Here is a 57671-nt window from a genome sequence, read left to right as displayed (position 1 = left end):
ATATAATTTATAGAAAGGGTTTTAAGCCGAGTTAGTGAAGCAAGGGGCGAGAAACTTTCTATCGGATTCCCACCTAAATCCAAGATCTCAAGCTGATTCAGGGCTTGCAGGTTATTAATGTTCAATAGTTCTGCATCGTTCGCTTTTAAACGGCGTAATTGCTGCAAGTGACTTAAATGAGGCAGTGCGTGAATCTGGCTATCGGAAATATCCAATTCTTCTAGTGCGGTTAATTGATTTAATACTTCTGCTTTATCTTGGGTGAAAATGCCACTTAGCGATAACGCTTTCGGTGATTGGGCTATTAGAATATCGAGCGAACCAAAACTTGTTTTCCACAAGGTATTGATAATTTGATCTGATGACGAGGTAAGGAACACGAAATTTAATTCTCTACCAGCTACCTTTTCCCACAGCGTTTTGATGTGTTTTTGTCGGTCTTTCAGCTTTAGCTTAATGGTCGGGTTCATGACCACTTTGGCTTGTAATAAGAGATGCTCATCTTGGAGGCTAATGAACTTGCGGGAATGCTCAAATAACTGCTTAAGCATATCGGATTGCTGTTTACGGGACGATTCCTCAAATGCCAATTGCCATACTTCAATCCAGTTTTCATCGAGGATACTGTTTTGTAGCAGCTTGATCGTTTCATCTTCTTTAGCCCACTCAGGCCAGTTTTCACTTAAATAATAACCTGCAAAATACTCCTGAAAGGATAAGTGACTAAAAGAGAAGAAGTCTTCTGGTGGAGCGTCTTCACTTTTTTGGCCGATTCCTTTGGGAATTAAAAAACCGGTTCGTTTTTTTAAAAAATCAATAAGCTTTTCAGCTTCTTTTACTGCACTGGCAGGCAGCGAGTCTGGGTCTTCTGTAGATTCAACTTCATCTAATTCTTCTTCGCTGCAAATCACTTGGGCCAACTGTACTGCAAAAAAGCGCGTTAAATCGCTTTGATATATGGTGGTATCTCGTCTAGTACCAAATATAAACCCAATGCTATTCTCGTCATGCGGGTAAACAGGGTCTGCATCGGCATTTTCCAGATTCAAACTTAATAAATTCGCGCACTGCATTTGCCATGCGAGTTTGCCTAACCAAAGCTTAATATCGTCGAAGTGATACTCCATATTGTCGGCGGTAAATCCTACTTCGGTTTTTCTGGCTCTGTCTAGTGCCACTAAATAGGTAGCAATAATACGCTGGTATAGCTCCGCTCGACCGTTAGGCAGTTGCCCCACACGCCACTGAATAAAGCAGATCATGGTTAGCAAAACGGGGTTGCGGCTTAAGGCATCCAAATAGTGGGCATCTTGGCAAGTTGTTCGTAGCGTGTTGGCAAAGCTTTCGCTTTCGGTTTTTTTCGGTAAATAGAGCCGTGTCCAATTATCCACATACTGCGCACGTCGTTCAGTATCAAAAGGTGCTAAATAAAAATGCGGGTAAACCGGTTCGTCAGGTAGCTTGCTATAACCTACTTTGCTGGATATGTCCTCAAGAGCCTTTAAGGCTTCTTTGAGTTCTTTTTCGTGTTTTTTCTCATGCTCTTTTTCTCGTTCTTCTGGGGTTTTCGGATGCCAAAATTCTTGGCTATCAAACCCAACAACGCGAGCGGTTAGAATCAGGCGAACTTTTGGGTAGTCGCTGAAAAACTGTTTTAAGCTAGCAGACAACCATCGGCTGGTGTCTACACCAATTTCATCCACCCCATCAACCAATACAATGGCTTGTCCGGTGCTTAAGCAATGCTGGAAGGTGTCGCTTGACTCTTCCAATAACGCGCCAGCGGTTCCCATGCTACTGCATATCATTTTAAGAAAGTATTCGCTGCTAGTGTCGTTTGTTGGCTTGCGGAGTTTACGAGCGGTAATGACGACTGGTAGCAAATGATTGAACCAATTTTTCCCCGCGTTCTCGCTTTGGCTAGAAAGAGACAAAGTTAGCCATTGTATAAAGGTAGATTTACCAATGCCGGGGTCGCCCAACAGGGTTACACGCGGGTTGTCGGCAATGACCGTTGGCAAACGTAATAAAAAGTCTAATTCTTGTTTTTTGTTCTGTTTGACCATGTCGTCTGGATCAATGCGCTCTTTGGAAGCCGCCGGGAAAATATACAAGGAATCTAGCGATACTTTATTCGACGAACCTGTATATTCTTGGTCGTCCATTGCCAACCCTTGGTTGTCAAGGTAGCGATTGTCCGTTTGCAACGAGTTTAAATAGTAAAACAGGTCGCTATCGAATAAATCAATGAAGGTTTTATCGTCGGGCAATTCAAATTTTGGGAGGGGCAATTTTGCTGTTGTCATGAACTTACTCTACTGACTTATGCTAACCATTATAAGCGTGGATAAGCTGCTTTAACACCGCTTTAAAATCATCGTTTTGTTGCTTACGCAGTCGCTCTGCAATCACACTATTTGAAATCGGTGTTTTGTTTTCTAAGCGCCTATTTTCAAGCTCCTTTTGTATCTTCGCTTCTATATCGTCCATCGACTGAATGATTTTCATGGGGCGTAAAACCGATAAATCCGATGGGGGTTCTCCGATATGGTGAGTGTTGACATCAGGTTGGCGTAAGCCCTCTAACGGACTGTGTTTTAATTCATCCTCTGAAAACGTGCTGTCGGGCAGGGAGAATTTGTGTAAATCGTCGTAAAAATCAATATCCCATTCTAATTGCTCGTAAATTTGTCGGTAGCTTACATACAAGCAAGCCAGCAGCAACATGCCGCGAATTTTCAGTTGCCACTGTGAGTCGTTCACATCAGCTTGTTCGTTGTTAGATTGGCGTAATTCATAGCGAATGTGGCGTGCTAGCCGATTAACTATCATTTTAATGCGCCGAGGATTCGCCGGTAAGCAGCGAGATGAGTGAATGATGTCTTCCATGTCATTAAGCAATGATAGCAATGGAATATTGGTTTCATCCCCGTCGGTGATAGATAACAAGCGCGTTAGTTCTGTTTTGATCAGTGCTGCGCCTTTTTCCTGCGTCATTAACGGCAGGCGATGCGCGTCCTGACATAATTTTTCTAAATATTCCACGCCCATAAAGTATTTTTGAGGTGACTCTCCAAATTCGGATGAAATGGCATGTTCTAGTTGAGCTTGGTCAATTGCCATCACGATAACGCAGTTGGGTATACTCAAATACAACTTTAAGCCTTCAAGCAATTTTAATGCGGCTTGCGGTTGGCAGCGGTCTAAATCATCGATAAAAATCAGAAGTTTATCTGCGGGCTTGTTGTTCGTGGCGTCACTTTTCTGCGAACTTAACAAAGCATCAATGGCTTCTTTTAGTGCTAAGTGAATTTTATCCGTGGGTAGCGTGGCGAGGAGGTTGTCCTTTTCGTATTTCTCCGCAAGCTTTGGCATGTTTTTTAAGTCGCCGCTGGTTTTGGTTGCGACTTTAATCGCGGAATCGAAAATACTAAGGGAACCGAGCACGGTTAAATCCAGCATTTTTTTACCTGACGTTTTCAGCTTTTGTAACCAGCTAAACTCTTCTTTAATAGCGTGCAACAGAGCGACGATAGGTTGCTCTTCGTGCTGATAACGCCATGCTTCAAACCAAACGCCAATATAATTTTCTAGGGGAGGTGCTTGTTCGGTTGTGTGTAAGCTATCGATACTTGATTCTGCACCCGAATGGTTGTTCCAGCCATTACTGATGGATTCCGGGAGCTTCCCCGTTAGCCTTCTAAATAACTGAGCTAAAGCAGAGGTTTTACCGCTGCCCCAATAACCTGTAATAGCGAGTGTTTTAGGCGGTTTAGAAGCCCCAATTTCGTGTGCCAACTCATTAACAAAATGACAGTAAAAGTCATCATTTAAATAAGGCGCGTCATTAAGCGTTTTATAGTGGTCTTGAGGCATAGCTGTCTTCCGTGATTTCCAGAATGAAGAGAGGAAAATTTACAAGCAATGGATAGAAAGTCAACCGCTCAGCCACCGTGGTTAAATAAAATAGAAGCTTGTGCTTAAATTTAAGAAGGAAATCCTTACAACTTGCTTCGAAGCTTCGCCTTGCGTGGTATGTGGCTGGGTGTTCTAATCCAAGGCCCAACTTTGCAAATCTAAATGAAAGTTTAAATGCAAATTCAGTTACGAATGCACTGGTTTAAACGCCAATCTGCAAGGAGTTAGCACGATGAGCAACAAAGTTAAAAATAAGAATGTTGCAGCAACCATTGCGTTGCTTGCTGGTGGCTTTGGTATCCATAAATTTTATTTAGGGCAAACGTTATGGGGATGGATTTACCTCGTCTTCTTTTGGACTTTTATCCCCAGCGTTGTTGCGTTAGTTGAGTTTATTTTGTACTTGTTTATGAGCGAAGAAGAGTTCGACGCTAAATACAACAAGCCAATACAAGTAGAAAAAGCCATTTAGGCGTTTGCGGCCATTGCTAGCAATAGCGGGTTCGCGCTGTCTACCAATATATCTTCAATTTGCTTTTTTGCGCGCTTGAACATTGCTTTTAAATGCGGTTTTAAATGCTTCGCACCATCTACTTCCGGTTTGAAATAGCAAACTAGAGCATGCAAAAACACACATTCATCCTCGGCTAACGCCGCTTGTCGATTTGCATAAGGGTTATAACAAGAAGCGCAGCTTCCCCGAAAGTGATATGCCGTATTGGTGATCATTACGCCAAAGCCTAAGTAAATGGAAAGCGCATCGGCAAGCAAGGCTAAGTCGGCATCTTCAGAGGGCTTTTTTGCCACATGATGCAACATGACCAAGGCCAAGCCGTTTGCCATGCTCGACACTAAATCTTGCGGCTGGTTAATTTGATTTGGATTGTAAGATAAAAACACTGGATGCGGAGGCTGCACCATCAATTGTGCATTTTCCCCGCGCAATGCATCTTCAAATTGGAAAAAAGGAAATTGTTGTTGCCAAGGTAATTGATTCGGCTGCGCTAGGTTAATTGGCCATTGAGACAAACCTGCATATTCTTTAACGCGCGAGAATAACGTTTGTGACATTTCTTCTATGCTACTGACTTTTTCGGGAAAAAACTCGCCGGTTGGTTCTACCACGCGTGTGGATGCTAAAAAATAGGTGTGATCAAAATGCTCCGCGCACCAAACGAACAGGTTAATAAGGATTTCAGCACTACCGTCGTCTAGCAAAGGTTTGGTTTTAAAGAGTGAAAGCATGGGTCATGTGTTGTTATCGGTAACAGGAATTTACCAGTAAAAAAGAGAATGCTTTCGGAGTCAAGAAAAGCAGCGTTTACGGTTAAAAAGTATCAATATTTTAAATTGGGTTTAAGTATAAATACGTCAAATATTGGTTACATTTTCTAGGCTTATTTTCCGAGATGGAAGTAAAAATCACCTAACTAGAAAATAAACGAAGGATGTAAATAATGAGAAATACACTTAAAAACCTTGCTTTAACATCTGCGCTATTAATGACAACGCAAGCATTTGCCACCGATTTAGTTTGTGATGTGTACCTTAAACCGGGCGCTGGCGGAAATACCCTAGGAAATGGTACCGCGCACTGTGATGGTTTCGACTTTTCTTTCAGCAACAGCACAACAGGGCGTTTTTACTTGAAGAATATTTCTAAACCTATTCAACAAGTTATATGGCAAGGTGGCGCGAGTAGTTGTAGTGGTGGTACGCAGTGTACTGTAACACTACCAGCATATTCGCCGAAAACGGCCACGGCAATAGTGTTGTATGATGATGGTACTTACGAAACAACCAATTTGTCGCGCATGTATTATGAATCAGGGTTTTAAAACTGAGGACATGATGGAAGCATCGTTTTAGATTCAGGCAATAACGATATCGCCAGAAGATAAATATATAACCAAATGGGTGGGTTATCTATATTCTGGCGATACATCAAATAGACAACGGCAATAATAAACGACAATTTTCGGATATTTAATTTCTATACTGCTTAAAAATCAGTAACATAATGTTTTTGATTTGTTGGTAGTTGTTGTGAACACCTTAAGCAGTATTTGTTCTCATTATCTGCAAATTTGCAGTAAAAACAAAAATCTCTCTCGTCATTCTTTGAAAGCTTATAACATTGATATGACACAGTTTATGTCGTGTATTGGTAAGCAGTTTCCCATCCAGAATATTACCAAATTTGAGCTACAAGCATTTCATGAGCATCTTGCTGACGAATCGCTTGCGCCCTCATCCATAAAGCGCAAACTTGCATGTATTCGAGCTATGTTTAAGTGGCTTGAACATGAAGAAATGATCGAGATTAATCCGTTTCATAAGTTCCGAGCCAACATAAAAAGTGCGCGACGTTTACCCAAAAACGTACCGGCAAACGAACTTAACGCCATGATAGTACAAGCGAAGTCGGATTTGGGGCTCACTAAGCGGCAAAGTTACCGTTACTCGCGTTTGGCGAAACTGGTGACGCGCAAGAAAAGCCTTAACAAGCTAACTACTTTGGTGTCGATAGAGCTGATGCTTAGCACCGGAATTCGGGTAGGGGAGTTGTCCGGTATCAGCATTAATTGCGTTGATATTTATGATCGCAAAATTAAAATTTTAGGCAAAGGTGCGCGAGAACGGTATGTGTTCCTGCCAGACGAAGAAATATGCGATTTAGTGGAGTCTTACCTAAAACTGCGCGGCATTTGCGAACCGGATACCGACAACTTATTAGTTAACAGCCGTGGCAAAGCCGCTTCCACACAATTTATCCGAAAACTTATTAAAGATAACGCCGAAAATGCTTATACCAAACAAAAAGTGACGCCACACATGCTGCGACACAGCGCCGCCTGTGAGCTATTAGAATCTGGCTTAGACATTCGCTTCGTACAACGACTGTTAGGCCACAGCAGCATATCAACCACCGAAATTTACACCCACGTTAACGACAAACAGCTCAAAGAAAAAGTATCTCAAGCCAACGTAAGGGGGAGGGTTCGTAGTATGGATAACTAGGAATTATGGAGCTTTTGGACATCACGGTTGCAACCTTTTTAACTATTGTCCTGATACTTGGCGGTTATCAAATATATTTTCTTCCTCAGAAGTTCCCATTAAAACCCTCAAAAAAGCTACTCATATCATTTGATGAGAAAATCCCCTTTCGGCCTCGCTGGGTTTGGGTGTATTCTTTTTTCTACTATCCCTTTATTGCATCGATAGTTCTAACCGTTAACGATCTAAAACAGTTTTGTTATGTGGTTCTTAACTTTCTCATTTTGCTGCTATGTCAGTTAACCATCGCTTACTTCTTTCCAGTAAAAACCCCTCCACATTGGCGGGAATATGATTCGAAAGGCTCGTTATCCAAACGATTTCTGAGTTTGGTTCATCACTTTGATAAGGGTGGGAACTGTTTTCCATCCATGCATGTTGCAACGTCTGTGCTTACTGCATTACACATTATCTATAATGTATATGGATCTTTTGTTATTGATGGCGTTTGGGTTCTTGTCATGCCTGCGCTCATAGCGGTTAGTGCAATTTATACCAAGCAACATTATCTAATAGATATTCCAGCAGGCGCTTTGTTAGGTTGGTTGGTGTTTGTGCTACACCTTAGTATTTATACTGTTTGAGTAACAAAAAAGTGCGAAACGATTTTATAACTTAACGTTAGTAGTGAAATAGCGAAACTGATATTGGGGATGGTTAGTGTTTGAAAGTGAACTGGCCAAACTCTCAAGTTGTCGCAAAACTTAGTAGACTTTTCTATGAGTTCAGCAACTGATACCACTCGATCTAAATCTAGAGAACTCCAATTTGGTGAAATAGCACCATCTAAAAAACGCTTCTCAGCTTCACTGGTACTTTTATTTAAAATTGCTGTTTTTTGAAACGTCATTACGTTATGCAAATGAAAAAAGGGTAAAGCTGAGCACAATCCCATGAGTAAATAAGGGGCAAGCAACCAAATTCGCCGACTTTCGTCGATGTTGAATTGCACATAATCTCTCAAAATGAAAATACAAAGAACAACAAATAATGTGGTAAGTGCGTACATAATATAAACGCATGGCGCTATGGCTACTGAAATACTTCTGTGAACTGTTTTCGTTAAAGAAATGCCAAATTCTGCAACTTTTCTGTCGCGAATAAACAAAATGTACCGTCCATATATTATGGAGCTAAAACATAAGAATGACATATAAAGAGAGGTCCATAGAAAGATAAGTGCCCCCGTAACTGACACTTCGGCTTTTCCTTGCGAATTGGGCTCAAATGCGGCAGTGAAGAAGACACCTCCAATAAAACCTTTGTAGTAGAAGTGCATTAAGCCAGTTCCGACGATAGCGGATATCACGACCATCCCTATGCTGTGGTAGTAAGGTAGCTCCCATTTGTGTTTAAAGTAACGATAGGATTGCGCGTATCCACTCTGAGACTTTAGTAGAAAATAGATAGCGAGAGGATTGAGCAAAAGGAAGTTAATGATGGTGGAGTGGTTTTTAGCATAAGCATATTGAATAACTTCCTTTTCATTGATAATAAGCTTTACATCATCAATCAATGTTCCTTCAAAATAACTGGCTAAGCCAACGGAAATACTCGCCACTAGACAATAAAGAATGGCGATAGAAGAAGGGCTTAATCTAACAGCTCTTTCCATAATTCCTAGTTATCCATTTATTATTAAAAACCAAATTTGCGGTGTCGGAGCGGGAGCTGCATTGGTGGAAATGCGTAATACGCAGTTGGCTGCTGGCTCTTTCCGCGCGACTAAATATCTGTTCCAAACTATCAGTCACCTTTAGAGAATTAGGAGCAAACCCTCAGCCGCAGGGAAGCGGCTGTGGAGCCTACATGGAAGTATCCACGGCGAGTTTGCGATAAATCTCTATGGGTGAATGACAATTAAACACGGCTATTTAGGCAAGCAACAAATAAGGGACAGCAAATAGAATGGGTGTGGATTCTAGAAACCTAATACTCGCAGATGGGATTTAATCATAGGTTTTTAAAGGTATCAATATCTACCTAATGGGGTTGCACTTGTTTTATGAAATGGCGGATGCGTGATACAAAAAAGCCTGCCTCTGAAACGTCGGGCAGGCACCTTTGTGCACGATGCATAAGAAATATCCTGTTTGATTAAATTCCCTGTTCAACGGTTTGCAAGTAGCTTAATACTTGGTCGGCGTTTCTTTCCTTTGAAAACTCTTTGATACCTTTGCCGTTGCAAGACAAGTTTTCTTCGTTAAGTAGTAATTCGTAAACGCCTGCTTTGCTGGTTGCGAACACGCCCACTTTATTGCTGAAGCTTCTGCGTAGCAAGCTTACGTCGTCTTTGGCAACGGCTTTACAGAAGTTCGCTAATTCTTGGTTGCCAACAAAAACTAACTCTTTGTCGAATGAATCGCTGGCAGATGCATAGCATGAAAGTAAGGCTGTTGTGGCTAAAAGTAATTTTTTCATTGTTAAATCCTCATATTGTTCTTAGGTAGTCGAAACCTTGTTTTTTGAGTGCGTGGTTCGGTTTCGGATGTTTGTGTTGTGTGCCTATCAACTTCTGAGCACGTAATCACTCTAGCGCAGTTAAAACAAGAATGTTGTTTAATTACTATAAATGGAACGTTAATACAGGTTTAAATCGGGTTGTTATTGAAGTGTTAAATGTTTAAGTGATTGAAAAATAAGAATAAAACATAAATGTATATAACGTTAGTATCTGTTGTATATTTTCATTTGATCTAAAAATTACATGATTATTTGTATTTTTAGGTAAATTCCTTTCATAAATTGGCGATTTGTTAACACATGAAAGCTTATTTTAGGTTGTTACAACGGCATGTAAGGGGGTTTTAGGGATCGTTTGTAACACCTTTTTAATGCTTTTGAAGTGGGCTTTGAGCGTTTTGAGATGAAATCAGTCATACAAATATGTCGATTTTGACAATCGTATGTTGCTATTCGTTTGAGTATAAAGTTATTGGCGAACGATTTATTTGGGCTTTAGAGGTTGGTTAGCTCAGGTTTTATAAGGCTTTTGGCTACAGAGTAGTTAAACACCACATGACTTCCCCGCTGCTAATTAAATACAATCGCGTATGGATCAAAAATCATACCATAACCAATGTCATCTACTCATACCTTTGTTTTCTGTGGCGTTGCTACTATTAAATATATCGAAAGAGAAGATGTATTGTCATAACAGATAGGTGGTAGATATGAGTAAGCATTTTAAAATAATTGCCCTTTTGGCCTTTGCTGTAATGAGTTCTAAAAACGTTTCTGCTGCATCTTGTGTTATTGATCGGTTGCATTTAGCAGATCCTGCGATGTCTTGGGATAACCGTGATAGTGTTGGCGACCTCAAAGCTTCTCAATTTAAAGTCGAGCAATGCGAAGCGCCCCAAGGCAGTATTATCACCAATGTACGTGTTAATTTTGGTTACTATACCAACCCCAATATTTTAGCGAACGGATTGATCTGGGGGAATTATGGTATGACGGTTTCCGCTGGTGGTGTGCAAGCTTCAACAACGGATACTGTCATTTCAGGCGTGCGTCCCCGCAGCATTGAAAGTGGGAGTAATCTATCTGCTTTTAATGGCATGGAATTAAATCGTGTAAAATTCAATGTGTATTCTAAAGTCACTAATTATTCGGTAGATTTAGAGTGCAATCATCTTCAATCCGAAATTTGCAAAAACTTCATGTCAGCTTCCTATAAACTCACAATTGATTATGATGCACCCGCCGCTATCCCATCGTCACCAAGCCAGTCTCAAACGATTATTGATGAGTTTAACCAAGGGATAACCCTAATGTGGTCGCCTGTCTCAGAGGCTGACTATTATGAAATCGACACGCATTTTATCGATTCAACGTTAAACACCGCCTCTACTAGCGAACCCCATCGTTATATTAGTTACTCACCTAAAATGACATGGCGCGATAATAAGGTGAGCAATCGTCAATTTCGGATTCGCGCGTGTAATTCAGCAGGTTGCTCTGCGGATACGAGCATTGTGAGCGGGAAATAAAAATTATTTGAGGCGTGGTGGGCGCTTCTCTATATGACGTGATAATAACGCTGTTAGAGTTAGTTTCTTTTCAGAGAAGGCTGGTTACTAATCGTGGACAGCACTAGGTAAGATTGTTGCAAATTTGTTAATTTACTTATAGATAGAAGTAGGATTTAAATACTAATTTGTGATTCAACAATGATTCTTGGATTGTATTTATCCTGCTTATTTTCATTATTTAGGATGTAATTTCGTTTTTCAGGTCGGAACGGTTTCATCTTGAGTCGAACTCACTTATATTCATTTCTTAAGTTGCCTTTTTCAATTTTGAGGAGTGATACAAGTGGAGATGATGTCTGGGGCCGAAATGGTAATCCGGGCGCTTCGGGACCTTGGTGTTAAATACGTTTTTGGTTATCCCGGTGGCGCTGTTCTTGATATTTATGATGCGTTATTTGCCCAAGACGACGTTAAACACATCCTCGTCCGCCATGAACAAGCCGCGGCTCATATGGCGGATGGTTATGCACGGGCGACAGGGCAAACTGGCACTGTGCTGGTCACGTCGGGTCCGGGTGCGACTAACACCATTACCGGTATAGCGACAGCTTACATGGACTCTATTCCCATGGTGGTGCTCTCGGGGCAAGTGCCTTCTACTCACATAGGTGAAGATGCTTTCCAAGAAACCGATATGATTGGGTGTTCACGCCCCATCGTAAAGCATAGCTTTCTTGTTAAACGCGCCGAAGATATTCCTGCTGCTATTGCCAAAGCCTATTACATTGCGAATAGTGGGCGACCGGGTCCAGTTGTTATCGATTTGCCAAAAGATATTGTTCAGGATGTACGTCAATATCAGTTTCCTGACAAGGTGTCGATCCGTTCATACAACCCCACTGAAAAAGGGCATGGTCGACAAGTTCGTAAAGCCGCTGACGTGCTAAAAGAAGCGAAACGACCAGTAATTTATGTTGGTGGTGGCGGTTTGAAAGCCAGTGAAACTGGCCAACTTTTAGCATTAGCTGAACAATTAAAAGCGCCGGTTACTACAACATTAATGGGGCTAGGGGCTATTCCGGGACAGCATCCTCAATGCATCGGTATGCTTGGGATGCATGGTACGATGGAAGCTAACAAAGCGATGCACCACGCGGATTGTATTTTGGCTCTGGGCGCGCGTTTTGATGATCGTGTCACCAATAACATCGATAAATTTTGCCCGGAAGCAAACATCATTCATATTGATGTTGATCCTGCTTCTATATCCAAAACTATTAACGCTCATATTCCAATCGTGGGATCTGTCGAGCGTGTTTTGGAGCAGCTTACGCCTTACCTTAAGTCGGTTAATTCTGAAAAGCAGGAAGAAAAGCTTGTTGATTGGTGGCAGCAAATTGAAAGTTGGCGAACGCGCAAGTGCTTGAATTATGCGTCGGATGTAGACGTTATTAAACCTCAGCAAGTCGTTGAAGCTTTGTACAAACACACAAAGGGGGAAGCTTACGTTAGTTCTGATGTAGGACAGCATCAAATGTTTGCAGCTTTGTATTATCCTTTTGCTAAACCGCGTCAATGGATTAATTCTGGTGGTTTAGGCACGATGGGATTTGGTTTGCCGGCAGCAATGGGGGTACAGTTTGCCTTTCCTGAAGCCGTTTCAACGGTAATCACGGGTGATGCCAGTATTCAAATGAATATTCAAGAGCTATCTACCTGCTTACAGTATAATTTGCCTGTAAAAATCATCTGTTTAAATAATCGTTCACTTGGCATGGTAAGGCAGTGGCAGGATATGATTTATCAAGGTCGTCATTCGCATTCTTATATGGAGTCCATGCCTGATTTTGTGAAATTAGTTGAGGCTTATGGACATGTTGGGATTAAGGTTGATCACCCGTCAGAATTGGATGCCGCCATGCAACAGTGTTTTTCGTTAACTGATAGGTTGGTGTTCGTTGACGTGGCCGTTGATCCCACTGAGCACGTTTACCCAATGCAAATCAAGAACGGCTCTATGGCCGATATGAAGTTAAGCAAGACGGAGCGTACCTAATGAGACGGATAATTTCTGTATTAATGGAGAATGAGCCGGGCGCATTATCTCGCATCGTAGGGTTATTTTCCCAGCGTGGTTATAACGTGGATTCATTGTGTGTTACCACCACAGGCGATCCAACCTTATCGCGTTTAACTATCACGACGCACGGTGACGATAAAGTCATTGAGCAAATTACAAAACAGATTAATAAGCTGGTGGATGTGTTCAAAGTCATGGATTTGACTGAAGGTGAGCACATAGAAAGAGAATTAATGTTGTTAAAAGTGTCAACGCCTACTGAGCAGATCCGCGCTGAAGTAAAACGCAATGTGGATATTTTCCGGGCTCAGATTCTCGATGTCAGTGCTAAAACTTATACCATTCAAACGACCGGCTCCAGTGAAAAACTGGATGCTTTCCTAACTTCGATGAGTGATTACACAGATGTCGTTGAAGTGTCGAGAACTGGTGTATGCGGGCTGTCTCGAGGAGAAAAATCACTTCACATCTAGCATCCGCTAAAACAGATATAACGATTTCTGTCGTTAAGGCCGATTGCGCACCTTCTATCTTATTGGATGGGTGCGCTTTTTTCATTTTGAAGACAGGTTTTTTCTAAACCTTTTCCCCTTTCTTCCCTACCGAGCCTGATGCACTTGTGCTTTTTCATGTAGCTAATTGTTGGCTCGGATATAACTTCAGGCTTGTAAAGTAACGCTGTGGTTATGTAGTTAAGGTTTAGCAATTCATTTCTCATTCTGTCACAGCGTTGTTACTTCTTCATAGAGCAAACCATGTAAACGCCAGATAACCTCTAACTATAGAGCTTGCTAGAGCTTGGTATAGCGCTTTCTTGTAGGTTTCCTAGCTTCTTCCTTAACTGAGTGCAAAAGCGCCATTGACGATGCGCTAAGGGGTTGGAGCTTGAAAAGCGTTTTAAGGCATTTTTATTAATGAAAGGAACTAGCTTTGAGCGATACGTTTCCATGTGATTTAGGAAAAAATAGCGTTTTTTCATTAAGTTATTAAAGCGCCAATAATCTATTTAAATTTAGATTCTACATTTATGCTTGAGCAAATTTTATTGTGGAATTGTCGCTCTTTTAGGTAACTATTTGATTAAGTTTAGTATTTTTAGTTTTCTAATTTTTTACAGTTTTTGGTCCTAATTGTTTTTCTAGTCTACTATTAATTTCGAAGTTACTAAGGGCGTGTGATGATGAGGTATATCGAAAATATATATCTTAGTATTAAATCAATTCTGTAAGCGTTTTCCTTAAACGTTTTTTAAATTCCTGCTTTTTGCTTTTAGATAACCCTTAATTATCTTTATTTAATATTCTGTAAATTGATCTCGCGCATGGTTGTTTTGATTTCACTTTGTTACATTTGTAAAGCGGTTAGAAAAATTACCATAGATATGCGCTAACATCTATAAGTGGGTAAGTATATTATCCGAGCCGTTGACGTCTGTTCGTTGGTCAATTTACTGAATTAGAATGCACGAATTATGTATAAAAATCTCCCTTTGGGAGATAATATTGACCGTTTTGCGGAAAATGACCATCATTTATTAAAAGGCATAAAATCATATAAAACAATCGACTATCTTGCATTTTTGGGGGGTGTCGGCTAAGTAACAATAATTGTCGCTAGATTAATAACCAAAATGCGGACTATCTTCTTACATTACATCTAACTCATGGAGGGAATATGACAAGAGTGAAAAGCGGAATATTTAAATTAAAAACCAATGTTTTCTCACTCTAAATTAAGGATCTTATCCAATTGTGTATTTGTTGGAATAGTTTTTAAAGGAAGACGTTAATATTTTTTTATGTGTTTTTGTTCCGCTTGAATATTCGCTTCTGTTGTTACTTTGCTTTACGTCATTGCTAACAATAATAGATAAAAGTGCGGGCGTAGGAGTAAAAAAAGTAAGTGGTATCGACTACTTTTGCTATTCGGGAGATTGAACTTTACCTTTTATAGCTGTAGCCTCTTTGACGTCATTTTTTATTGATTACTCGATGTAGGCAATAAGGGTAAATAAGAAAGGGAATTTCAACGTTACTCGCCCAAAGCATTATTTATTGCTGGCGGTTTATTAAATAAAAAAATGATTTAGTTGAACTCAAAGGAACTATTGTTATGAAACTGTTTTCTCTTGCTCTGCCAACGCTTATATTGGCATCAACTAGCACGCTACTAATTAATAACGAGGATGCTGAAAAAACAAAGCAGTACATTGTTATGGCGGACTCATCAGAAATTGCACTTAATAGTGTTATAAAAAGCGGTGCGCAAATAAATGAGAAACTTCCGCTAATAAATGGAGTCGTTGCCGACTTGACTGCAAAGCAGTTGGCTAAACTAGCTAAAACAGGAAACCTAAAAATTAGTCGCAATGCACAAGTGGCGGTATCCAGCTTTGCCCCTATTCAAAATGCCAAGCAAGATTATGTTCAAAGTAATGGCGCGAATGGCAATGAGGTTGATACCACGCTGATAGAACAAACTTTTGCGAAAAACCTACAACTTAGCGGTACCATGGGCAATGATATTGCCGTGGCAGTTTTAGATACTGGTATTCAACCGATGAGTGGCTTATCTAATAACGCACAAGGTGACTCACGAATTCTTGGCACATATGATGTTTTCGCTGATGCTTTCAGTACACAAAATAGCGACGAAAACGGACATGGTACGCATATTTCTTCCATTATCGCGAGCAGCGATCAAGACTTAGATTCAGATTATTTTGGTATGGCGCCCAATGTTAACTTAGTGGGTGTGAAAGCATTCGACCAGTCGGGTGCTGGTTCTTATGTTAACGTAATTAAAGGTATTGAGTGGGCAATCGCTTACAAAGACGTTTTCAATATTCGCGTGTTGAATATGTCTTTTAGTGCGCCAGCTCAGAGTTTTTATTGGGATGACCCGGTTAATGTCGCGGTTATGAAAGCATGGCAAGCAGGCATCGTTGTAGTTGCTTCAGCGGGAAACCGTGGTTCTGATGAGCCAACTATCGGTGTACCAGGTAATGTGCCGTACATTATTACGGTTGGGGCGGCAACCGATTCTAATACTGCATTCGACACCAGTGACGATGGCGTTGCAACATTCTCGTCTGCGGGACCAACGGTTGAAGGCTTCGCTAAGCCCGAAGTTGTTGCTTACGGTAGTAAGCTCGTAGGCAAGATGCCAGGTAATGCTGACATTCCAGTAATGTATCCAAGTACCCACGCAGCGGGTGAGTATTATTCAATGTCTGGTACTTCGCAAGCTACAGGGGTTGTTTCCGGTGCCGTTGCTTTACTCCTTTCTGCCAATCCTAACTTAACACCTGATCAGATTAAATGTCGTCTTATAGATACAGCTAACCCATTATTGAATGGAACTGATGGTGCTGTGAGCGCATTACTCCAAGGTTCGGGTTTAATAAACGTTGAAGAGGCTGTGAATAGTGATGCCGATTTCTGCGCCAATCAAAACATGAATATTGAAGCTGATATTTTAGGCAGTGAACATTATGTTGGCCCTCTAATGGAATATGATGGCTCAGGTGGTGATCCTGCAACTGATGGTAACTTGTGGCGTGATGGTAACTTGTGGCGTGACGGTAACTTATGGCGCGACGGTAACTTATGGCGCGATGGTAACTTATGGCGCGATGGTAACTTATGGCGTGACGGTAACTTATGGCGCGATTCTACATTAGGCGATAACGCCGAAACATGGATGGATACTAACTCTGTGGTCGATGCCAGTGCAGTTATTGCGGTACACCCTGTCATGTAAAATACATTTTGGGCGATAACAAAGTTAGAAAAGATCTTAGCTCAGGTTTTACCTGAGCTTTTTTATTTGTTAAAACAGCGTTTGCAACTTTTATTAACCGTGGTTCGATGTATATCCGTTATCTCCTTATCTTATTGTTTATCTTCTTAGGATCGTTTTCTGCGCATAGCTCAGAAATGCGATTTGATGTTTATGATATCGATAGAGGTCTTGCCCAAGAAGTTGTTAGAGGTGTTATCCAAGACCAGCGTGGTTTCCTGTGGATCGCCACAGAAGAAGGTTTAGATCGCTTTGATGGCTTCAATTTCGAGCCATTTCGTCATGAACCGCAAAATCCCAAATCGCTTTCCAGTGATGTGATTACCGATATGGCCATTGACGATAGTGGCAATATTTGGTTAGGCACATTCGGTGGTGGAATAAACCGCTTTAACCCCCTTACAAATCAGTCAACTCGGATCGGTGCGCAGTCCCTATCCAGTGATCGTATTCAGTCTATTTTTATCGATTCAAGACAACATATTTGGGTTGGAACCTTCGAACATGGGCTGGATCGGATAATTCCTGACGAAGAAAAGATTGAAATCGTAAACTATAAATTACAAGGAGATGCCGCAAGTCATCCATCCATAACCGCTTTTACCGAAGACAAATTGGGGCGTATTTGGGTGGGAAGTGATGGTGGAGGCATTCGGATCTATGATGCGTCTCTGTCGGAATGGCGAGCATTCGAAGATGTTTTCTCAGGTATTGATATTCAAAATGCGCATATTAGAAGTTTACTGGCTGATGAAAAGGGCAATATATGGATAGGAACAGCCTCAGAAGGCCTGTATCGCTTTCATTTAGGCACCGAAACACTCTCGCATTTTAAAAATGAGCCGTTTCAATCTGAGGGCCTCAGCGATAACCGCGTACTATCGTTGTTAGAAGATAGCGAAGGTGTTATATGGGTTGGCACAGATGATGGTGTGAACTTAATTCGAGATGATGATGAAGTCGTCCAAATTCGCCATTCTGATACCAATCCAAACAGTTTAAGTAGCAATCGCGTTCTGAGTATTTTTGAAGACACCAATGGTTTAATTTGGCTAGGCACATTCAGAGGCTTAAACAAATGGAATCCTATTACGGATCGCTTTAATCATACTTTACCGCGTATTTCAAAAAGTCACGATCACGCCAACATTACCGGGTTTGCTGAGTTCAAGTCAGGAGACTTTGCTATCGCGACTTATGGTGGAGGGGTGTTAATACAAGAACAACAAAGCAGTCACTACACAATTATTTCCGAGGATAATGGCTTACCTGATAACCGTGTCATGAGTATTTTCGTTGATAAAGACGATGGATTGTGGATTGGCACGCGAGCAGAGGGACTCGTTTATATCCCATCTCCTGATGCTGAAATTCAGTATTTTGTTAATGATCCCGATGATTCAACAAGTCTGCCTTCAAACGGTGTAACGGATATTTATCAAGATAAGCATGGTGATATTTGGGTATCAACCTATAACGGTGGTTTGAGCCGAAAGGTTGGGGGCGGTTTTGTGACTTATACCGCGAATCCAAGCAACGATAGGTCGTTATCTTCAAATAATGTGATGCAAATTCATGAAGGCGCTGATGGACACCTTTGGTTGGCGACGGTTTCTGGGCTAAACCGATTTGATCGTGACACAAATCGTTTTTACCGTTACCAACACGATCCTGTGATAAAAGAGAGCCTAAGCTCAAATATGGTGTGGCACTTATTTGAAGATACGCGTGGCAATTATTGGATTGCAACCGAAGGGAATGGCGTTAACTTATGGCTCAAAGAAGATCGCAGAAAAGGCATTCCAAGGTTCTTGCATATTGGGCGTCAAGAAGGATTACCAAGTAATACGGTGTACGGCTTTGCCGAAGATAATGAAGGCCGTATTTGGATGTCTTCTAACAAAGGGCTTGTGCGTTATCATCCTCAAGATGGCAGTGTTGAGTATTTCGACAAAAGTCACGGTTTGCAAGGCTATGATTTCAATCAAGGCGCGGTACTAAAGCGCTCAAATGGTGAAATCTACTTTGGTGGTAGTAACGGCTTCAACCATTTTTCAGCCGATTTTGACCCAATAGATTCTAATCCGCCAAACGTTGAGTTGCTGAGTGTGTCAGGCATTAATAATTCAGAGTTTGATGGAGATACTCACTCGAAAATTACCCTCGCGTATAATGATTATCTGGTTGCGTTTGATTTCGTTGCTTTAGATTTCGCTGCGCCAGAGAAGAATCAATATCAATATAAACTTGAACATTTTGATAGTGATTGGGTAAGTGTGGGTAATTTGCGTCGAGCAACCTATACAAACCTGCCAGCGGGTTCCTATACCTTTATGGTGAAAGCATCCAATCACAACGGTAAATGGAGTGAACCACAAATCAATTTACCCGTAAAAGTTGAGCCGGCTCCGTGGTTAACGATTTATGCCTTTGGCGCCTATGCAGCGATTATCAGTATTATCATCATGTCGTTGATTCAACACCAACTGAAAAAGTTTGCACAAGAGGAAGCACAACGGAAACGTTTGGAGCGCGTTGTTGCGGAAAGAACCAAAGAGTTGGAAGATCAGAATAATAAACTTACGGCATTGAATAATGAACTGGAAGCAGCTTATCGAGTTGATGCCTTAACAGGACTTAACAATCGGCACTTTCTTAATGCCTATCTCGGGCAGCGTTTAAGTATTATTGATCAAGCTCATATGACGCTAGGTAAAGAAGCGCAACATATGCTTATTATGTTGTTAGATATGGATAATCTTAAGCCAATTAACGATACTTTTGGTCATGCTGCGGGTGATGCGGCAATTTGTCACCTCGCGAGGATGATACAAGAGCGTATTCCAAAAGAATTCCACCTTATTCGTTGGGGTGGTGATGAATTTATGTTGGTAGGAGAAGTTAAGGACAAACAAGAAACCTGCGCTTGGATTGAGAACCTTTATGGCTCATTGAAAGCAGGTAGCTTTTTCTACTTTAAGCAGAAGATTCAACTGACTTGTTCCGCTGGTTTTGGTTTTTATCCCTTTGACCATGAAAATCCTCGGGCTCTATCTTGGGATCAGGTTTCTATGGTGGCAGATAAAGCGCTGTATTCTGCCAAAATGGAAAAAGGTAATTGGTGTGGGGTCATTGGCCCGACTCGAGAAATTAATGAGCTGTATTTGAACGAGTTATTGCGCTGTAAGCACATCAAAGAAGTGGAAGGGCTGGTTAAAATTCTTGATACCAGTAAAGCGTAAATTAATTGCTTGTCGAAGGTTGAATTAGGGAGAGATTTGTTCCTGCTTTTGGTAAGCACTAGGCGTTTCACCTAACCATTCTTTAAAACACTTGGTGAAGTAGGCTTGGCTTGAGAAGCCTACTTGATCGGCGACCAATCCAACTTGTATACCTGTTTGCAACAGCTCCTTGGCTTTAATTAGGCGGTATTCCCTTAAATACTCACCCGGAGTAAGACTCAGTAATCCTCTCATCTTACGTTGCAGTTGGCGTTCGCTTAGACCCAAATGTCCGGCTAAGTCTCCCATATTAAAAGCTTCATCTTGGTAGTGCTTTTCAACTACTGCGTTTAAACGTTCAAGGAAACTGGCCACTGCGGCATTATCGGTATGTTTCTTTTTGTTTGGCTCAGCTTGAGTTCCAAATGCTTTTTCGCTTAAGAGCTGGGTTTTAAGACGCGCTTGGAGCGATTCTCTTGCAGACAATAAGTTTCGTAAACGTAAAAGCAGTTCCTTATAGTGGAAGGGCTTGGTCATGTAATCATCAACTTGTTTTTGCAAGCCTTCGAGTCGAGTATCCATATCAGCTTTTGCAGTAAGCATTAATACCGGAATATGTGCGGTTAAATCGTTCGACTTCAACTGTTCAACTACCTCAAAACCTGAAATATCGGGCAGCATTAGGTCGCAAATAATGATGTCGGGGATCGCCTCCTGAGCTTCTTCTAGCCCTTGCTTACCAAGCCCGGCGATCTGCGTTTCAAAATTAAGTTCTGTGAGGTGGGCCAAATACTCTTGCATATCAGCATTGTCTTCAATGATAAGCAGGCGATTTTTATCCTTGGCATCGGCATCTGGGTTAACCTCCTCATCATGCCGGGGCGTGAATAAGGGCGCTTCATCATCAAAGAAGGTTACTGGAGTAATCTCACCGTTAAATTCTTTTGGCGCATCAGTTAAAGGAATATCGATAATGAACTTACTACCTTCTCCTTTGATGGATTTGACTGACATCTTCCATGAATGAGCATTCACTAATTCATTCACCACCGACAAGCCAATACCGACGCCAAATGTTTTAAGGGAGTCATCATTGTCTGCGCGTTTAAAGCGATCGAATAATTCGGATGTTTCGGAAACGTCCATTCCCGGCCCAGTATCCGATACGATAATGGCGAGGAGCTTCCCATGAACTTCCATCTTCAATTGAATATTGCCGCCTTGTGGCGTGTATTTATAGGCATTACTTAACAGGTTATAGAGGATCTGCTGAAGGGAATCTTCGTGAATATTTGCCCAAAGACTATCGACGAGCTCATATTCGAAGGTCATGTTTTTATGCTCACAAATCGGACCAAATAGTTCGACAGTGTTGCGTACTACTTCCGAAAGAGGCTGTGGTGTGGCGTTCAGTTTTGGCGCACTGGTAAGCTTTGACAGCATTAACAGTTGCTCCACCATTTTCAATATTCTTGCGTTATTTTTCAGCGCCGAGCGCATGCGGTGTTTTAACTCGGGAGCAAGATCAGCATCAATTCCTTCTTCCAATGCGCCTTGAATAATGGTCAGCGGGGTTCTGAATTCGTGAGTAATGTTGGCGATAAATTTGTCTTTGACAGATAACGCTTGATTCTCTGCTTGTTTAAGCGGAGATATATCCACAAAGCTAACAAGTAAGTTGCCTTCGTCGTCATCCAATGTTCGCATGTAGCACGGAATAGAAACGCCTGTGGAGGTTTGTAGCGTCACCTCTCGTTGTGCATTGCTAACTAAGCGTTGGCCTGAGTGAATGCTGGTTTCCATCCCACTGAATAACTTACCAAATGCATCATTAGGCTCGAAAATACAACTAAATAACTGACCCTGTAACTGGCTAAAATGATAGCCGAGTAAGTCTGATACACCAGAATTGGCGGAACGAATTCTACCGGAGGCATCCAGAAGTATTTGTGGAAATGGATTGGCCTTAATTTTAATGACTTGTTGTTGGATACGAGGCAGGCTTTCGTACTTCGTTCTTAAGCGTCGATAGCGCTCTACAATATGCTTTTCTTGTTTTGAGATAAGTAAAATAAAGCTCAATACCCAAAATACTAATAACCATTCCCTATTCACTTCGGCTTCATCATAAAACCAACCGAGGGAATGCCCCGTTGCGTGAATAATGGGTAGTACACTGGCTGAAATTAACAACGGAGAAGGTAGCCAAGAAGGTAATGATCGCCCAGCTTTAGGTAATGCGGTGATCTTTGGGTTCATCGCCATGCTAAAACCAATATAGGGGATGTACCATAATGTATGACTAAGCGGATGCGAAAAGCGCTCCATGAGTCCGGCCGTTTGGATGACTTCGGTTGAGTCCAAAACCAAAAAGGTTAAGGATGAAAAGCCTAGCCAGAAATAAGTTCGAAAACTATCAGTGCGCCGGCTCTGGAGTGCTTTTATTGAGAATAAAAAGAGTAAGTACACATCCAGCACAATGTAGAACATATATGAACTATAGAGTTGTCTAAACTCATTTTGGCTGGTTTGACTTGGAATAATCACTAAGTAGGCAAAGACGCCAAGGACAAAGAAGATTGCACCATATTGTTGTAGCGCAATCACTTCTCTGTGACGGGTTTGATAATTTTTTAGAATGACCGCAAATACCAGTGCCATAAAGAAACTGAAGTAGCCATAAGCCGCTATTTTCAGTTGCGCATCTAGGGAGCGATTGAGGGCTGAAATATAAATGCCCAGTTTAGTTAGAAACCAAAGTGTCATGGCAAGGCGAATATTAAACCAGAATAAGCGCTCGCCGAGATTATTGCTGTTTCGTGCCATACGAAACGAAGACACCATGACTATAACGCCCAGCCCTAGCTCGATGATGTTTTCATCTAATATGCTGAAATATCCTTGCAGTGGGTCCTTGAAGAAGGAAGCCACTATTACCGCCGCAATAACATAGAATGTCTTGGACGGATTAAACAGATAACTATGCTGCATAATGCTCGTGCTGGTTCGTTAAGTGAGAAGGTGCTAAATGATTAGGTATAAATTTAAGCACTGTTAAATTAATTGACCAATCATAGCGCATTCGTTAGTCAAAAGTACATTGCTTGTACAAAGCTAATGCACCTTTGCTGTCATGTTGATTTTCCTTAACTTTCGCTAAAAGTAGAACGTCATGCTTGTCATTGCGTAGGCTCATTGCCTTGCGTAAAACTTTTTCAGCTAGTTCAAAATCACCGGCCTGATAAGCTAGGTATCCTAATGTTGATAGTAATTCTGGGTTGTCAGGATCCTTTTTGAGCCAACTTTCTATGAGTTTAATGGATGCCGTTGGGTTCGGCAGACGCAATGTTTTGAATAATGGAAACAGTTCGTTGATCAATACTTTTTTCTGAAATGAGACCAACGCAGCTTCGGCATCTTGATACATAGATTGAGATAGCAGTTGCTTAACATATGCGACCTGATTGGCCACGTCAGCGCGGGCTTTACGTGGTTGTTGCTCCCACATTGCTTTTAGTTGGTAAGCCCCTTCCTTGCTAGCAATTTCTGCATAAGTACCTTGCGCTGCATGCTCTTGCCATCGCTGAAGTTGATCTTTGCTGAGGTGTTTTTTCCAATCGTTGAGCTTTTTGCTGAGTGTAACCCACTGTTTTTTAGCGACTAAGGCTTGGGCATATTGCTCAATGACTTGGGGATTAACTTGATGTGTATTGTTAAGTTGCGCCAGAATAAGCAAAGCTTCATCGGGTTGTTGATGAGACAAATAATGCCGGCTCAATTGGATGCTGGCGGCCACCACGGAGGCGTTGTTGTTTCGAGCATTTTGCCAAGCTTCAATAGCTTTGTCTTCATGACCCAATTGGCGTTCAACCTGAGCCAGTGCAAGGTAATTTAAACCTGAAAAGTCAGCGCCTGTGGCTTTCTTTAACTGCGTTCTCGCTTGTTCCAAATTACCTTCATTAAGAGCGATGAGTCCTGAACGAAACGCCTGTTGCAAGCGTCGTTGAGATCGGCCAGATAACCAATTGCGTGAGCCAGATACTAGGCCAAGTGCGCTCTTTAACAGCTTCTTTAAAAACCACAAGCCAATCCACACAGCAAGGACGATTAATGCGGCTGAAATTGCCGTCATCTCAATCGTATAGCTTTGCCACGCAATGAGCACATAACCTTTGTTGGCAGCGATGTGCGGCCCAATATACAAGCCACCGGCTGCCATTATTGCAAGCAGAAAAACGATCAGTAGCGTGCGTCTCATAAGGCGTTCTCCAAAGCGGTTTGCTTGATGAAGTCGTTTAAGGCGAGCTCTGAGCTAAGCTGCTCTGGGTAAGCGGATTCGAACTCGTGGCTTTGCAATTGCGTAAGTTGTTCTAGCGTTGCTTTACCTTGTGCTGAATCCATCACGAAAAAGCGGTTAAAGGCATTTTCTACTTCTTTTAGCGCGTTGAGATAAATTGTTTGTTGATTTCGCAAAAGCGCACTTTGGGCGATAAGCAATTGGTATTTCACCTGTTCCGCAACTAACCATTGCTGCTGTTCACTAATAAAGGGCGAAATGGGCTTGTCATGACGAGTGACATCAAAAATATTATCTTTCAACCAACGTTTAGTGCGGGCCCAAGCACCTTCATCTTTTAGGCTTTTATCGGTGGCGCCTTGGGTTTGCAGTTTACCGGGTTGAATGAATGATAATTGTGGGATTTGTTGATACAACGCCTGAATTTGAATCGCCGTTTTTGTGGGGGCGGCGTAATTAAGCGCTTGAAGCTGAGCAATATCTTGGGAAAGCTTTTGGCGAATTGGATATAAGCGCGAATCGGTGATATTGGCTAACTGTTGATCCGCAAGCTTGAGTAATTGAATTGATGTTGCGGCATCTTTCTCAAACCACAGTTTTCGTCCTGCCATACGCAATAAAAAAGCGGCTTCTGATACTTGCCAGTGACTCGACTTTGAGCCAGAAAGGCGTTGAGTTTGTTCAAATATTTCTGCGATACGTTGATCTTGTGCGCCGAGTTTACCCTGAATTCCAGCAAACTGCTCTTTTATGGCATCAATATTCTGCTGCTGTACGCTATTTAATTGCGAGATCAATTCAGTTTGAAGTTGGTTTTGTGCTTTCTGTAGTTGAGTGATTTGGCGACTTTGATCGGCTTGATATTGTTGCCAGTATTGCCAACCTTGGTACCCAGCAAAACCCGCAGCCCCAATTAGCCCCAAATTAACCAAGGCGAAAAACCACGCCAAACCCGTTCCCTTATTGGTATTTCGGGGAGCCGCTACAGTACGCTGTGTCGTTTTTTTTGGTGCGCTTTTAGGCGTATTACTGGACGTTGCCTCTTGGGCTTTTGTCTCAACGCGGGACTCTGATGAGGATGACAGAGTTGTTTCTGCTTTCTCGTTATTCTTTTCAGTCATACTAACCCTCTGGGAACTGTCTTACCGCTTCAAGCAGCGCGGCGTCATTTGCAGCACGGCTAACAAAAATCGGTTTGTTAATGCCAAAGTCTTTGGCTTTGGCTTTCATGCGATCACTGACAACAATCCAATGTTTATCGCAAAGCCAATCATTGGGGAGGCTATTAAATGCATTCTGCATCAATTCACCACTTGTTGCGATAATACAATCGACGGATTGCTGCTGCCAATGACTTGTTGTTTTTTCCGGCGTGATGGCTTGACGTCGGTATAAATCACATTCTACAACAAGACATCCGACCTGTTGTAATGTTGTTTTAATTGTTTGTCGTCCCCCTTCACCTTTTAAAATGACCACTCGTTTGGGGGGGCGGTGATGTTTCTTACTATTAGCGAACTGTTTTGATGAGGAAATAACAGGGGAGAGTAAGTTTAGTAGCCCCTCACTGGTTTCGATCTCGGGGCTTTTAAAATGACCTAATTCGGACAAAGTGGAAGCGGAACTTTGTCCGACCGCATAGCAATGCAGCGTAGAGAAGTCGGGGCAAGACTGCTGTGCTTTTAAAATATCAGCCGCTATTTCAGCGGCTTTGGTACTCGTTACAAGGATGATATCGTTGTTATTCAAAGCATGAAGTGCTGGTAAAAGTATGTTTTCTACATTTTCCATCGGCTGTAGCCGCATGAGCGGTAATCCTGTGCAACTCACATTGTGCGCGGTCAAATACGCGCACGTTCGCTCACATTTTTCTTCTGGTCGAATAACAAGGTAATGCATTAGTCGTGAAGTAATGCGCTGAGGATTTTATCTGCGCCTTGTGCAATCAGGTCATTGGCGACGTTTTCTCCAATGGAAACTGCGTCGGAAACCTTTCCTGAATATGCCGCCCGGATAATCTCGCTTCCATCGGTTGCTCCGACCAATCCACGAAGATGCAGAGTGTCTCCGTCTAACTGAGCGAAGCTGCCAATTGGTACCTGACAGCCGCCTTGAAGCTTAGCGTTCATGGCGCGCTCGGCAGTGATTCGGTGTGCCGTATCCTGACAATGCAGGACTGACAGAATCTCGATAAGTTCCGCATCATCATTTCGGCATTCAATGCCAACAGCACCTTGTCCAACGGCAGGAAGGGACTGTTCAGGTTCAATAAAAGAGCGAATACGCTCAGGCATTTCCAAGCGAATGAGCCCTGCTGATGCAAGAATAATGGCATCAAATTGGCCTTCATCTAACTTTGCAAGACGGGTGTTTACATTGCCTCGTAAGTCTTTAATGATGAGATCGGGGCGGCTGGCTTTTAACTGACATTGTCGACGCAAGCTGGAAGTGCCTACGATACTGCCTTGAGGCAACTCATCAATGCTATTGTAAGTATTGCTGACGAACGCATCGCGAGGATCTTCTCGAGGGCAAATAACATGAATCCCGAAACCTTCTGGCATCTCAACAGGGACATCCTTCATTGAATGTACAGCAAGGTCGGCGCGACCTTCTTGCATGGCGATTTCTAATTCTTTAATGAATAAACCTTTGCCGCCAATTTTAGCGAGTGGTGAATCAAGGATTCTGTCACCTTGCGTACTCATTGGTAGTAATTCAACTGTGAGGTTGGGATGATTTTCCTGCAACTTTGCTTGTACATATTCTGCTTGCCACATTGCCAAGGCACTTTTTCTGGTGGCAATTCTGATAGTCCTATTGCTCATTCGGTTGCTCTATATTTGTTGTGAATTGATAAAGGTGATGTGCCTTGTTTTACAAGAGGCACGTAAGGTACTCCTTAACACTTCATGTTCGCTTAAATCGGCGTGAAAGGAAATACCCGATGAGACGTTAATCCCGTATTTCAAAAGTAAATCTATGAGCTTGGCGTTGTTCGTTATTGACCCAAACTTGCACTTCCCATTGACCTTGTAACACGCTGTTAAGGCGCTTGCTTGAATAAGTGCGCCAGTTATCACTGCCAATTGGAAGCTGAACAACAGCCTTTTCTTCTCCGTTTAAAAACCATTTGTGAACAACGGTTTGTCCGTTCATTTTCGTAACGTGGTTAAAGAAATAAACGGTAGTAATTTCCCCTGCTTTGCCTTGCACAAAGTCAGTTAAATCATCGGTTGGTTCACGCGCTTCAATTGCACTAGTTAACTGACTTCGAGCAATATCAGCATGGGCTAATTGGAGGCTCAAAAGTGTATAAATAAAAACGCTGTTTACAATGAACTTAAATAAATCACGCATAACACATACTCGGGCGATATTAGGCTAATCGTTCTTGAAGCCAGCGGGAGATGTCATGTAGTTGTTCCAAACACACATTATGTTGCATTGGGTACTCTTTCCACGAAATCGCAAACCCGTTGTCTTTCATATTAGTGTAGGCGTTTTTGCCAAGCTGAATAGGCACAACATCATCAAATTGACCGTGTGCGGCAAAAATAGGCGTGTTTTTGTTAGTGTCTGACCACTCAGAAAATGTGCTCGGGTTATCGCTCATATAGGTAGACAAGCAAATCATGCCTGCAATTTTCTTTTGCAAGCGAGCACCAAGGTAATAGGCAATGACGCCACCTTGAGAGAATCCTGCCAAAATAACGCGTTCTGCGGGTACGCCTTTAGCCATTTCAGATTCGATGAGTGCTTCAACCATCGCAGTTGATTCCTGCACGCCAGCTTTGTCTGCGCGGTCTTCAAAATTCATGGATTTGATGTCGTACCATGCGCGCATTTGAAAACCGTTGTTAATGGTGACAGGACGGATAGGGGCATGTGGGAAAACAAAGCGAATTTTGTGGTCCGCAGGTAGGTTAAGTTGCGGCACAATCGGTGCAAAACCATTTCCTGAATCACCTAGACCATGAAGCCAGATAACGACTGCATCGTGTTGAGTTTGTGGGTTCACTTCGACAAAAGGGAGTAATTCAGCCGACATGGTTTCTCCTTTTTAGGGACTGGCTTGTAAACAAAAAATAAACAATGAGAATGTAAGAAGCTTGTAATTTACTACGCATCCGAATGAATGCAAGTTATCATAAAGGGATGTTTTGAATCATGATGTAAAACGAACGAATTGTTATGTCAAAAACCCCCGGTAATTTATTCATTCTTTCTGCCCCTTCCGGTGCGGGCAAGTCCAGCCTGATTAAAGCGTTGCTAGAGCGTTATCAAAGCGACGCCCAACAACAAGTACAAGTTTCTGTTTCCCATACCACGCGAGCGCCTCGTCCCGGCGAGCAAGATGGCGTACATTATCATTTTGTTGATCAAGACAGCTTCAAATCCTTGATTGATAAAGGCGTGTTTTTTGAGTGGGCAGAAGCGTTTGGCAATTACTACGGTACATCGAAAGAAACCATAGAAAGCACTTTGCAACACGGCATTGATGTGTTTCTGGATATTGAATGGCAAGGCGCACGACAAGTCAAAGAGCAAATTTCCGATGCGTGTACCATCTTTATTGCACCGCCATCCAAGCAAGCCCTATTGCAACGTTTGACGGGAAGAAATCAAGATAGTGAAGACGTGATTGCAGGGCGCATGGCGAAAGCTGAAGCGGAAATTTCGCATTACCACGAATTTGATTATATTGTGGTCAACGATGATTTTGATAAGGCATTGGCAGATATTGACGCTATTGTATGTAGCCAACGTTTACGTAAAGAAAGGCAAGTGCTTCGGCAAAAAGCCTTGTTTGATGATTTGCTGAAATAGCAATTTAATTGCAAATGTACTTAAGGCGCGGTTTTTTACTTGGCTATTGCTCAATAAATGAGTAAACTACGCGACCTTTTTTTAAATAGATTTACTATCAACGGAGAATTGCATGGCCCGCGTAACCGTAGAAGATGCTGTCGATAAAATTGGTAATCGCTTTGATTTGATCATGGTGGCTGCTCGCCGTGCTCGTCAACTTGCTACAGAAGGCAAAGATGCGCTTGTTCCGGTAGGTAACGATAAGCCAACCGTAACTGCACTTAGAGAAATTGAAAAAGGCTTAGTGACCGCAACTTCCCTTGATAATGCTGAGTTACAAGACAAGCAAGCTCAAGAAGAAATGGAGTTTGCTTCCGTTGGAAACATTCTTTCAGAGCAATAATCTTAATTGCTCATTATTAATTTGCTAAATGCCGAGTATTATCCGGCATTTAGCCTTTGCAAGCTCAACAAATCCTCGTATCCTGTACCTAAGGTAACTGACATCTCCATAATCCCACGTGTATCTCTTTGAAGGTTTAAAACAGAAAATTTGCGAATACCTTCCTCCACAAGAAGTTAAAAGGGTGGAGGCGGCTTTTGTGCTTGCAAAACAAGCACATGAAGGGCAAATGCGCTCTAGCGGAGACCCTTACATCACGCATCCCGTGGCGGTCGCCGGAATTCTAGCTAACATGCGCATGGATCATGAAACCATCATGGGAGCGCTACTTCACGATGTCATCGAAGATACCAACTATTCAAAACTGGATCTGGCAGGTGAGTTCGGTGAAGTCGTAGCTGAATTAGTTGAAGGGGTATCTAAGCTCGATAAGATTCAATTTCGAAGCAAAAAGGAAGCGCAAGCGGAAAATTTCCGAAAAATGATGATGGCAATGGTCGAAGACATTCGCATCATTTTGATTAAGCTTGCCGATCGTACCCACAACATGCGCACTCTTGGCGCGTTGCGTCCCGATAAGCGCCGCAGAATTGCAAGAGAAACTCTCGAAATTTACGCCCCTATAGCTCACCGCTTAGGTATACACGAAATTAAAAATGAGTTAGAAGACCTCGGCTTTCAGGCGATGCACCCAATGCGTTATCGCGCACTTAACACGGCGGTTAAGCAAGCACGAGGTAATCGAAAAGAAATTATCGAAAATACTCGTCAAGAAGTCATTAGTCGACTCAAGGAAAAAGCCATTCCCGCAGAAGTCATCGGCCGTGAAAAACACTTGTATTCCATTTACCGCAAGATGAAAAACAAAGAACTGTTATTTAACCAAATAATGGATATTTATGCTTTTCGTGTAGTGGTAAATACCGTTGACGATTGTTATCGAGTTATTGGTTGTATGCATGGCTTATACAAGCCTATTGAGGGACGTTTTAAAGATTACGTGGCTATTCCTAGAACGAATGGGTATCAGTCGTTGCATACCTCTTTGGTCGGTCCTCATGGCATCCCCGTCGAAATTCAGATCCGCACTGCGGATATGGACGAGATGGCTGATAAAGGTGTTGCCGCACATTGGAGCTACAAAGAAGCCGACAGTAACCAATCAACCACATCACAAATGCGCGCGCGTAAATGGATGCAATCGCTTTTGGAATTGCAGCAAAGTGCCAGTTCTTCATTCGAGTTCATTGAAAACGTTAAAGCTGACCTCTTCCCCGATGAAATTTACGTATTTACCCCAGAGGGTAAAATTATCGAATTGCCGATGGGCGCGACCCCAGTAGATTTTGCTTATGCTGTGCATACCGGCATTGGTAATGCCTGTGTTGGTGTGAAAGTCGATAGAAGTAATTACTCACTTAATAAGCCATTAGAAAATGGTCAAACTGTCGAAATTATTACATCGCCTAGAGCACATCCAAACGCGAATTGGTTGAACTTTGTGGTGACGGCCAAAGCCCGTGCTCATATTCGTCAATTCTTGAAAAAGCAACGTTCAGAAGAAGCGGTTACGCTGGGAACGCGACTATTACGTCACGCGCTCGGTTCATCGGTAAAATTAGATGATATTCCAGAAGAGTCAATTCAACGGGTCGTTAGTGAAACACAACACCAAGACTTCTACTCGCTACTTGCTGATATTGGTTTAGGTAATGAGTTGAGCGCTATTATTGCCCGTCGTTTGATTGGTAATGAAACGAAAAGTGATGTGCTTAGCGATAAGAAAACCAATGTTGCAATTCAAGGAACCGAAGGTCTATTGGTTTCTTACTCTCGTTGCTGCCACCCGATTCCAGATGATCAGATTATTGCTGTGCTTAGTCCCGGAAAGGGGATGCTGATTCACCAAGTGGGTTGTAGCAATATTCGTCGATTGGTGAGAGAAGAACCACATCGCGTGTTACCTATGAAATGGGAAGAAGATGCGATTGGTGAGTTTAAAGCGGCAATTCGTGTTGAGCTTATTAATCATCAGGGGACGTTAGCTACGTTGACCAATAGTGTTGCAGCGTGTGATTCCAACATCATCGGATTACAAACGGAAGAAAAGGAAAGCAATGTTTATTACGTCGACTTAGAGCTGACCACTAAGAACCGTTATCACTTTTCTAAAATTGTGCGTAAGATCCGTACCATGCCAGAAGTTCAGTCGGTTTCACGGCATAGTCAAAATAAGCAATCAAACTAGGAACCCGTTATGAGCAGAAGTATTATTCAAACACATAAAGCCCCCGCCGCAATCGGTACATATAGCCAAGCTGTTAAGGTTGGTTCAACGGTTTATTTATCTGGGCAAATCCCCCTTGTTCCAGAAACGATGGAAATGGTTTCCGACGATTTTGCAGAGCAGGCTCAGCAAGTTTTTTCAAACTTAAAGGCGGTTTGTGAAGCGGCAGGTGGCAGCATCAACGATATGGTAAAAGTCAATATTTTCCTGACAGACCTGAGTCAGTTTGCCACGGTAAATGAGATCATGAGCCAGCACTTTGATGAACCTTATCCTGCTCGAGCGGCAATTGAAGTGGCGGGTTTACCTAAGGGCGCCCAGATTGAAATTGATGGCGTGATCGAACTGCCTTAATTCAATCACATTCCGTTTTTCCCGATAAAAGAAGTTGCTGTGTCCCCAGAGCGTTATCACAAAATCCGAAGCGTATTGAGTCGCAGACAAACAGATTTAACCGTTTGCTTGGAAGATGTTCATAAGCCGCACAATGTTGCGGCAATTATGCGAACCTGTGATGCCGTTGGAATACATCAACTTCATGTCCTTTGGGATACAAAAGCTCAGATTCGCAGAGGCACAGCCAAAGGCAGCCACCTTTGGGTGAAAGCCAAATCTCACGATTCAACTCCCAATGCAATTAACGCCTTTAAGCACCAAGATATGCAGGTTTTGGTGACGCATCTTTCTGATGATGCAGTTGATTATCGAGACATTGATTACACGCAACCCACTGCTATTATTCTTGGAAATGAAAAACAGGGTGCGTCTAATGACGCGATTCAAGCCTCAGACAAACGCATTACTATTCCCATGTTAGGCATGGTGCAATCGTTAAATGTTTCGGTTGCTGCTGCGGCGATTCTATATGAAGCGCAACGACAGCGACTTTTGGCGGGATTGTATGAAAATCCTCGGCGGGGTTTAGACGAAGCCACGATTCAAGCGCTGTTGTTTGAACGAGGGCATCACGCTTTGTGGCGTCATTGTTTGAAGAAAGGTTTGCCTTATCCACAAATCGGCAACGAAGGGGAAGTGGTTGCGGATGCATCTTGGTGGCAACAAATGCAACTGACACCAGCAGCATTAAGTACCTTGAGGGATGCAGACGAAGACTCCGAAGCATTCACCATCGATAATTAGTGACAAATTATCCCATTTTAACCTTCCTTTTAGTTGCAAATATTTACCCTTCAGAATACATTGCAGCATCGCCCGCATTAATCCGTTTTGGGTGAAAGTTACTGTTTTCAAAACAGGTCACGTAGCATGGTTTTATTTTATAGCTGTTGATAAATGGAGTAATGATGAAAAAGTTAATTGCTTTTTGCATAGTAATGATGGCAAGCGTTTTGAGTATTGCTAATGCCAGTGAACCTTCTCGTGAAATTGCAAAGAGTGCAGATGACGTTCGCCCAATTCTAAATGGGCAGAATATCCCTAATACCACTATTTACACACCACAAGGTAACGCAGTAAAGCTTCACGATGTGATTAAAGAAAAGCCTTCTGTGATTATTTTCTACCGTGGAGGTTGGTGTCCTTACTGTAATGCGCAGTTAGCGGATTTGAGAAACATAGAAGACAAAGTAACAGCGTTAGGCTATCAGCTTATTGCGATGTCACCAGACAGTCCTAAACGTTTGAGCGCTCAGGAAACAAGCCAAGACTATAAAGTGAGAATCTTCTCCGATAGAGATTTTGAAACAACGCAAGCATTTGGTATAGGCTTCTTTTTGGATGACAAAGTAGCGGACAAATATCGTAATAAATTAGGCGTTGAGTTCGTGGATATTAACGGAACATCTCGAGTCGCGTTACCGGTTCCATCGGTTTACATTGTTGATACTTCGGGCAAGGTTCATTTCCAGTACATCAACCCGAACTTCACCGTTCGTTTAGATTCAGAGTTGTTGTATCAAGCTGCATTAATTTCTGATCTAAAATAGTCTCTTCTATAAGCCAGTCTCAGCTTACAGGCTGGCTTTATCTTCACCACCTTTCTTCCTTGTTATTAAAAAATCCAGCTTTTTACGGATTAAAATCGGCTTTTTTGTTTTTACTGGTTTTATATTCAGTATAAATCAGTAACATAAAGCGAATTCACAGCAATCGAAAGCTTCATTCCTTCATGCGGTCACTTGGAAAACAACTCATCACCCAACTTAATGGCGTTGGCGATAAAGTTGCGGAAAAACTCAAAAACTTAGGGATCGTCACTATTCAAGATGCGCTGTTTCATTTGCCATTACGCTATGAAGATCGCACTCGCGTTTACCCCATTCAAGATCTACAACCCGGTCAACATGTTAGCGTAGAAGGGAATGTTGAGCGCAGCGACATTCGTTTTGGGAAGAAACGTATGTGGGTCGTTACCATCGGCGACGGAGCATTTCGTTTAGTGCTACGCTTTTTCTACTTTTCTGCGGCACAAAAACAACAGCTCACGCCGGGAACCCGAATTCGCTGTTTTGGGGAAATTCGTCGCGGGCCAACAGGGCTTGAAATGACGCACCCAGAGTATAAGGTGATTAGAGAAAATGAAGCGCTTGACGTTGCTGATAGTTTAACGCCCATTTATCCTACCACCGATGGTATTAAGCAAATAACCCTACGAAAGATTGTTGACCAAGCATTGGAATGGTTAGCCAAGGGCAACTTAACGGAGTTGCTGCCAGAAGCATTATTTACCCAACAACTTACGTTAGAAACCGCGCTAAATACGGTACACCATCCTCCACCGGATATTACTTTAAGCTTGTTAGAAGAGGGTAAGCATCCCGCACAACAGCGTCTAATTATTGAAGAATTATTGGCGCAAAACTTAAGTGTACTCAAGGTTAGAAACCAAGTTAACCAGCATCAGGCGGCACAAGTTGAGGAGTCTAAAACCTTGGTTCCTCAGTTGTTGGCGCAATTGCCATTTACGCCTACTGGCGCACAATCCCGTGTGGTATCGGAAATTGTGGCCGATTTGGCTACTCCACAGCCTATGATGCGTTTAGTGCAGGGCGATGTTGGCTCAGGCAAAACCTTAGTCGCCGCCCTTGCTGCATTGCAGGTGATTGAAGCAGGACATCAAGTTGCATTAATGGCGCCTACCGAGTTATTAGCTGAACAACACGCACAAAACTTTGCATCATGGTTAGCCCCGCTTGGCATCAATGTGCAATGGTTGGCAGGAAAAATAACAGGAAAAGCAAAACAAGCTGCGCTGGACAATATCGCATCAGGTGAAAGCAAAATGGTGGTTGGCACGCACGCACTGTTTCAAAAACAGGTCGCCTTTCATGATTTAGCACTCATTATTGTGGATGAGCAACATCGTTTTGGGGTACACCAGCGTTTGGCATTGCGAGAAAAAGGAGGCAGTGAGTTGTACCCTGAACGCTTTCCACATCAACTCATTATGACGGCTACGCCAATTCCTCGCACCTTAGCAATGACGGCCTACGCCGATTTAGATACCTCCATTATTGATGAATTGCCACCGGGGCGAACGCCTATCAAAACCGTGGTAGTGCCCGATTCTCGACGCGATGAAATTGTTGAACGTGTTCGGCAAAACTGTGTTCACGAACAACGACAAGTGTACTGGGTGTGCACGTTAATTGAAGAATCAGAAGTGCTGCAATGTGAAGCTGCTGAAGATACATGGGAAACGCTGAAAGCGGCATTACCTGAGTTAAACATCGGTTTAGTTCATGGGCGTATGAAAGCCGCTGAAAAGCAAAGTGTTATGAAGCAATTTAAAGATAACGAATTGCACGTATTGGTTGCCACTACGGTGATTGAAGTGGGCGTGGATGTACCTAATGCCAGTCTGATGATTATTGAAAACGCTGATAGACTTGGTTTAGCCCAGTTGCACCAACTGCGGGGGCGCGTTGGCCGAGGCAGTGTATCGAGTCATTGCGTGTTGATGTATCAACCTCCGCTTGGAAAAACCGCACAAAAACGTTTGGGAGTGCTGCGAGATAGCAATGACGGTTTTGTCATCGCTCAGCAAGATCTGGAAATTAGAGGCCCCGGCGAATTGCTTGGCACGAAACAAACGGGATTAGCCGACCTTAAAATTGCCGACTTAGCCAGAGATGCTTACCTCATCCCCCAAATTCAAGAGTGGGCAGTGCAAATATGGCAAGATTACCCATCTCACGCTAACGCAATTATTAACCGTTGGTTGCCCTATAAAGACAAATATGGAAACGCATAAGCACTATGAGTAATTCACCGTCACTTCCTCTACTTTGTACATTTGGCGCAGGAAAAGATAAAGCCATTAAGTTGGCAGAAAAATGGGGCTTTGAGCTCAGTAAAAAAATCACATCGGGATTATTTTTAGAGCTTTCTGTAGAACATTTAGCGTTAAAAAGTGCAGATGAACCTAAATTGAGTGGCGTATTTGTTGATTTTGCTTCTGATGCGTTGTCGTATCGGCGTAAACACGGCGGCGGGAAACAAGAATTTGTGGCGAAGGCGGTTGGCGTAAAAGGTGATGCTCAACTTTCTGTGTTAGATGCAACTGGGGGGTTAGGGCGTGATGCGTTCATTCTCGCAAGCTTAGGGTGTTCAGTGACCTTAATGGAACGTTCATCTGTGGTAGCGGCATTATTAGCGGATGGTTTAGAGCGGGCAACGTTAAGTGACACAGTGGGGAGTTGGTTGCCGGAACGCATTCAACTTATACATGGCGAATCGCAGGATTTGATGCAGCATTGGGAAGGTGAAGCGCCAGATGTGGTTTATCTAGACCCCATGTTTCCTCACCGCAAAAAATCGGCGCAAGTGAAAAAAGAAATGCGTTTATTTCAGAGTTTGCTAGGCGGTGATTTAGATGCTGATGAGTTATTAGTACCGGCGCTTGAACTGGCAAAAAAGCGAGTGGTTGTTAAAAGGCCGGGGAGTGCAGAAGTGTTAGCTGGAAGGAAACCTGATACAACGGTAAATAGTAAAAAGCATCGTTTCGATATTTACTTCACAAATTTGGGATGAGCCGTTGCTTGCTCAATCCCAAAATTTTTAATATTCAATACGTTGGTTAGTTTAGACGATCTAACAATGCCGCACCGATAGGGCTACCAATGTGACCATTTTCTTCGGCCCATTGTTTTACGGTTTTACCATCAGATTCTGCCTCATCCAAATCTGATTTCCGCATTTTCTTAATAATATATTCACCCGTTTTATTTGAGCCATTGCTCATTGCGTAACGAATGAGGGATTCACCACCACATGAGATACCCGTGTAATAATCACCGACTCTTACGCTGTAATCTCTTTTCACTTTATTGAGTTTCTTACGTAACTCAGACTTATCGTCATTCTTAACGATTGTGCAAATATTTGCTAAGTCTTCATTTATGTCAGCAAAACTTGAAAATGAAAAAATGCCAGTTACTAGCACGATAAAAATTTTTAAGAACGACTTGTTCATTGCTTCACCTGTATAACCAAAATGTCTATTAAAAATCGGATCATTTCTTTTAAAAGCGCGCGTTTAAAATAACTTACAACATTTAAAAGCGTTAAAATTAATTACGGTCAAAATTAAAATATTGCTTTTAGGTTACTTAAATAACCTACCCTGATTCTTTTAAAATCGTATGCATAAAGTGAAATACATAATACCGATTTTTGACTCGATTTCCTCTAAAAAATGTTAAAAAACACTTCTTACATTGTTCTAGCAGTCTGTAATTTTGAACGAGAGAAAAATAATAACCTCATGAAATTATAGGTAAAAAATGTATCTCTTTACAGTGCTATACGTCAGCAGGTCATAGAAGACCGTGAAATATCGTTAAAATTTCAAGTTGGGTCTATATTTTTCTAGAGCCCACGATAATAGAGAGAATTCGTTTAGCTATTATTCTTATATCGGCAATCGTTATGGTTTCGTAAATTGAGGTTTTTGTCTTCATTCGGAAATTATTTACACGTCATTTTGTCAAGCAGATGACGCAGGAACTTTAACTCAAAAACCTAGACGCTTGTGAATTAAGCGATAGACGCCATTAAAAGTTCGGTATACTGCGACCAAACAAAACAGGGGCCAATTAGTTAAGTGAAAACAGACGTTATTATTATTGGAGCAGGGGCGGCAGGTCTATTTTGTGCAGCAGAAGCGGGCAAGCGAGGTCGGCATGTATTAGTTTTAGATCACGCGAAAAAGGTTGGACGCAAAATACTGATGTCTGGTGGAGGACGTTGTAACTTTACCAATATGTATTGCTCTCCTGAGAATTTTATATCCAGTAATCCTCACTTTTGTAAATCTGCACTAAATCAGTATTCACAATGGGACTTTATAACATTAGTAAATGAGTATGAAATCCCTCATCATGAGAAAACATTGGGTCAGCTTTTTTGTGACGATAGCGCTAAGGACATCGTAAATTTGCTACTAAATGAATGCCAAAAGCAAAACGTAGGCATTCAAACACAAACCGATATTCTTAGTATTGAGCGTGAAAATAACGGTTTTAGCTTAAAAACGAACAGGGGCGAAATGTGGTGTGAAAGCCTTGTTGTTGCAACAGGTGGACTTTCTATGCCAAAACTCGGAGCGACACCGTTTGGTTATAAAGTTGCTGAACAATTCGGGCACAATGTTCTTCCTACTCGCGCAGGATTAGTCCCCTTTACTTTGCACGATCAAGACAAAGCCGTCCTAGCCGAGTTAACCGGTGTCGCCGTGCCTGTTACCGCCACATGCGATCAAATCAGCTTCAATGAAAGTATGTTGTTTACCCACCGAGGCTTAAGCGGCCCTTCCATGTTACAAATATCATCTTATTGGCAACCCGGGCAGACACTCGAAATTGATTTAAACCCACGTCATGACTTAGCCACTTTTCTGCAACAAGAGCAAAAAAAATCGCCTAAAGCGCAACTTATTAATGTGCTCACACATCATTATCCAAAGCGTATGGTACAAACTATGTTGCCTTATTTGGATATTGTTAATAAGCCTATGAATCAATATCAAGGCAAGCAACTTGAGCAAATTGCCGAAAAAATACATCAATGGCGCATCAAACCCAACGGTACTGAAGGTTATCGTACTGCGGAAGTCACTCTTGGCGGTGTCGATACCGACCAATTTTCATCCAAAACTATGGAAAGTAAATTAGTGCCGAATCTGTTTTTTGTTGGCGAAGTGCTCGATGTTACCGGTTGGTTAGGCGGTTATAACTTCCAGTGGGCTTGGAGCAGTGGTTGGGTGGCAGGGCAGAATTGTTGATTTATTTTGGCATAATAAAGTTTGTACACTGAATAAATAGTTTGTACATAAATCGAATTTGGAATAATAAAGTTTGTACATTGGTCTATACTGGCTTTTAGCAATTAATTTTGTGGAGCCAGTGACTTGCCCCGCTTCAGAGATTTAAAAACGTTCAAAGATTTCCAAAGAGCGCTTAAGAACAAATATGGTATTGGTGAAGGCGAAAGCTACAAGCCTTGGCTACGGGTTCAAGATGTCCCGTCTAGAGGTAGTAGTGCGAAAATCCAAGGAATAAAAATTGATAGGGAACACCACACCTTGTCAGAAGGTGAAAGCGCTTATTTTTACTTAGCCGAATATCGTGACAGCGTCATTGATATCCGAGAGCAGTTTCCTCTCCTCCCTATTGATCTATCTATCAAGATCGCAAGTTATTTAGGTGTAGTTCACCCAACTATCCCAGACTCAAAAGCTCTAAACGTAATGACAACAGATTTCGTTTTAACATGCTTTGATAAAAAGAAAGGTACTTGGTACGAGGCTGTGTCGGTTAAATCGAAAGAGGAAGATTTAGCCAATAAGCGCACAGCTGAAAAGTTAGAAATCGAGCGAATTTGGTGGCAACTACTGGATATCCCATTTCGTGTTTATGTGAACACGCCAGAAAGCCAAAGTAAGTCAAAGAATATCCAGTGGTTCACAGCGCCTTTGAGACATGGAGAAGTTTTCCCTGATTCTTTAATTTTTGCAGCCTGTGATTTACTGCATGTAGGACCAATGATAACTGATCAAGTTTGTTCTGAGTTTTCATTGAAATTTGATATCGACGGAGCACAGGCTCTTAGTTTACTCAAAACACTATTTGCTAAAAAAATTGTTGATGTAAACCTAGATAATCCGATGCCAGAATCAGGAGTGTTTGAAGTTATTAATATTTCACAAGCTAGGGCGAAACAACATGCAGGTTGAGGTAAATAGTGTTTGGAATGTTGGTTCTCTAGATGGCTGCGTTGACGGCTTATATCGAGTTTTAGCGGTTTACTCAGAAATTGATCGGATCATATTATTCATTATTCGTGATGAAAAAAAACTGGAAAGGCCGTTCAGTGCATCTCTTAGTTCTTTCCTTGAACTAGTGAAACAAGAATCAATCACTGTATCCAAATATGAGCTTCCCGCCTACCTATCCTATAAGGATGAGGATATTCCTAAAGTTCAGCTTCTTAAAAGGGATAACAACTACCGGCTTATAGCTGACTTGGTTTCGCAGCCAGATTTCTTGTTAGATATAACGACTAACACTAGAAGCAAATTGGTCGTTGCTCAGGCCAAGAAACAAAACACCTACGTTCAAAAAATCTATAGAGCTCTGAATCTGTATTGGAAATATGGTCAGGAGTCTAACGCCTTGCTCCCTGCTTACAAGCTTTCTGGTGGTGCAGGGAAAGCTCGCCCTGCTGGCAATGTCAAAAGAGGAAGACCTGTCCAACTGTCAACGCCAAGCTTATTTGTTTCTCAAGGCGTCAACACAGGTGAGCAAGACAAAATCAACATTCAAAAAGCTATGCAAAAGTTTGGTCTAAAAGGTAAGAAAGTAACTTTTAGTACAGTATATGAGCAAATGCTGAAGGAGTTTTATTCTGCGGAATTGCTTTTGTCAGAGACTGAGCATAGAGACCCTAAAGTTCCAAACTACCGAAGTTTTCTCTATTGGGCTAAAAAGCTAATACCGCAAAATGAACTGATCAGAAAGCAGACAAATAAGGGGGATTTTGAACGTAACCGTAGAGGATTGATAGGTAGCGCAACCGATCACACAGAAGTGCCCGGAAGTTGTTTTGAACTGGACGCGACGGTTCTGGATGTTCATATTGTTTCTGAGTTTCAACGGAATCATGTATTGGGAAGACCAACTCTTTATTGCTTGGTGGATAAAGAGAGTCGAATGATCGTTGGTTTGCATGTGTCGATGGAGTACGCATCATGGCGAGCAGGCAGACAGGCTTTAGTGAATAGCTTTACATCAAAAAAGCAATACTGTGAAAGGTTTGGTATTGAAATAGAGGATGATGATTGGCCCTGCCACCATATACCCCAAAGATTGCTTTGTGACCGTGGAGAATTTATCTGTAAAGATGCTGAACAACATGCCGTGCCATTAATAGGTCACTTGAGTTTTGCACCACCTTATAGGGCAGATTGGAAAGGCACCGTTGAGCGTCGCTTTAAAATTCTGAATGATAAGTTAGTACATCAATTGATGGGAACGACCAGAGGTCGACATCATATTCGAGGAGATAAAGATCCTCGCTTAGAAGCGGCATTAACCTTAAAAGAAGTGACTAAGATGCTTATTGATGCTGTGCTTGAGCACAACAGCTCAGTCTTTGATGCATTAGCAGCTCAAACGACACTGCTCATTGAATCAGACTTAAAGCCAACCCCACTAAATTATTGGAATATTCATCTTCAAAAACATAAGCATTCTTTGATCAAAGCAAATGAAGCTGATATTCGGGCGCGGCTCTTACCGTCAGTTAACGTGTCCATGACAAGTAAAGGTATACGGCTAAATAAAGACATGTATTACCAATGTGATCGTATTGAATTTGAAACTTGGAAGACGATTGCTCGTAACTCTGGCAACTGGAAACTAGAGGCTAGAATTGATCAGGATAATTCATCGTTTATTTATGTTCGACTGCAAAGCGGTGAAAACTTTACTCGATGCGAATTAATGAAGCGCTCTTCCATTTTTGAGGAAAAGCATATTGCCGATGTTGTTTTCTTTGAGGATTGGAAAAAGCTTCAGCTAAAAAATGATAAACCCGGTAAAGCATCTTTAGAACGTCACAACCGGAAAAATGAAATCATTGAAAATGCTAGAGAGTCTTTGAAGGCCGAACCACTATTAAATAACAAGGCTGAAAGAACTAAAGATATGAAAGAGCGCCGTAGACAAGTGATTCTTGATAGCAGGTTAACTCCAGGTGAAGTCGATCTTACAGATGAGTCATTAAACTCGGACATTGGGCAGGCAAGTAGCCCCATAAACAAAAAGAACAAAGTGATTTCGATACTCAAACGCAAGAAGGAGAAGGATTTGTGAAGTCTCGTTTCGCAAAATACCAAGCAGCAATTCTCCCAGAGTATAGAGGGAATCCACTAATTGAGGCTCTCCCACCAAAACCAAGAGATGAAGAGTTATTAGATAAGCTTGGATATTTTCCACCACACAGCGATGAAGAAAGAAAATTGGATGCTTTTGAACGGTTGGAATATCTCGTCCGACTAGATTACTTAAGGCAGCCCCTTCCTGTTTATATTGAGGTTTATCGTTATATAGAAGCTGCACTTAAGGAAGGGTATTCAGCTAAAAATCCATTTTCTCCCACGACGGCTAACTATTTGCATTATCCGCTAGATAAGCGCCCATCGATTGAACCAAGAACTGGTTTCTTCAAGCCCAAAGGTAGCGGTATTACGGTAATTGGAGAGAGCGGAGTTGGCAAAACCTGCATGCTTGAGCAAATTTTAGGATGCTATGATGATGTAATTGAACATACAGAGTATCACGGTGAAATTCTGCCACTCAAACAAGTAGTTTGGGTAAAGGTTGATTGCCCTGAGGATTCTAGCGTCAGGGCTCTCTGCCATAAAATTTTAGGGGAAATTGGGGCTAAGCTAGGGCATAAGCCAGAAAAGCCTGCATCGACCATCCCTGCATTGCTAGAACAAATAGAGGCAAAAATAAAATCAGGCTTTTTAGGAATATTGGTTATTGATGAGATGCAAAATCTCAACTTGGCAAAAACGGGCGGTGCTGACCGGCTGCTGGCCTTTTTGCATAACCTAGTTAACAATTTGGGTATTCCTCTGCTTTTCTGTGCTAACCCACCATTTAATAAACTGCTGGAACAAACCCTTAAGACAGCCAGAAGAGCTGAAAGTAGCGGCTATGTGGATGTTGAACTTTTAAAGAATGATGATGAATGGGAACTGTTTGTCGAAGAATTGTGGGAGCTTCAATGGACAGATGTTGAAACTCCTTTAACTAAGCAATTAAGCGATAAATTATACGAACTATCGATAGGCAACTTAGATTTAGCCATGCGGGTTTATAAGGAAGCGCAGCGCCAAGTAATTGGCAGCGGAGATGAGCGAATTAATGAAAGTGTGTTGGAGCTCGCAGCTAACATCACGATAAGGGCATCTAAAAAGTCAGTCGAAAAAATAAAAAAAGAAAATAAAATTTCTCTCTTGAAGAGAGGTAAAGCAAAAAGAGCAGAATCAGAAAGTCCTAAGTCGGCAACTGAAAAGCCAGAAATTACTCAGCACAATAAAAAGCTTATCACAATCCCAGGTGATTTAAGCCGCCCTCATCATCCTGAATTTGCCGATCTACTCAATGAATTAAGAGTTGATGATAGCCTCGCTGAACACATTTCCGATCCAGACATTATTCAACAAGCTGCAAAACAAAAAGAGCCACTTAAATTTCTTAAAGTACATGGACTGCTTTGCGACGAACCGTTGAAAGATTTGTTATAGGTGTAGAGGCTTTGGAATATGTTTCAACTACCCAAAGCCTTTCCGGATGAAGTACTCCTAAGCAGACTAATTAGATTCGTTACTATCTCAGGCGTATCGAGTACGACATTATTGGAAAGCAGTTTTAGTTCAAAGAAAACGTCAATTCACCCATTTTTGACCTCAGGGTTAAGTCGTATCGCAGAGTTATGTAATGAAGACGTAAATGTTTTATTGAAAGAACAAACCTTAGCGCCATTATTTTGTTTTTACCTACCAGTGCATGCTGACTATCTACAAAAAATGATGCTCACCAATAATGGAGCAAAAGCCTTCAGAGCAAGCCAATTAGCGTCATTTGGAAGTGGTCAATCTCTTGGTTTGAAATCATGTCCGTTATGCGTTCAAGAAGACCTCTCAAATTACGGAGTTTCATATTGGCATCGGAGTCATCAAGTTCCAGGTGTTGCAACTTGTGGTTATCATGGAACCGTGCTGTCTTTTCTGGAATTAACACAGCGGCAACGCATAATCAGACAATTGCTGCCTCAGCTTGAAACCAAAATTCAGTATTCTCCCCCTGTTGAGTACATGGTCGCAGCTTTTTCCACTCAATTACTGGGCTTGTTAACTGCCGAAAATCCAGTACACAAGGTCACTGACGCATATCGCTACTATCTCAATGAAAAGGGCTATTTGACTCAAAGTGGAAGAGTGCGAAGACAATCTCTGATGCATGACTTCTATAAGTATATCTCAAAGCACAGTAGTACTAATGCGGCTCTAATCCCGAGGAAGCAGGATGATTTTCGGTATCTATCACAACTTTTAGATGAAGATGGGAGCCATCATCCTTATCGGCATTTGTTATTCGGCACTTGGTTGTTCAATAGTGCTAAACAAGTTTTTGCCTACCTCCCCAAGCCGATCTTATCAAACGAGAATACTGAGCCAGACAATAAGTATAATCAACAAGCCGTTGAGCAGGAATGTTTGGCTCTTCTCAAAACCGGAAAGTCATTAGCTCAAATAGGCAGGGAAACAGGAAAGAGCAGGTGCTATTTAAAGCGAATAGCCTTATTGAATGATATTTCAATAAATTTAAAACCCAAATTGCTCACTCAAAAGGTTATTAACGCTATATGTTCACTTGCATATTATGGATTTCATCGTCGTGAAATAGCTAAACGTTGTGGCGTCGGTATTGGTGCCGTGGAACAAATAATTTCAAGTAGACCGGGGCTCGTTGAAAGACGGAAGCAGTGTCGTTTTGAGTCGGCGAGACGAAAAAATCGCGTATTGTTGCTCAGATATTTGGCTCTTCATCCAGAGTCCATAAGAAAAGACGTGAAACGAGACTGTAATTCAGCATTTTTCTGGTTGTATTTGAATGATAGGGCTTGGTTAGAGGAAGCGTTGCCTGATAAATTGCATCCCTCGGGTAGGTATTCAAATTAGAGGGTCTGCAATTAATATCTTGTTCCCAAGCGGGGAGTCAATACAAAGCTTTATTTACAGAGTTATGTCTTTAAATGGTAGAAGGGAATTCGACAACATAATTTCTCCAAAAGGGTTATGGAAAGTTGACTTTGTTCTCGGTCCAAAGTTATTGCCGTACTTCTCAACTTTTTCTGAAGGGCAGTTGGCTCTTCTGCTGAAAGAAAACTTCAAGCACTATATCGTCACCAATTATCACCACAATCCTTTTTACTATTTAGAGTTATATCTAAATATCTTTAAAAAAGGGGGCCACTCTCACGATGATGTATACAGATACAATAGCTTGTATCAACGAAAGACGAATATTACATTTTGTCCAAGCTGCATAAAAGAATGCCTCAAAGCTAATGGCTTTGGGTATTTTAAGAGCGAATGGCAAATCAACCAAAAATGCGAAATACATGGGACTTCATTGTATTTCTTGCCAGAGAGTTCAAGGCAAAAGGCGATTGATAGCATTAGAACTATCTTATTGGGTGAGGTGCCAGCATCTGCATCAGGTTATATCTCTAGTGGTAATAGTTCTACCGAAGAACGAAGGACAGGGCATATCACCCCATGTTTATTCGAACAATACACTCTAAGACTGCGTAATGCATTGAAAAGTTGGGACATTGAAAAGGCCATAATCTGTAATGAAAGTCATTTTCATGTTATGAAAAATGCGTATGATAATTTATTTTACGCTAATTCAGGCTTTCCAAAGCAAGTACCCCACAGCAAGATTAGTGTATTACTGGATTATTTAGTTACTAAAGGTACAGTCATTGGTTCGAAGATCACTTCTATACCTACTGAAGTTATAGAAGTTCTCAATGGTATAGATGACTCAACATCCTGTAGTGAAGACCTGGTAGCACCAGTAGAAAGAAGTTGTTCAAAATGTAAGTACTCGAAACAACATTGTGCCCTTTCTCCGCATATTGAATTGTTCAGATTTAAACAAAATAGGTTTCAATTGATTCCTGATAATTATTGTGAAAGGGTAGATAGAAATGTTATCCGAAGAGGGGGGTATTATGAGCCTTTTATTCCTTACTATCATGAGGAAAGAAATTCTGGCTTCTGTGAGGGGTATTGGGAAAGTAAGTTAAGTTCAAGTTGGTATAGTACTGAAGAATAACGAAGAGCGTTTCAACATCATATTTCAATGGAGCAGAACAGCGCGAACTCATCTAGTTAGTGGTTCTAACAATGGGGAGCAGTCATTTATTGGAAATCTCATCAATGTCATGGTGGTAAATTTGGGGGAAGGTCAATTTGAGACCAAAAGTGATCGCCCTGCTGACTATAGTGAACGGCATTGGGTGAGAGTGGTAGTCTAGAAGGAGAAATTTAAAGTCCTAATAACTTAAGAGTAAATTCCGACTTATAGACAAAGTAAGCAATATGTACTTGAACAAGACCTGTAATTGCTAAAGAAGTTAGGTAAAACACTTTAGACCAAATAATTTGGGAATTTATCAGCTGATCTACTTCCTCGGTAGGTATGTGGTTATGAAGTTTGTTTGACCAGCTCCTTAAGGCTTTTTCTGATACTTTTAAGTCAGCACTTGCGTTAAGCCATCTAATAAAAAAACTAACGCCTAAGAAAACTCCGGCAAGCTTAAAAAGCATCTGCCCTTCAGGGGAATGTAGCAAACCGTTATTAACAACGGCTTTGGAAACAGTACCTACAGTAAATATAAATCCTATAGTGAGTAGTGATTTTAGGAGTTCGGAAGCTAATGAAAATGCCTTCTCAGCAAATTTGTCTGTTACAGACTGAATGTCATTGTAAATTTCTTTAAGTTCTTTTCGGTAGTCGTCACTGCGTTTAGCTATAACGAATCTATAATTACTTTTTGCTTGCTCAAAAGCAAAGTTTACAGTTTGGTAGGTGACTTCCATTAAATTTCCCGAATTGCATTCGAGAGATAGCCTGTCAATAACTAGTTGCAAAGGTATGTCAGGGTCTTCTTTTCCATAACACCAAGCAATGCACTCTGAAAGGCTAGATAGCAGTTCGGCTTTCAGGTCTAAACCATCTTCTTTTAAGGATGTTTCTATGTGTTTTACCCCCTTAAGTTCAACCCTTTCATCAGAGTAATAGTTTGTACACAACGATAAAAACAGCTGTTTTGCAAAGGCCTGTCGGAATGGTTTCGCCAACTCACAACTTACATCCCCCCAGGTTAATTCAAATTGTTGGGGGTTTAGTTTTAATGGGGTGCTGCTAACGATATGCACATGCTTTAGAATTTTATCTGGGGGGGGCAACTTGCTTCCAGACAACCAGTCTTCTCCCAGTGATTCACTATGATCTGCTGGTACAACAGCTAACTTAGGACCACCAAAGCAATTTTTCATTTGATATACATGGATTCTGGTATTCTGGGCATTGTTAATAGCCCCCTCTTCTAAAGGTAAAGATAAACCAAGTCCTCCTAGATCAGCGCTAAAGGATTCAATGCAACAGTAGAGGACTTCATCTACATCTCCTGCACCGGAACATAGCTCTTGGATGAACTCTTTTTTCTTAAAAGTCAGTTCAAACTCTGCACATGAATGTGTAATTGTGCTTTTAATATCCTCGGGTACAACAATTTCATCATCAATATTCAAAACAAAGTAAGGCGATAGGCTATTTTCTGTGATTAATTCAGCCAGAAACTCTAGCTGCTTATTCAGTCCATCATCAAAATAACCATTCATGTACAAGTTATTGATATTTTCGTTATATTTCTCTGCATAGCTGCGAAGTTTAGCTACAGCTGCACAGACATTGCTAACTGATATCATCTACATTATCTGCTGTTATGGTTATAACGGTCCTATTATTTCTTGTTTCTTGCTTAACACCCACATCCTCCATTTTACCGAGCCACTCAACAGTTACATTCATATTTGTTTTCAGTTTAGTTTTCTTATCTTTCTTGGGAATGCTATTTCTACTGGGGGTAAATTGAGCCCCATTTAGTCCTATCCCGTCCATATATGAGTCGAAACTTGCTTCTAACCTTGATTGAGTTTCAGGTGTATCATGATTACAAATCAGTTCTTTAATGTCATCCATATTAATAGATTGCGCATCATGCGCTTCCATATAGCTCACAACACGAGCTTTTACATCAGATGGTATTAGCTCTTCGTGTTGAGTTGCCCATTTCTTTGAGTGAGAAATGGCTCTTCTCATCAGTACAGTGTTGTCTTCTAGAAGCCTGACACATAAAAAATTCTTGAAATGGTCTCCAATTGCTACGTCAGTATCTTGTTTAGCACCTGTTTTACCACGTTCGACAGCAATTACATCCCAGTTAAAGGAATCTCCTACATCAATGATGGCCCTTTTTTGGATTGCCGCTTTTTCTTCAAGAAGACTATCCGTTATTTCTTCAAATGAAACTTTTGTTGGATCATCTTCATCTCTGATCTGCTGTAAGACTGGTTTATAGTCAAGCTTAATTATGGCAACAAAGTTTTGTGGTTGCAGGTTTACCAGCATACTAAATGTTGTGACGATTACTATACCATCGGCCATTCTCTTATCATGCTGAGCCTTAAAGTTGTGCGCAATACGTTCACTTGTTCTTAGAAACAAATCATCGTCATCTAGATTGCCCACTAAATCGACGCATTGCTCATTTAGTGGAGCATTGTCGGCATCAACAAAAGTATATTTCGTCCCTCTGGAAGATTCTGCAATCATTTCTGTGAAGAACTCCTTCTGAGTTTCAGTTAAATCAACAGCAGAAAGATAATCGACTTCTTCTTCTTCAGTAATGAGGATGTGGTAAATAAATTTATGAATGGTGATACTTGCTCTCATTGCCTCTGTGATTGCAAGCGCACGATTATAGTTATTTGACATAAGAGTTCATTTTTAACCTAAAAAAGAACTTTAAACAAACTCTGCTAAAAGTTCTAGGGTGAAAAATCAATTAGTCCAAATAATGGAGAGGCTGCCCTAATTAGTGGGCAAATAATGTTTAACTTTGGGTCACCTCACATGAGAGTGAATGTAATCAAACATGGTTGTAACATCATATGATTTATTTATATTAAGAGCTAATGAATACATCAAAAGGGGCTTTGGTAGATGCATGTAGTGGCATAGTTAATTTGACCACTGCATACCTTTCCTTTGGGTTTGTTTTATTATCAGTTGTTATTTAGCTTGTCTCTCATCATGATTTCCTTCGTTCTAGCTCAAGTAATTTTGGTGTCCATTCGATGATTTCTTGCTCCTGGAAAAAAGGATGCAATGTAAGACCGGCTGCCTCTTCATTCCAACCAAACTCATGGCATATTTCACCTATAAGATGTGTTTTCCGTTCTGTTGCTTCCACCGAATGAGAGTGAAGCGCTTTGGATGGGTCCATACAGACTAGTTGCAACCTATGTTCGTGATTACGCGCGCTCATCGCTAACCTGCGAGCGATCATAAACCCACCTAAATCAATATCACCCCAGTGCATGAGTACTTTTGGATTGACGGATTCGATAATCCTCTCATAGGCAGAGAGCAACGAAGGTGTCGGATTGCCCGCGATGTAGATAATGAGTAAGTCATGTGGATTGGTCTCATGTTCTGCCGCTTCATTGAAGCTAGCTAGGTTCTCAATCGTTAAAATGCAGTTTATCTTCTGTCGCGATGAATCAATGCTAATAAGCCTGTCCGGTCTGAGCCCCGAGTATGGAAAGATTAAGTTGGTTTTCCCTCCGGTGGTAGTCAATAAGATGTCAGGGCTTCCACTTATAAGCATGGGCTGCGGGTGTTTCACTAATCCCAATTCAGCAAAAACGTTGTCACTTTCTACTAAGTTGTCCATGCCCATGAGCCGATTTATTTGTGATCCTAAAGCCTCTATTCGTTTGGAATCGTTAAATAACTGGATGCTGAGCCGCCGAAGCAATATGTCCTTTTTTGACGTGTCGGTATCAAGACAGTGTTTGATTACACTAGCGGCATCCGATACCTTCTGAGCATTTTCATAAGACGCACCAGCAAATGTTTTACCCTGGCGCCACTGTTCAATGGTTTGCTCAACGGCAGGTATACGATTGTCGATAAACGGAGCCAGTAGCTCAATGGCTTTCATGGTGCCAGTCCATGGTGTAACAAGTGCCAATGTGGTCGCGGCTGCGTCTGGGTTGGTGAGGGTAATTCGCATAAGCTGCCCGTTTACGCCAGCGAGTCTATCCCACTCAGCCTCAACACAGCCGACATTAATAAAGCGTTTTAATCTGGCATGGTAAGCTTCGCGCATAGTGCTTTTTTCAAGATTAAAGTACTCCGGCAGGCTATTTTTTGTGGCTGGAATAGAAACGGGAGCCAGCTTCATGACAGCTTCTAAATCACCTGTTTTAAATAAGCGGTTTGCTACCCGCTTTATCATTTTTTTTATCGTGTTGTCGCAAGCTTCGTATCCTTTCTCAGTCATTTCTGCAGACTCACTCACTAGTCATACCTGCTGAAGCGATATCAACGCTTTCAGACAACTCTGTAAAGCCAAGCTGAGCAAACGCGTCCTTCATGACCTGTGGGTTTTCATCAGGTAAATCAGATGTCATCAATTGATTAGCTTTGGCTTTAAACTTGGTGCGGATCATGTCGAGATGCAACTCTTCTCTATCTAAGTCATAGATAGTTTGAGTCATGGGTGAGAGTTTATTTCGTTCTGTTTCAGGACCCGCCATAATTAATTGCAGTCCAATACTCTGTAGAAATTTGGCAGTTGCAATCGCATTCGTGGTGTCCATGCCATGGAAGGCTTCATCAAGACAAATAATGCCGCTCGAAGGCGCTTTATCTTTGTGGTTTTGTAAACGATAAGCTTTGGCAAGTGCTGCACCTGCTGCGACATACATCGGCGCAATGTGCTCTCCATTGGAACCCGAACCTTGTCTGTTGGACATGCGATCTACACGCTTTCCTCTTACCAGGATATCGAGATCAAAGGTGTAAAAGTTACGATAATCTAAAACGGTATTGGTACTACCGGACTCTGCGGCTTCCTCAATCAATTCTTTTAACGTGCTGTCTAGCTCCGCTGCATCGGGCGACAATAACGAGAACCCCTCTTCAGATGTTGCTATCTCTTCTATATGCTTGACTAGCGCGTCATAACGTTTCACAACACTTGCCGTAAACCTATATCGCTCGTCACCAGTGAATGCTGGACAGGACTCAAGTATTCTATTTAACGCTTTTCGATCAAGTTCCATTTCTTTGAATCTGTCATAGAGCGACATCGCAATATCAGTACGCAGTGTTTCTTCACTGGCTTTTCGTGCTTGTTCCGCTTCTTTTTCGTACTTGTGTAGTCTCGTACCGAACAGGCGTTCACGCTCATCAATAGTCCACGCGTGTCTTTCATGCCAATCCACATTGTTGAACTGAAGACTGTCTACATAAGCTGTCAACGCATTGTTAGCATTATCAGTTGCCTTGATAAGCTTGTTTTTATGACGAGTAATGAACTCGTCAAGTGCGTCGACTCTTTCACTGTGTTGGGGGTATCTCGTTTCGATTTCGTCTTTGTAAACATCCATTATGTCATGCATGACCAGCGGATTGTTGAGGGTTGCTTTCTCTCGCTCTTTTAAATCGGGAATGACCTTTTCAAGGTCAACCTTGTTGTTCTCTTTATGAGTGATTTGCTCTGTCAAACCAGATTTCAGTGTCAAAGCATGGTCTCGTTTAGTCTGAAGCACTTTGGCTTCGCTCGCTGCGACTGCTGCTTTTTCTCTTATTGTATCCAGGTGAGAGATATTGATCCCCTTTAGCTGAATCTCAGCGGCAACGATGTCTTTTTTAGCTTTCTCAATATCCTCACTGACAGTGCGATCCTGCTCGTTACCTTTATCAGCCAATGCCATTTTGACCTTATTGATGAGCGTCAGACTCCTACGTGTAGTTTCTAGCTCTTTCTCAGCCTCTGTTTTGCGAGCGGCAAGATAGCTGGTATCCAGCGCTGAACGACCAATACGAAGGTCAGTGACTGGCTTGATATTGATGGATTTGGTTAGTCCACCCTGACTGAGCATGCCATCTTTAGTGATGGCTCTTGGGTGCGCCGCAAGTTCCTCTTCGGTTTCAACCAACCGTATCGTGTTGAGCCTCAGCCATAATAGCTTTTTCGCTGTATCGTTTTCACACTCAAACAAATCGACCGCATACTCACGTCCACGATAACGTGTATCAATATCGCGGAGGTGCTCTGGCTGAACTATCGATGCACCTCTGACATTTTCATTGTCTCGTCTGGCTTGACGTAAAAGGCGCACTGCATCAACAGTGCTTCCATCGGTAACTACAAGTGCGTCGCGAACGTCCCCTAAGTAAGATTCGATCGCTGGTGCCCATGTCTCGTCTTTTAAGGCGCATAGCGCTGACAGTGGGGACGCATCAATCCCATTGGCATTGAGCAATGCCAACAACGTCGCAGACCCTTCTCCTAATAGACGACCTGTTTGCTTCGCGGCTGTGATCCTATTGGCCAGATCAGTTTTCTCTCGTTCTAACTTCGCTTCTTCTTGTGTTAGTAAAGAAAATTGCGCGCTTATGGCTTTTTCAACGGCATTCAGCTTAGGTGTCAATTGAGTGAAAGCTTTTTTTACCGCTTCACTAGGAGCAGATTGATTTCTGCCAGTATTGAGCGCATTGATGATTGATTTTATTTCGTTTTGTAGAATGCCGAAATGCGGAAGGTTTTCAATCTCGCGCAGTGCATTAATGTGGCGATTAGCTCTTGATACTTCTGGATATTGATTGGCGGCAATAATCCTTTTATTTGCCGAAATGCTTTCTTCAAGACGAAGTTTTAATTGCTCATTACCATCTGATTCAAGAGCTATTTTTAACTGATTCACTTCATCAGATTTTTCACTATATTGTTCATCGAACGATTTGAACTGTCTTTCTGCTTCATTTAGCGTTTCGTTAAGCCGTTCAATTTCCTCTTCGACGTCATCAAGCTTTTCTAACTGAGCTTCAAGTGCGAAGATGGTGCCGATGGCTTCGTATGTAGCGATCTTTCCCTCAGATTTTACCGCAGTTTTATAGTCTTTGAGTATACCGTCTAGTTTCCCAATACGTTCTTTGGTTTGACTGATGAGTGCTTTTAAATTGATAAACTGCTCGACTTGCTTCTGAAAATCAGCAATATCAACAGGATTGGACTCAACCACAAAGTTGCGAACAAACATATCGATAGAATCTACATCTTTTAAGGTCATCGCTTTAACAAAGGTTGCCATGAACTTTTTTGGCTCAGGCATGCGAGCGCCATAAAGGGCATACAACAACTCTTTAACATATTCATTCGAAGAATCAGTAAATGTGGGGGTTCGTCCTATCTCCTTAGCAATTTGAGTATGGTTTTCTTTAAACTCAGCGTATTCGATGGGTCGTTCATTATCTCCATCAATTACTAGGCAATCTTTTGCGCTAACGCGTTGACCCGGCAGGATAAAAAGGCCCTTTAGCTCATGCTTATCAGAATCGTTATCCGCCTCTACGCAAAGGCCTGCGGACAGAGTTCCTTGCTCGGTACCGTCACTAAAAACGGCGATCAGATAAGTGCGAGCTTCGTCTCTCGCTTGTTTTATTGCATGACTTCCGTCTTCTGGATTACGTAATAGCCCCAAACAGTAACCGGACAGTTTTCGCTTATTCTTGCCAGAGATAAGTTGGGCGTTGTAGCTTGAGTAATTCTGGTTCCCGCCTACCATAATGGTCTGAATCGCATCCAGCGTCGTGGACTTTCCGCATCCATTGGGACCCAAAAAGGCCGTACTACCATCAATAATAATATCTTCGGCTTCGTGAAGGTAAAACTGCACCAGCGTAAGTTGACTAAGCTGTTTCATCATTCCCTTCCCCAGTGTCTCTTTGCATTGATCCAGTAATTCGCAGCTCACCTGGTTCATACTGCATTTCAGCATGTGCCTTCAAAGACGCGATGGCATTTTCGTTCATGATGCTTTGGATCCCAGGCAGTACTTGTATGTACCAATCGGTTTCGTCGCCATTCAGCTGTTTGATTGCCTTGGCAACGCCCCAGCGTTTCATAACATCAAAAAGACCTAGGAGCTCAGACTGGGGCTTCATTGGAAGCTCTCTGTTTGTTGAGGTTTTATAGGCCGTCTCGAGTTCGATGAGGGAGACGCCTGCGATGCCCTGATGCAATGTGCCGCGTTCCATATGCTGGTCATAGAGTTTACGCAACACTAGGACCAGCAGTGTTTCTTTCAAGGTGATCTTCGACGTTTCAGGAATGGTAGGTATGGCAGCCACATACTGCTCATTTCTATTGATTTCTAATCGGCACCCAAACATATCCAAGGCCTGGGTAAAGTCAGCTTCATATTGAGCAATAAGGTCAAAGTCTTTGCGCTGATTGCTATTCCCTTGATATAGCACTTGCTCATTGAGTAATCGCATAGCGGCTTTTTGAAAATCTTGAACGGCATAGATTTCTTGGCTTTCTGCGAGTTTTGTCCATCTACTCGACATAACTATTTTCCTTTTGTGTCAATCGTGTGATTTTGACTACCGGGGCTTCTATGAAGTCATTTTCAAAACGTTCCCCGGTAAGTTCAATCAAAACGTGCTTAAAGAGATTTTTTAATACCCCAAGGTTCGCATTATGCTTGCTAGAAGAATATTGTTGTCGCTCTGCCAACATGCCTAACCGGCTAAACGCCGCCATCACGCACAAATCATTGATACTATCGATGGACATGTCAGCAGTGGTAGTGTGACCTCCCTGAGGCAAGTGCCTATCGATGTACTCCACTATCTTAGATTGTGATACGTCTCGATTTCCCTTCATTATCTGTCGAATGAGTCGCCTTGCTTGTGCCTCAGGAGATAGTTGACGTCTTTGGATGATGGCACCTTTGCGTTTCTTAGGTTTTTGCTTGGGTGGCCTTAGAACCTGCTCAGATAACAATCTGCCTTGATTTAGGCCGATAGGAAGTAAGAAATCATCATGCCCCAATGAATCTGCTGTTCTAATGATGGCATCAATGGCATCATCAATTTTCTGCTCAAAGTTACCGGTAGAGCGCACCTTGTATTCCATGTAATTTATGGCCTGATTATTCGCTCTTGTAACTGTGTCCTTTAACCGCTTTAACAGTCTATCAACGGAGCGAAGTGCTTCAACTCGCTCGACGTCTGCGGTCAACCTCTCATTTGCCTCAATATCGTTCTTGCATCGAAGATTTTTGCGATACCATGCAAGCAGTACAACTTTGGTCTTTTCATTGTCAATGAGCTCAGAGGCTAAATTTATAATTTCCCATCTCGCGGTTAACGGGTGATTTTGAGAGAATAAATCGAGGTAGTCACCAATGTAGAGGCTGGAAATGTATTGACCAAAAAATTCGGTCACAAACAACTCAGTTGTATCAATTTCCCGCATTTTTTCGTTCGCTTCACGAACGCGCATGCGCGTCGTATTAAGCATCTGCAACAAGTTGGAACACTCTTTGGCGACAAGCTGAAATACCGAGGCATTTTTTTCTGGATCGGCATGTACTTGCTTTAAGTTATTCTTAATTGATTGAACGCGACCACCAACAAATTCAGGGCCTTGTTCCGCGAAATTTTTGAGTAGCTCAAATAGACTTTGGACCGTTGGACGCATGATAATGTAATGGTCAAAGCCAGCACGTTCTCGTGATAACCATTCGCTATCCAACAGAGCTTTGAGCACTTCGTTGGCCCTCACATTCAGCGGTGTATGCGTCTCATCTGGAGCAATCCCATGTTTATCATCCCAGTTTTGTAAGAAACGCTCTATTGATGAGGTGACCTGTCTAAATGCCCACCCATCGAGCTCCGGAGGATCCGCTTCAGGCGCAAAGAACTCTGCATATAGATGATTTATCAGTTCCCAATTACGTACCGCATGCTCATGGGCACTCAGTGGCCTGAACAAGTGAATTGGTATACGGTCAAATAACCCTACTGTTTTGCTTTCTTCTTTATGCATTTCAATTTGCGTCTGTGTTTACATTGGCTAGAAGATGAATTATCTTAACATTAAAGTTAATTTAACATTTATGTTAAGTTTATATCAAGGTTAGTTAATTGGTCAATGAAAGCCGTGAACAAAAATAATAGAGTCGCTTCTCCTTTGGTAGAAGACAACCGTAAACGACAACAGTACGAATTCATCGAGCTCGTCCTGGCTTATGAGGGGCTGATCACGAATCAACGTGTGCGTGAGCATTTCTCTGTCAGTAATGTTCACGCCTCGAGACTTATTGCCGGCTATCGAGAGTTGTTTCCCAAAAACATCGAAATATTATCGGGAGAAGGTAGGGGAAAATACACAGTGACGTCGCGATTTAAAGCTCAAGTGGCCAAACTCTCAATCGCACGGTATTTTAAAGTAGCGGGCAGTAGTGGTGCTCATGTTGAGACTGAAAGTGTGCAGTATGATTTGACAAATATCGCACCAGAAAAATTTCGAACTATCCACAGTGCCATCGTTCACAAAAAAGCGGTCAAACTGCTTTACAGATCAATGAGCACTCCATCTGGGGCTGAACGCATTATTCACCCCAAAGCGCTTGTTTTTGCTGGAAGGCGATGGCACGTTAGAGCCTATGATGAGCGCAATGGCGAATATCGAGACTTTAATTTGGCGCGAATGGAATCGTTGTTTCCCACAGATACTGAACAATTGTTGCCTGCAGACGAATCGTGGAACAATTACGTCAAGTTGCATTTGGTCGCTCATCCCACTCTTTTAAAAGAGCAAAGTGAATTAATAAGGGATGAGTTATTTGAAGGGGCCACCAGTCGCGTCGTGACTGTAAGAGATGCTCTAGTAAATTATGTGCTTCGCGAACTAGAGGTGTCTACGGATGCTGATACGCAAACCCCTCCAGAATATCAGGTGTTTTTGAAGCGAGTTGAACGCAAGCTACAAGAATAGTTTTGCTTAGGCTTTCTATTCATAGCCAAGGTAAAATAAATAGTTAATGAGAGTGCGATGGCCAGACGCTTTAAAAGTATCGACGACTACGAACGTCACCTGAGGCACAAATGGGGAAGTGGACACCTTGCAATATTCTAATTTAGAAATGTGCCATTAATCGAGTCAGCGGCTACAAGAAACTGTACCGTTTATTGTAGCAGTGTGATTTTATTTAATGCCACTATTTAGATCCGTAGGTGTTTTTCTAATAGCCTCATTGTTTTTTCTTTGGATTCCTTTGATTTATTATCATTTGGATTATTGATAGCACAGACTCTATTTTTAATTTCTTCATTGAGCTTAATCTTTAGCTTTTCCTTATCTTCTAACTTTTCTAAAGCATCAATAACTGCTGACAAAAGCATATGTTTGCAATTAATGACCGAAGAGGTGAAGTAATTTAAGGAACTATGAAATCTATTACTGCTGTTATCATAATTGGAAAATATATCAATCCCGTGCTCTATGAATACCTCCAATATTCTATCTATATCCTTCCTATTGGTAGGGCTCTGTTGATCAATTCATTCCATAGACAAAACATCAGTAATGAAGCCCCATTTCAGGCCACTTTGTAGGTTTCAG

At 41.9% G+C, this 57671-nt stretch carries 44 protein-coding genes (1 of these 44 running past the window's edge); 24 read left to right on the top strand and 20 right to left on the bottom strand.

What is annotated here, in order from left to right; genetic code table 11:
- Positions 1-2306, bottom strand: the 5' portion of a protein-coding gene (locus HJG39_RS12675) for an NACHT domain-containing protein (RefSeq protein WP_268409608.1). Its footprint begins 547 nt before the window's first position; the window shows 2306 of its 2853 coding nt (coding positions 1-2306); the start codon lies at positions 2304-2306; the stop codon falls past the left edge of the window.
- Positions 2307-2328: 22 nt separating this feature from the next.
- Positions 2329-3876, bottom strand: coding sequence for a KAP family P-loop NTPase fold protein (locus HJG39_RS12670; protein ID WP_268409607.1), 1548 nt, complete (start codon positions 3874-3876; stop codon positions 2329-2331).
- Positions 3877-4150: 274 nt separating this feature from the next.
- On the opposite strand from HJG39_RS12670, the gene HJG39_RS12665 reads away from it, so the two are divergent.
- Complete coding sequence (locus tag HJG39_RS12665) at positions 4151-4390, top strand: TM2 domain-containing protein (RefSeq protein ID WP_268409606.1); 240 nt, start codon at positions 4151-4153, stop codon at positions 4388-4390.
- Here HJG39_RS12665 and HJG39_RS12660 read toward each other — a convergent pair.
- Positions 4387-5163 carry a hypothetical protein gene (locus HJG39_RS12660; protein ID WP_268409605.1) on the bottom strand — a complete coding sequence of 259 codons (777 nt, stop codon included), beginning with the start codon at positions 5161-5163 and terminating at the stop codon, positions 4387-4389. The genes HJG39_RS12665 and HJG39_RS12660 overlap by 4 nt on opposite strands.
- Before the next feature lie 212 nt (positions 5164-5375).
- On the opposite strand from HJG39_RS12660, the gene HJG39_RS12655 reads away from it, so the two are divergent.
- The 3 genes from HJG39_RS12655 to HJG39_RS12645 all read left to right on the top strand — a co-directional run bounded on the left by HJG39_RS12655 (position 5376) and on the right by HJG39_RS12645 (position 7562).
- Positions 5376-5756: a hypothetical protein gene (locus HJG39_RS12655; RefSeq protein WP_268409604.1), complete on the top strand. Its 381-nt coding sequence runs from the start codon at positions 5376-5378 to the stop codon at positions 5754-5756.
- Between the two features lie 208 nt (positions 5757-5964).
- On the top strand, positions 5965-6939 hold the full coding sequence (locus HJG39_RS12650; RefSeq protein WP_268409603.1) for a tyrosine-type recombinase/integrase: 975 nt from the start codon (positions 5965-5967) through the stop codon (positions 6937-6939).
- Between the two features lie 14 nt (positions 6940-6953).
- Entirely contained in the window at positions 6954-7562 is a 609-nt protein-coding gene (locus HJG39_RS12645; RefSeq protein WP_268409602.1) for a phosphatase PAP2 family protein, read from the top strand.
- Here the strand turns inward: HJG39_RS12645 and HJG39_RS12640 are convergent.
- Positions 7550-8593, bottom strand: a complete 1044-nt coding sequence (locus HJG39_RS12640) for a hypothetical protein (RefSeq protein WP_268409601.1) — start codon at positions 8591-8593, stop codon at positions 7550-7552. The genes HJG39_RS12645 and HJG39_RS12640 overlap by 13 nt on opposite strands.
- A 482-nt stretch (positions 8594-9075) precedes the next feature.
- Positions 9076-9399, bottom strand: a complete 324-nt coding sequence (locus HJG39_RS12635) for a hypothetical protein (protein ID WP_268409600.1) — start codon at positions 9397-9399, stop codon at positions 9076-9078.
- Between the two features lie 752 nt (positions 9400-10151).
- On the opposite strand from HJG39_RS12635, the gene HJG39_RS12630 reads away from it, so the two are divergent.
- The 5 genes from HJG39_RS12630 (at position 10152) to HJG39_RS12610 (ending at position 20075) form a co-directional block, all read left to right on the top strand.
- Positions 10152-10970 (top strand): hypothetical protein, encoded by an 819-nt coding sequence (locus tag HJG39_RS12630; RefSeq protein ID WP_268409599.1) that lies wholly within the window; start codon positions 10152-10154, stop codon positions 10968-10970.
- 325 nt (positions 10971-11295) lie between these two features.
- A complete protein-coding gene (locus HJG39_RS12625) occupies positions 11296-13008 on the top strand; it encodes an acetolactate synthase 3 large subunit (RefSeq protein ID WP_268409598.1) in 1713 nt (570 codons plus the stop codon).
- A complete protein-coding gene (ilvN, locus tag HJG39_RS12620) occupies positions 13008-13505 on the top strand; it encodes an acetolactate synthase small subunit (protein WP_268409597.1) in 498 nt (165 codons plus the stop codon). The genes HJG39_RS12625 and ilvN overlap by 1 nt, the downstream gene beginning before the upstream one ends.
- A 1639-nt stretch (positions 13506-15144) precedes the next feature.
- Positions 15145-16794: a S8 family peptidase gene (locus HJG39_RS12615; RefSeq protein WP_268409596.1), complete on the top strand. Its 1650-nt coding sequence runs from the start codon at positions 15145-15147 to the stop codon at positions 16792-16794.
- Between the two features lie 176 nt (positions 16795-16970).
- Positions 16971-20075, top strand: coding sequence for a two-component regulator propeller domain-containing protein (locus tag HJG39_RS12610; protein ID WP_268409595.1), 3105 nt, complete (start codon positions 16971-16973; stop codon positions 20073-20075).
- A 24-nt stretch (positions 20076-20099) separates the two neighbouring features.
- Here the strand turns inward: HJG39_RS12610 and HJG39_RS12605 are convergent, their stop codons facing one another.
- The 7 genes from HJG39_RS12605 to HJG39_RS12575 all read right to left on the bottom strand — a co-directional run bounded on the left by HJG39_RS12605 (position 20100) and on the right by HJG39_RS12575 (position 28402).
- Positions 20100-23045, bottom strand: a complete 2946-nt coding sequence (locus HJG39_RS12605; RefSeq protein ID WP_268409594.1) for a hybrid sensor histidine kinase/response regulator transcription factor — start codon at positions 23043-23045, stop codon at positions 20100-20102.
- Positions 23046-23139: 94 nt separating this feature from the next.
- Complete coding sequence (locus tag HJG39_RS12600; protein ID WP_268409593.1) at positions 23140-24312, bottom strand: heme biosynthesis HemY N-terminal domain-containing protein; 1173 nt, start codon at positions 24310-24312, stop codon at positions 23140-23142.
- Entirely contained in the window at positions 24309-25472 is a 1164-nt protein-coding gene (locus tag HJG39_RS12595; RefSeq protein ID WP_268409592.1) for a uroporphyrinogen-III C-methyltransferase, read from the bottom strand. Before HJG39_RS12595 ends, HJG39_RS12600 begins: the two co-directional genes overlap by 4 nt.
- A gap of 1 nt (position 25473) precedes the next feature.
- Positions 25474-26250, bottom strand: coding sequence for a uroporphyrinogen-III synthase (locus HJG39_RS12590; RefSeq protein WP_268409591.1), 777 nt, complete (start codon positions 26248-26250; stop codon positions 25474-25476).
- Positions 26250-27179, bottom strand: a complete 930-nt coding sequence (hemC, locus tag HJG39_RS12585; protein ID WP_268409590.1) for a hydroxymethylbilane synthase — start codon at positions 27177-27179, stop codon at positions 26250-26252. Before hemC ends, HJG39_RS12590 begins: the two co-directional genes overlap by 1 nt.
- A 127-nt stretch (positions 27180-27306) precedes the next feature.
- Positions 27307-27711, bottom strand: a complete 405-nt coding sequence (locus HJG39_RS12580) for a DUF2914 domain-containing protein (protein WP_268409589.1) — start codon at positions 27709-27711, stop codon at positions 27307-27309.
- A gap of 19 nt (positions 27712-27730) precedes the next feature.
- The gene (locus HJG39_RS12575) at positions 27731-28402 is read right to left on the bottom strand and encodes an alpha/beta hydrolase (protein WP_268409588.1); all 672 of its coding nucleotides are present in this window, start codon (positions 28400-28402) and stop codon (positions 27731-27733) included.
- A gap of 143 nt (positions 28403-28545) precedes the next feature.
- Here HJG39_RS12575 and gmk point away from each other — a divergent pair, with 143 nt between their 5' ends.
- The 8 genes from gmk (at position 28546) to HJG39_RS12535 (ending at position 36845) form a co-directional block, all read left to right on the top strand.
- Positions 28546-29181 carry a guanylate kinase gene (gmk, locus tag HJG39_RS12570; RefSeq protein WP_268409587.1) on the top strand — a complete coding sequence of 212 codons (636 nt, stop codon included), beginning with the start codon at positions 28546-28548 and terminating at the stop codon, positions 29179-29181.
- Positions 29182-29293: 112 nt separating this feature from the next.
- Positions 29294-29566: a DNA-directed RNA polymerase subunit omega gene (rpoZ, locus tag HJG39_RS12565; RefSeq protein ID WP_268409586.1), complete on the top strand. Its 273-nt coding sequence runs from the start codon at positions 29294-29296 to the stop codon at positions 29564-29566.
- Between the two features lie 118 nt (positions 29567-29684).
- Positions 29685-31814, top strand: coding sequence for a bifunctional GTP diphosphokinase/guanosine-3',5'-bis pyrophosphate 3'-pyrophosphohydrolase (spoT, locus tag HJG39_RS12560; RefSeq protein ID WP_268409585.1), 2130 nt, complete (start codon positions 29685-29687; stop codon positions 31812-31814).
- Positions 31815-31823: 9 nt separating this feature from the next.
- Positions 31824-32207 carry a RidA family protein gene (locus tag HJG39_RS12555; RefSeq protein ID WP_268409584.1) on the top strand — a complete coding sequence of 128 codons (384 nt, stop codon included), beginning with the start codon at positions 31824-31826 and terminating at the stop codon, positions 32205-32207.
- Positions 32208-32246: 39 nt separating this feature from the next.
- Positions 32247-32993, top strand: coding sequence for a tRNA (guanosine(18)-2'-O)-methyltransferase TrmH (gene trmH, locus HJG39_RS12550; RefSeq protein ID WP_268409583.1), 747 nt, complete (start codon positions 32247-32249; stop codon positions 32991-32993).
- 164 nt (positions 32994-33157) lie between these two features.
- The gene (locus HJG39_RS12545; RefSeq protein ID WP_268409582.1) at positions 33158-33799 is read left to right on the top strand and encodes a peroxiredoxin-like family protein; all 642 of its coding nucleotides are present in this window, start codon (positions 33158-33160) and stop codon (positions 33797-33799) included.
- A 182-nt stretch (positions 33800-33981) separates the two neighbouring features.
- Positions 33982-36066 (top strand): ATP-dependent DNA helicase RecG, encoded by a 2085-nt coding sequence (recG, locus tag HJG39_RS12540; protein WP_268409581.1) that lies wholly within the window; start codon positions 33982-33984, stop codon positions 36064-36066.
- A 5-nt stretch (positions 36067-36071) separates the two neighbouring features.
- The gene (locus HJG39_RS12535) at positions 36072-36845 is read left to right on the top strand and encodes a class I SAM-dependent methyltransferase (protein WP_268409580.1); all 774 of its coding nucleotides are present in this window, start codon (positions 36072-36074) and stop codon (positions 36843-36845) included.
- 46 nt (positions 36846-36891) lie between these two features.
- On the opposite strand, the gene HJG39_RS12530 is transcribed toward HJG39_RS12535, so the two are convergent.
- Positions 36892-37287 (bottom strand): DUF3718 domain-containing protein, encoded by a 396-nt coding sequence (locus HJG39_RS12530; RefSeq protein WP_268409579.1) that lies wholly within the window; start codon positions 37285-37287, stop codon positions 36892-36894.
- A gap of 630 nt (positions 37288-37917) precedes the next feature.
- Between HJG39_RS12530 and HJG39_RS12525 the strand changes: the two genes are divergently transcribed.
- The 6 genes from HJG39_RS12525 to HJG39_RS12500 all read left to right on the top strand — a co-directional run bounded on the left by HJG39_RS12525 (position 37918) and on the right by HJG39_RS12500 (position 46231).
- On the top strand, positions 37918-39096 hold the full coding sequence (locus tag HJG39_RS12525) for an NAD(P)/FAD-dependent oxidoreductase (protein WP_268409578.1): 1179 nt from the start codon (positions 37918-37920) through the stop codon (positions 39094-39096).
- A gap of 126 nt (positions 39097-39222) precedes the next feature.
- Entirely contained in the window at positions 39223-40047 is an 825-nt protein-coding gene (locus HJG39_RS12520) for a TnsA endonuclease N-terminal domain-containing protein (RefSeq protein WP_268409577.1), read from the top strand.
- Positions 40037-42187 carry a transposase gene (locus tag HJG39_RS12515; protein WP_268409576.1) on the top strand — a complete coding sequence of 717 codons (2151 nt, stop codon included), beginning with the start codon at positions 40037-40039 and terminating at the stop codon, positions 42185-42187. The genes HJG39_RS12520 and HJG39_RS12515 overlap by 11 nt, the downstream gene beginning before the upstream one ends.
- Positions 42184-43629 carry an ATP-binding protein gene (locus HJG39_RS12510; RefSeq protein ID WP_268409575.1) on the top strand — a complete coding sequence of 482 codons (1446 nt, stop codon included), beginning with the start codon at positions 42184-42186 and terminating at the stop codon, positions 43627-43629. The genes HJG39_RS12515 and HJG39_RS12510 overlap by 4 nt, the downstream gene beginning before the upstream one ends.
- An 18-nt stretch (positions 43630-43647) precedes the next feature.
- Positions 43648-45066 (top strand): TnsD family Tn7-like transposition protein, encoded by a 1419-nt coding sequence (locus tag HJG39_RS12505; RefSeq protein ID WP_268409574.1) that lies wholly within the window; start codon positions 43648-43650, stop codon positions 45064-45066.
- Positions 45067-45130: 64 nt separating this feature from the next.
- A complete protein-coding gene (locus HJG39_RS12500) occupies positions 45131-46231 on the top strand; it encodes a hypothetical protein (RefSeq protein WP_268409573.1) in 1101 nt (366 codons plus the stop codon).
- 212 nt (positions 46232-46443) lie between these two features.
- Here the strand turns inward: HJG39_RS12500 and HJG39_RS12495 are convergent, their stop codons facing one another.
- The 6 genes from HJG39_RS12495 to HJG39_RS12470 form a co-directional block, all read right to left on the bottom strand.
- Positions 46444-47889 (bottom strand): hypothetical protein, encoded by a 1446-nt coding sequence (locus HJG39_RS12495; protein WP_268409572.1) that lies wholly within the window; start codon positions 47887-47889, stop codon positions 46444-46446.
- The gene (locus HJG39_RS12490; protein ID WP_268409571.1) at positions 47876-48958 is read right to left on the bottom strand and encodes a hypothetical protein; all 1083 of its coding nucleotides are present in this window, start codon (positions 48956-48958) and stop codon (positions 47876-47878) included. The genes HJG39_RS12495 and HJG39_RS12490 overlap by 14 nt, the downstream gene beginning before the upstream one ends.
- Positions 48959-49274: 316 nt before the next feature.
- Complete coding sequence (locus tag HJG39_RS12485; protein ID WP_268409570.1) at positions 49275-50549, bottom strand: Wadjet anti-phage system protein JetD domain-containing protein; 1275 nt, start codon at positions 50547-50549, stop codon at positions 49275-49277.
- A complete protein-coding gene (locus HJG39_RS12480; protein ID WP_268409569.1) occupies positions 50542-53964 on the bottom strand; it encodes an SbcC/MukB-like Walker B domain-containing protein in 3423 nt (1140 codons plus the stop codon). Before HJG39_RS12480 ends, HJG39_RS12485 begins: the two co-directional genes overlap by 8 nt.
- A complete protein-coding gene (locus HJG39_RS12475) occupies positions 53948-54607 on the bottom strand; it encodes a DUF4194 domain-containing protein (RefSeq protein ID WP_268409568.1) in 660 nt (219 codons plus the stop codon). Before HJG39_RS12475 ends, HJG39_RS12480 begins: the two co-directional genes overlap by 17 nt.
- Positions 54597-56093 carry a Wadjet anti-phage system protein JetA family protein gene (locus tag HJG39_RS12470; RefSeq protein ID WP_268409567.1) on the bottom strand — a complete coding sequence of 499 codons (1497 nt, stop codon included), beginning with the start codon at positions 56091-56093 and terminating at the stop codon, positions 54597-54599. Before HJG39_RS12470 ends, HJG39_RS12475 begins: the two co-directional genes overlap by 11 nt.
- Before the next feature lie 105 nt (positions 56094-56198).
- On the opposite strand from HJG39_RS12470, the gene HJG39_RS12465 reads away from it, so the two are divergent.
- Entirely contained in the window at positions 56199-57044 is an 846-nt protein-coding gene (locus tag HJG39_RS12465) for a helix-turn-helix transcriptional regulator (protein WP_268409566.1), read from the top strand.
- Positions 57045-57271: 227 nt separating this feature from the next.
- Here HJG39_RS12465 and HJG39_RS12460 read toward each other — a convergent pair whose 3' ends face one another.
- Entirely contained in the window at positions 57272-57451 is a 180-nt protein-coding gene (locus HJG39_RS12460; RefSeq protein WP_268409565.1) for a hypothetical protein, read from the bottom strand.
- Positions 57452-57671 lie beyond the last annotated feature (220 nt).

Origin of the sequence: Alteromonas sp. a30, assembly GCF_026788005.1 — a bacterium.
In the GTDB taxonomy this organism is placed as follows: Bacteria; Pseudomonadota; Gammaproteobacteria; order Enterobacterales; family Alteromonadaceae; genus Paraneptunicella.
Note: the sequence above shows the minus strand (reverse complement) of the source record. Positions and strands in the feature narration are given on the sequence as shown.

Coding starts and splice junctions, on each gene's coding strand:
- HJG39_RS12670 (WP_268409607.1), bottom strand. CDS start 3,876: ATGCCTCAAGACCACTATAAAACGCTTAATGACGCGCCTTATTTAAAT.
- HJG39_RS12665 (WP_268409606.1), top strand. CDS start 4,151: ATGAGCAACAAAGTTAAAAATAAGAATGTTGCAGCAACCATTGCGTTG.
- HJG39_RS12660 (WP_268409605.1), bottom strand. CDS start 5,163: ATGCTTTCACTCTTTAAAACCAAACCTTTGCTAGACGACGGTAGTGCT.
- HJG39_RS12655 (WP_268409604.1), top strand. CDS start 5,376: ATGAGAAATACACTTAAAAACCTTGCTTTAACATCTGCGCTATTAATG.
- HJG39_RS12640 (WP_268409601.1), bottom strand. CDS start 8,593: ATGGAAAGAGCTGTTAGATTAAGCCCTTCTTCTATCGCCATTCTTTAT.
- HJG39_RS12635 (WP_268409600.1), bottom strand. CDS start 9,399: ATGAAAAAATTACTTTTAGCCACAACAGCCTTACTTTCATGCTATGCA.
- HJG39_RS12630 (WP_268409599.1), top strand. CDS start 10,152: ATGAGTAAGCATTTTAAAATAATTGCCCTTTTGGCCTTTGCTGTAATG.
- ilvN (WP_268409597.1), top strand. CDS start 13,008: ATGAGACGGATAATTTCTGTATTAATGGAGAATGAGCCGGGCGCATTA.
- HJG39_RS12615 (WP_268409596.1), top strand. CDS start 15,145: ATGAAACTGTTTTCTCTTGCTCTGCCAACGCTTATATTGGCATCAACT.
- HJG39_RS12610 (WP_268409595.1), top strand. CDS start 16,971: ATGCGATTTGATGTTTATGATATCGATAGAGGTCTTGCCCAAGAAGTT.
- HJG39_RS12605 (WP_268409594.1), bottom strand. CDS start 23,045: ATGCAGCATAGTTATCTGTTTAATCCGTCCAAGACATTCTATGTTATT.
- HJG39_RS12600 (WP_268409593.1), bottom strand. CDS start 24,312: ATGAGACGCACGCTACTGATCGTTTTTCTGCTTGCAATAATGGCAGCC.
- HJG39_RS12595 (WP_268409592.1), bottom strand. CDS start 25,472: ATGACTGAAAAGAATAACGAGAAAGCAGAAACAACTCTGTCATCCTCA.
- HJG39_RS12590 (WP_268409591.1), bottom strand. CDS start 26,250: ATGCATTACCTTGTTATTCGACCAGAAGAAAAATGTGAGCGAACGTGC.
- hemC (WP_268409590.1), bottom strand. CDS start 27,179: ATGAGCAATAGGACTATCAGAATTGCCACCAGAAAAAGTGCCTTGGCA.
- HJG39_RS12580 (WP_268409589.1), bottom strand. CDS start 27,711: ATGCGTGATTTATTTAAGTTCATTGTAAACAGCGTTTTTATTTATACA.
- HJG39_RS12575 (WP_268409588.1), bottom strand. CDS start 28,402: ATGTCGGCTGAATTACTCCCTTTTGTCGAAGTGAACCCACAAACTCAA.
- gmk (WP_268409587.1), top strand. CDS start 28,546: ATGTCAAAAACCCCCGGTAATTTATTCATTCTTTCTGCCCCTTCCGGT.
- rpoZ (WP_268409586.1), top strand. CDS start 29,294: ATGGCCCGCGTAACCGTAGAAGATGCTGTCGATAAAATTGGTAATCGC.
- HJG39_RS12555 (WP_268409584.1), top strand. CDS start 31,824: ATGAGCAGAAGTATTATTCAAACACATAAAGCCCCCGCCGCAATCGGT.
- HJG39_RS12545 (WP_268409582.1), top strand. CDS start 33,158: ATGAAAAAGTTAATTGCTTTTTGCATAGTAATGATGGCAAGCGTTTTG.
- recG (WP_268409581.1), top strand. CDS start 33,982: ATGCGGTCACTTGGAAAACAACTCATCACCCAACTTAATGGCGTTGGC.
- HJG39_RS12535 (WP_268409580.1), top strand. CDS start 36,072: ATGAGTAATTCACCGTCACTTCCTCTACTTTGTACATTTGGCGCAGGA.
- HJG39_RS12530 (WP_268409579.1), bottom strand. CDS start 37,287: ATGAACAAGTCGTTCTTAAAAATTTTTATCGTGCTAGTAACTGGCATT.
- HJG39_RS12515 (WP_268409576.1), top strand. CDS start 40,037: ATGCAGGTTGAGGTAAATAGTGTTTGGAATGTTGGTTCTCTAGATGGC.
- HJG39_RS12505 (WP_268409574.1), top strand. CDS start 43,648: ATGTTTCAACTACCCAAAGCCTTTCCGGATGAAGTACTCCTAAGCAGA.
- HJG39_RS12500 (WP_268409573.1), top strand. CDS start 45,131: ATGTCTTTAAATGGTAGAAGGGAATTCGACAACATAATTTCTCCAAAA.
- HJG39_RS12495 (WP_268409572.1), bottom strand. CDS start 47,889: ATGATATCAGTTAGCAATGTCTGTGCAGCTGTAGCTAAACTTCGCAGC.
- HJG39_RS12490 (WP_268409571.1), bottom strand. CDS start 48,958: ATGTCAAATAACTATAATCGTGCGCTTGCAATCACAGAGGCAATGAGA.
- HJG39_RS12480 (WP_268409569.1), bottom strand. CDS start 53,964: ATGATGAAACAGCTTAGTCAACTTACGCTGGTGCAGTTTTACCTTCAC.
- HJG39_RS12475 (WP_268409568.1), bottom strand. CDS start 54,607: ATGTCGAGTAGATGGACAAAACTCGCAGAAAGCCAAGAAATCTATGCC.
- HJG39_RS12470 (WP_268409567.1), bottom strand. CDS start 56,093: ATGCATAAAGAAGAAAGCAAAACAGTAGGGTTATTTGACCGTATACCA.
- HJG39_RS12465 (WP_268409566.1), top strand. CDS start 56,199: ATGAAAGCCGTGAACAAAAATAATAGAGTCGCTTCTCCTTTGGTAGAA.
- HJG39_RS12460 (WP_268409565.1), bottom strand. CDS start 57,451: ATGCTTTTGTCAGCAGTTATTGATGCTTTAGAAAAGTTAGAAGATAAG.